At 65.3% G+C, this 54927-nt stretch carries 58 protein-coding genes and 4 tRNA genes (1 of these 62 only partly in view); 31 read left to right on the plus strand and 31 right to left on the minus strand.

What is annotated here, in order from left to right:
- The 3 genes from ACVJ6E_RS10165 to ACVJ6E_RS10175 all read right to left on the minus strand — a co-directional run.
- Nucleotides 1-611, minus strand: a 611-nt coding sequence (locus tag ACVJ6E_RS10165) for a GTP-binding protein (protein ID WP_491676445.1), incomplete at its 3' end; no start/stop codon positions are given.
- Nucleotides 612-746: 135 nt separating this feature from the next.
- Nucleotides 747-820 (minus strand) — tRNA-Gly (locus ACVJ6E_RS10170).
- Nucleotides 821-839: 19 nt separating this feature from the next.
- A tRNA-Tyr gene (locus ACVJ6E_RS10175) sits at nt 840-924 on the minus strand.
- A 208-nt stretch (nt 925-1132) separates the two neighbouring features.
- Between ACVJ6E_RS10175 and ACVJ6E_RS10180 the strand changes: the two genes are divergently transcribed.
- The 5 genes from ACVJ6E_RS10180 (at nt 1133) to ACVJ6E_RS10200 (ending at nt 7186) form a co-directional block, all read left to right on the plus strand.
- Nucleotides 1133-2116, plus strand: coding sequence for a TrmH family RNA methyltransferase (locus ACVJ6E_RS10180; protein ID WP_491676446.1), 984 nt, complete (start codon nt 1133-1135; stop codon nt 2114-2116).
- 197 nt (nt 2117-2313) lie between these two features.
- Nucleotides 2314-5019, plus strand: a complete 2706-nt coding sequence (locus tag ACVJ6E_RS10185) for a TonB-dependent receptor plug domain-containing protein (RefSeq protein WP_158592615.1) — start codon at nt 2314-2316, stop codon at nt 5017-5019.
- Between the two features lie 9 nt (nt 5020-5028).
- Complete coding sequence (locus ACVJ6E_RS10190; protein ID WP_120267401.1) at nt 5029-6186, plus strand: cytochrome c peroxidase; 1158 nt, start codon at nt 5029-5031, stop codon at nt 6184-6186.
- 100 nt (nt 6187-6286) lie between these two features.
- Nucleotides 6287-6362 (plus strand) — tRNA-Thr (locus ACVJ6E_RS10195).
- A gap of 128 nt (nt 6363-6490) precedes the next feature.
- Nucleotides 6491-7186 (plus strand): orotate phosphoribosyltransferase, encoded by a 696-nt coding sequence (locus ACVJ6E_RS10200; protein ID WP_158192949.1) that lies wholly within the window; start codon nt 6491-6493, stop codon nt 7184-7186.
- Between the two features lie 12 nt (nt 7187-7198).
- Here the strand turns inward: ACVJ6E_RS10200 and ACVJ6E_RS10205 are convergent, their stop codons facing one another.
- Entirely contained in the window at nt 7199-8098 is a 900-nt protein-coding gene (locus tag ACVJ6E_RS10205; RefSeq protein WP_208996614.1) for a fatty acid desaturase, read from the minus strand.
- 291 nt (nt 8099-8389) lie between these two features.
- Here ACVJ6E_RS10205 and ACVJ6E_RS10210 point away from each other — a divergent pair, with 291 nt between their 5' ends.
- The 3 genes from ACVJ6E_RS10210 (at nt 8390) to ACVJ6E_RS10220 (ending at nt 10834) form a co-directional block, all read left to right on the plus strand.
- Complete coding sequence (locus ACVJ6E_RS10210; RefSeq protein ID WP_120267398.1) at nt 8390-9238, plus strand: transcriptional regulator; 849 nt, start codon at nt 8390-8392, stop codon at nt 9236-9238.
- 126 nt (nt 9239-9364) lie between these two features.
- Nucleotides 9365-9808, plus strand: coding sequence for a cytochrome c (locus ACVJ6E_RS10215; protein WP_158592614.1), 444 nt, complete (start codon nt 9365-9367; stop codon nt 9806-9808).
- 111 nt (nt 9809-9919) lie between these two features.
- Nucleotides 9920-10834, plus strand: a complete 915-nt coding sequence (locus ACVJ6E_RS10220; protein WP_120267396.1) for a c-type cytochrome — start codon at nt 9920-9922, stop codon at nt 10832-10834.
- Nucleotides 10835-10852: 18 nt separating this feature from the next.
- Here ACVJ6E_RS10220 and cutA read toward each other — a convergent pair whose 3' ends face one another.
- Nucleotides 10853-11176 carry a divalent-cation tolerance protein CutA gene (cutA, locus tag ACVJ6E_RS10225; protein WP_199680987.1) on the minus strand — a complete coding sequence of 108 codons (324 nt, stop codon included), beginning with the start codon at nt 11174-11176 and terminating at the stop codon, nt 10853-10855.
- A 70-nt stretch (nt 11177-11246) separates the two neighbouring features.
- Between cutA and ACVJ6E_RS10230 the strand changes: the two genes are divergently transcribed.
- From ACVJ6E_RS10230 to ACVJ6E_RS10240, 3 genes are all read left to right on the plus strand, one after another.
- Entirely contained in the window at nt 11247-12029 is a 783-nt protein-coding gene (locus tag ACVJ6E_RS10230) for an NAD kinase (protein WP_120267394.1), read from the plus strand.
- A gap of 99 nt (nt 12030-12128) precedes the next feature.
- Complete coding sequence (locus tag ACVJ6E_RS10235; protein WP_120267393.1) at nt 12129-12707, plus strand: response regulator; 579 nt, start codon at nt 12129-12131, stop codon at nt 12705-12707.
- An 85-nt stretch (nt 12708-12792) separates the two neighbouring features.
- Nucleotides 12793-13320, plus strand: a complete 528-nt coding sequence (locus ACVJ6E_RS10240) for an Hpt domain-containing protein (protein ID WP_120267392.1) — start codon at nt 12793-12795, stop codon at nt 13318-13320.
- 27 nt (nt 13321-13347) lie between these two features.
- Here ACVJ6E_RS10240 and ACVJ6E_RS10245 read toward each other — a convergent pair whose 3' ends face one another.
- On the minus strand, nt 13348-14502 hold the full coding sequence (locus ACVJ6E_RS10245; protein WP_120267391.1) for a DUF2336 domain-containing protein: 1155 nt from the start codon (nt 14500-14502) through the stop codon (nt 13348-13350).
- A gap of 177 nt (nt 14503-14679) precedes the next feature.
- Nucleotides 14680-15759 carry a lytic transglycosylase domain-containing protein gene (locus tag ACVJ6E_RS10250; protein WP_120267390.1) on the minus strand — a complete coding sequence of 360 codons (1080 nt, stop codon included), beginning with the start codon at nt 15757-15759 and terminating at the stop codon, nt 14680-14682.
- A 186-nt stretch (nt 15760-15945) separates the two neighbouring features.
- Between ACVJ6E_RS10250 and ACVJ6E_RS10255 the strand changes: the two genes are divergently transcribed.
- Together ACVJ6E_RS10255 and ACVJ6E_RS10260 are read left to right on the plus strand one after the other, a co-directional pair.
- Complete coding sequence (locus tag ACVJ6E_RS10255) at nt 15946-16398, plus strand: MaoC family dehydratase (protein WP_120267389.1); 453 nt, start codon at nt 15946-15948, stop codon at nt 16396-16398.
- 2 nt (nt 16399-16400) lie between these two features.
- On the plus strand, nt 16401-17282 hold the full coding sequence (locus ACVJ6E_RS10260) for an HpcH/HpaI aldolase/citrate lyase family protein (RefSeq protein WP_120267388.1): 882 nt from the start codon (nt 16401-16403) through the stop codon (nt 17280-17282).
- A gap of 66 nt (nt 17283-17348) precedes the next feature.
- Here ACVJ6E_RS10260 and ACVJ6E_RS10265 read toward each other — a convergent pair whose 3' ends face one another.
- A complete protein-coding gene (locus ACVJ6E_RS10265; RefSeq protein ID WP_120267387.1) occupies nt 17349-17951 on the minus strand; it encodes a flavin reductase family protein in 603 nt (200 codons plus the stop codon).
- Nucleotides 17952-17953: 2 nt separating this feature from the next.
- A complete protein-coding gene (locus ACVJ6E_RS10270; protein ID WP_120267386.1) occupies nt 17954-18538 on the minus strand; it encodes a nitroreductase family protein in 585 nt (194 codons plus the stop codon).
- Nucleotides 18539-18762: 224 nt separating this feature from the next.
- Between ACVJ6E_RS10270 and ACVJ6E_RS10275 the strand changes: the two genes are divergently transcribed.
- Complete coding sequence (locus ACVJ6E_RS10275) at nt 18763-19812, plus strand: RgsD C-terminal domain-containing protein (RefSeq protein WP_208996613.1); 1050 nt, start codon at nt 18763-18765, stop codon at nt 19810-19812.
- 13 nt (nt 19813-19825) lie between these two features.
- On the opposite strand, the gene ACVJ6E_RS10280 is transcribed toward ACVJ6E_RS10275, so the two are convergent.
- From ACVJ6E_RS10280 to ACVJ6E_RS10310, 7 genes are all read right to left on the minus strand, one after another.
- Complete coding sequence (locus tag ACVJ6E_RS10280) at nt 19826-20695, minus strand: lysophospholipid acyltransferase family protein (protein ID WP_120268308.1); 870 nt, start codon at nt 20693-20695, stop codon at nt 19826-19828.
- Nucleotides 20696-20843: 148 nt separating this feature from the next.
- Complete coding sequence (gene thrS / locus ACVJ6E_RS10285) at nt 20844-22799, minus strand: threonine--tRNA ligase (RefSeq protein WP_120267385.1); 1956 nt, start codon at nt 22797-22799, stop codon at nt 20844-20846.
- 250 nt (nt 22800-23049) lie between these two features.
- The gene (locus ACVJ6E_RS10290) at nt 23050-24723 is read right to left on the minus strand and encodes a methyl-accepting chemotaxis protein (protein ID WP_120267384.1); all 1674 of its coding nucleotides are present in this window, start codon (nt 24721-24723) and stop codon (nt 23050-23052) included.
- 385 nt (nt 24724-25108) lie between these two features.
- Nucleotides 25109-26563, minus strand: a complete 1455-nt coding sequence (locus ACVJ6E_RS10295; RefSeq protein WP_120267383.1) for a RimK family ATP-grasp domain-containing protein — start codon at nt 26561-26563, stop codon at nt 25109-25111.
- A 5-nt stretch (nt 26564-26568) separates the two neighbouring features.
- Nucleotides 26569-27756: a GNAT family N-acetyltransferase/peptidase C39 family protein gene (locus ACVJ6E_RS10300; RefSeq protein WP_199680985.1), complete on the minus strand. Its 1188-nt coding sequence runs from the start codon at nt 27754-27756 to the stop codon at nt 26569-26571.
- Between the two features lie 168 nt (nt 27757-27924).
- Complete coding sequence (gene yidD, locus ACVJ6E_RS10305) at nt 27925-28278, minus strand: membrane protein insertion efficiency factor YidD (RefSeq protein WP_120267382.1); 354 nt, start codon at nt 28276-28278, stop codon at nt 27925-27927.
- A gap of 11 nt (nt 28279-28289) precedes the next feature.
- Nucleotides 28290-28727: an iron-sulfur cluster assembly scaffold protein gene (locus ACVJ6E_RS10310; protein ID WP_120267381.1), complete on the minus strand. Its 438-nt coding sequence runs from the start codon at nt 28725-28727 to the stop codon at nt 28290-28292.
- 271 nt (nt 28728-28998) lie between these two features.
- Between ACVJ6E_RS10310 and folE the strand changes: the two genes are divergently transcribed.
- Nucleotides 28999-29634 (plus strand): GTP cyclohydrolase I FolE, encoded by a 636-nt coding sequence (gene folE / locus ACVJ6E_RS10315; RefSeq protein WP_120267380.1) that lies wholly within the window; start codon nt 28999-29001, stop codon nt 29632-29634.
- A gap of 46 nt (nt 29635-29680) precedes the next feature.
- Complete coding sequence (gene hisI, locus ACVJ6E_RS10320) at nt 29681-30133, plus strand: phosphoribosyl-AMP cyclohydrolase (RefSeq protein ID WP_120267379.1); 453 nt, start codon at nt 29681-29683, stop codon at nt 30131-30133.
- Nucleotides 30134-30160: 27 nt separating this feature from the next.
- Here hisI and ACVJ6E_RS10325 read toward each other — a convergent pair whose 3' ends face one another.
- The 4 genes from ACVJ6E_RS10325 to ACVJ6E_RS10340 form a co-directional block, all read right to left on the minus strand.
- Nucleotides 30161-30562 (minus strand): DUF2000 domain-containing protein, encoded by a 402-nt coding sequence (locus tag ACVJ6E_RS10325; RefSeq protein WP_120267378.1) that lies wholly within the window; start codon nt 30560-30562, stop codon nt 30161-30163.
- Between the two features lie 71 nt (nt 30563-30633).
- On the minus strand, nt 30634-31440 hold the full coding sequence (locus ACVJ6E_RS10330; RefSeq protein ID WP_120267377.1) for an AraC family transcriptional regulator: 807 nt from the start codon (nt 31438-31440) through the stop codon (nt 30634-30636).
- 92 nt (nt 31441-31532) lie between these two features.
- The gene (locus tag ACVJ6E_RS10335) at nt 31533-31964 is read right to left on the minus strand and encodes a CBS domain-containing protein (protein WP_120267376.1); all 432 of its coding nucleotides are present in this window, start codon (nt 31962-31964) and stop codon (nt 31533-31535) included.
- 120 nt (nt 31965-32084) lie between these two features.
- The gene (locus tag ACVJ6E_RS10340) at nt 32085-32846 is read right to left on the minus strand and encodes a rhomboid family intramembrane serine protease (protein ID WP_120268306.1); all 762 of its coding nucleotides are present in this window, start codon (nt 32844-32846) and stop codon (nt 32085-32087) included.
- Nucleotides 32847-33374: 528 nt separating this feature from the next.
- Here ACVJ6E_RS10340 and ACVJ6E_RS10345 point away from each other — a divergent pair.
- The 3 genes from ACVJ6E_RS10345 to ACVJ6E_RS10355 all read left to right on the plus strand — a co-directional run bounded on the left by ACVJ6E_RS10345 (nt 33375) and on the right by ACVJ6E_RS10355 (nt 35731).
- The gene (locus ACVJ6E_RS10345) at nt 33375-34028 is read left to right on the plus strand and encodes a PAS domain-containing protein (RefSeq protein WP_120267375.1); all 654 of its coding nucleotides are present in this window, start codon (nt 33375-33377) and stop codon (nt 34026-34028) included.
- Nucleotides 34029-34167: 139 nt separating this feature from the next.
- Entirely contained in the window at nt 34168-34788 is a 621-nt protein-coding gene (locus ACVJ6E_RS10350; protein ID WP_120267374.1) for a PilZ domain-containing protein, read from the plus strand.
- Nucleotides 34789-35113: 325 nt separating this feature from the next.
- Complete coding sequence (locus ACVJ6E_RS10355) at nt 35114-35731, plus strand: transglutaminase-like cysteine peptidase (protein WP_120267373.1); 618 nt, start codon at nt 35114-35116, stop codon at nt 35729-35731.
- A gap of 159 nt (nt 35732-35890) precedes the next feature.
- On the opposite strand, the gene ACVJ6E_RS10360 is transcribed toward ACVJ6E_RS10355, so the two are convergent.
- Together ACVJ6E_RS10360 and ACVJ6E_RS10365 are read right to left on the minus strand one after the other, a co-directional pair.
- Nucleotides 35891-36427, minus strand: a complete 537-nt coding sequence (locus ACVJ6E_RS10360; protein ID WP_120267372.1) for a gamma carbonic anhydrase family protein — start codon at nt 36425-36427, stop codon at nt 35891-35893.
- Nucleotides 36428-36489: 62 nt separating this feature from the next.
- Nucleotides 36490-36807 carry a DUF6949 family protein gene (locus ACVJ6E_RS10365; RefSeq protein WP_120267371.1) on the minus strand — a complete coding sequence of 106 codons (318 nt, stop codon included), beginning with the start codon at nt 36805-36807 and terminating at the stop codon, nt 36490-36492.
- 215 nt (nt 36808-37022) lie between these two features.
- Here ACVJ6E_RS10365 and ACVJ6E_RS10370 point away from each other — a divergent pair, with 215 nt between their 5' ends.
- On the plus strand, nt 37023-37772 hold the full coding sequence (locus tag ACVJ6E_RS10370) for a hypothetical protein (RefSeq protein WP_147421809.1): 750 nt from the start codon (nt 37023-37025) through the stop codon (nt 37770-37772).
- Between the two features lie 79 nt (nt 37773-37851).
- Nucleotides 37852-38604 (plus strand): hypothetical protein, encoded by a 753-nt coding sequence (locus ACVJ6E_RS10375; protein ID WP_120267369.1) that lies wholly within the window; start codon nt 37852-37854, stop codon nt 38602-38604.
- 138 nt (nt 38605-38742) lie between these two features.
- Here ACVJ6E_RS10375 and ACVJ6E_RS10380 read toward each other — a convergent pair whose 3' ends face one another.
- Together ACVJ6E_RS10380 and cysE are read right to left on the minus strand one after the other, a co-directional pair.
- Nucleotides 38743-38961 (minus strand): DUF3126 family protein, encoded by a 219-nt coding sequence (locus ACVJ6E_RS10380; RefSeq protein WP_067216731.1) that lies wholly within the window; start codon nt 38959-38961, stop codon nt 38743-38745.
- Nucleotides 38962-39164: 203 nt separating this feature from the next.
- Nucleotides 39165-39998, minus strand: a complete 834-nt coding sequence (cysE, locus tag ACVJ6E_RS10385) for a serine O-acetyltransferase (protein ID WP_120267368.1) — start codon at nt 39996-39998, stop codon at nt 39165-39167.
- A gap of 252 nt (nt 39999-40250) precedes the next feature.
- Here cysE and ACVJ6E_RS10390 point away from each other — a divergent pair, with 252 nt between their 5' ends.
- Nucleotides 40251-41060: an enoyl-CoA hydratase gene (locus ACVJ6E_RS10390; RefSeq protein WP_120267367.1), complete on the plus strand. Its 810-nt coding sequence runs from the start codon at nt 40251-40253 to the stop codon at nt 41058-41060.
- Between the two features lie 556 nt (nt 41061-41616).
- On the opposite strand, the gene ACVJ6E_RS10395 is transcribed toward ACVJ6E_RS10390, so the two are convergent.
- The gene (locus ACVJ6E_RS10395; RefSeq protein WP_120267366.1) at nt 41617-42501 is read right to left on the minus strand and encodes an alpha/beta fold hydrolase; all 885 of its coding nucleotides are present in this window, start codon (nt 42499-42501) and stop codon (nt 41617-41619) included.
- Nucleotides 42498-43265, minus strand: a complete 768-nt coding sequence (locus ACVJ6E_RS10400; RefSeq protein WP_120267365.1) for an alpha/beta hydrolase — start codon at nt 43263-43265, stop codon at nt 42498-42500. The genes ACVJ6E_RS10395 and ACVJ6E_RS10400 overlap by 4 nt, the downstream gene beginning before the upstream one ends.
- Nucleotides 43266-43499: 234 nt before the next feature.
- Here ACVJ6E_RS10400 and ACVJ6E_RS10405 point away from each other — a divergent pair, with 234 nt between their 5' ends.
- The 5 genes from ACVJ6E_RS10405 to ACVJ6E_RS10425 all read left to right on the plus strand — a co-directional run bounded on the left by ACVJ6E_RS10405 (nt 43500) and on the right by ACVJ6E_RS10425 (nt 47212).
- Complete coding sequence (locus tag ACVJ6E_RS10405; protein WP_185925565.1) at nt 43500-43745, plus strand: zinc-finger domain-containing protein; 246 nt, start codon at nt 43500-43502, stop codon at nt 43743-43745.
- 25 nt (nt 43746-43770) lie between these two features.
- Nucleotides 43771-44994 (plus strand): FAD-dependent monooxygenase, encoded by a 1224-nt coding sequence (locus tag ACVJ6E_RS10410; protein ID WP_120267363.1) that lies wholly within the window; start codon nt 43771-43773, stop codon nt 44992-44994.
- A gap of 76 nt (nt 44995-45070) precedes the next feature.
- On the plus strand, nt 45071-45808 hold the full coding sequence (locus ACVJ6E_RS10415; RefSeq protein WP_120267362.1) for a competence/damage-inducible protein A: 738 nt from the start codon (nt 45071-45073) through the stop codon (nt 45806-45808).
- Between the two features lie 37 nt (nt 45809-45845).
- Nucleotides 45846-46355 (plus strand): xanthine phosphoribosyltransferase, encoded by a 510-nt coding sequence (gpt, locus tag ACVJ6E_RS10420; RefSeq protein ID WP_120267361.1) that lies wholly within the window; start codon nt 45846-45848, stop codon nt 46353-46355.
- Between the two features lie 176 nt (nt 46356-46531).
- The gene (locus ACVJ6E_RS10425) at nt 46532-47212 is read left to right on the plus strand and encodes a L,D-transpeptidase (RefSeq protein ID WP_120267360.1); all 681 of its coding nucleotides are present in this window, start codon (nt 46532-46534) and stop codon (nt 47210-47212) included.
- A gap of 71 nt (nt 47213-47283) precedes the next feature.
- Here the strand turns inward: ACVJ6E_RS10425 and sfsA are convergent, their stop codons facing one another.
- The 3 genes from sfsA to ACVJ6E_RS10440 form a co-directional block, all read right to left on the minus strand.
- The gene (sfsA, locus tag ACVJ6E_RS10430; protein WP_120267359.1) at nt 47284-47985 is read right to left on the minus strand and encodes a DNA/RNA nuclease SfsA; all 702 of its coding nucleotides are present in this window, start codon (nt 47983-47985) and stop codon (nt 47284-47286) included.
- Nucleotides 47986-48012: 27 nt separating this feature from the next.
- A complete protein-coding gene (locus ACVJ6E_RS10435; RefSeq protein ID WP_371811399.1) occupies nt 48013-49458 on the minus strand; it encodes a TrkH family potassium uptake protein in 1446 nt (481 codons plus the stop codon).
- 79 nt (nt 49459-49537) lie between these two features.
- A tRNA-Leu gene (locus ACVJ6E_RS10440) sits at nt 49538-49622 on the minus strand.
- 282 nt (nt 49623-49904) lie between these two features.
- Here ACVJ6E_RS10440 and map point away from each other — a divergent pair.
- The 3 genes from map to ACVJ6E_RS10455 all read left to right on the plus strand — a co-directional run bounded on the left by map (nt 49905) and on the right by ACVJ6E_RS10455 (nt 52046).
- Nucleotides 49905-50738, plus strand: a complete 834-nt coding sequence (gene map, locus ACVJ6E_RS10445; protein WP_120267358.1) for a type I methionyl aminopeptidase — start codon at nt 49905-49907, stop codon at nt 50736-50738.
- A gap of 26 nt (nt 50739-50764) precedes the next feature.
- A complete protein-coding gene (gene radC, locus ACVJ6E_RS10450) occupies nt 50765-51475 on the plus strand; it encodes a RadC family protein (RefSeq protein WP_120267357.1) in 711 nt (236 codons plus the stop codon).
- 172 nt (nt 51476-51647) lie between these two features.
- Entirely contained in the window at nt 51648-52046 is a 399-nt protein-coding gene (locus tag ACVJ6E_RS10455; protein ID WP_120267356.1) for a hypothetical protein, read from the plus strand.
- A 21-nt stretch (nt 52047-52067) separates the two neighbouring features.
- Here the strand turns inward: ACVJ6E_RS10455 and ACVJ6E_RS10460 are convergent, their stop codons facing one another.
- Nucleotides 52068-53258, minus strand: coding sequence for an acetate/propionate family kinase (locus ACVJ6E_RS10460; RefSeq protein WP_120267355.1), 1191 nt, complete (start codon nt 53256-53258; stop codon nt 52068-52070).
- Nucleotides 53255-54649, minus strand: coding sequence for a bifunctional enoyl-CoA hydratase/phosphate acetyltransferase (locus tag ACVJ6E_RS10465; protein ID WP_199680983.1), 1395 nt, complete (start codon nt 54647-54649; stop codon nt 53255-53257). Before ACVJ6E_RS10465 ends, ACVJ6E_RS10460 begins: the two co-directional genes overlap by 4 nt.
- Before the next feature lie 188 nt (nt 54650-54837).
- Between ACVJ6E_RS10465 and ACVJ6E_RS10470 the strand changes: the two genes are divergently transcribed.
- Nucleotides 54838-54927: the start of a glutathione peroxidase gene (locus ACVJ6E_RS10470; protein ID WP_120267354.1), read on the plus strand. The gene runs 495 nt beyond the window's last position; 90 of the gene's 585 nt are visible here — the first part of the coding sequence; it begins with the start codon at nt 54838-54840; its stop codon lies beyond the right edge, outside the window.

Below are 54927 nucleotides of genomic sequence, written 5' to 3' on the forward strand. Positions count from 1 at the left end.
ACCGGACGCTCCGGCGTCGGGATGTAGTCGTCGACCGCAGCCATCAGCTCGCGGATCTTCGTCTCGCCGATCGCCTCGTCGCGGCCCTCAAGGGCGGCAAGAGCCGAACCGGCAACGATCGGAATGTCGTCGCCCGGGAACTCGTAGGACGAAAGCAGCTCGCGCACTTCCATCTCGACCAGCTCGAGAAGTTCCGCGTCGTCCACCTGGTCGACCTTGTTCAGGAACACCACCAGAGCCGGAACGCCGACCTGACGGGCCAGAAGGATGTGCTCGCGGGTCTGCGGCATCGGGCCATCGGCCGCCGAGCAGACCAGAATCGCGCCGTCCATCTGCGCCGCACCCGTGATCATGTTCTTCACGTAGTCGGCGTGGCCCGGGCAGTCCACGTGCGCATAGTGACGGTTCTCGGTCTCGTACTCGACGTGCGCCGTCGAGATCGTGATACCGCGAGCACGCTCCTCGGGAGCCGCGTCGATCATGTCGTACGCCTTGAACTCGCCGAAGAACTTCGTGATCGCCGCCGTCAGCGTCGTCTTGCCATGGTCGACGTGGCCGATCGTGCCAATGTTCACGTGCGGCTTCGTCCGCTCAAACTTTGCTTTCGCCATCGGCGTCGCTCTCTGTTAACTTGCGGTTAAGTCCATCATTTCGATCAAGACCCGACCGCCCCAGGGCGGTGGATGCTAAGCAGGGCATGCGCGTTTGTCGTAAAGCCGGTCAGGAGCAGCAGCGTCACTCGAAAGTGGAGCGGGTGAAGGGAATCGAACCCTCGTCATCAGCTTGGAAGGCTGCTGCTCTACCATTGAGCTACACCCGCCGCCTGCCGCAAGGGGGGATGGTGGAGGAGGTTGGATTCGAACCAACGTAGGCCAAGCCAACGGATTTACAGTCCGTCCCCTTTAACCACTCGGGCACTCCTCCGTTTCACCGCCCTGTCGCCGAAGCGTCCTGGATGGCTTCACGAAAACGCCCCGCGAAACAATCGCGAGGCCGCTCCCGTGGCGCGTGTTATGTAGAACCGGCTTGGGGGTGTCAACACCCATTTATAGCCTTTGGACACAAAAACGACCGCCCGTCCGGCAGCGGTTTCTCCTTGCCGGTGGATCACCTTGCGGATAATCGCTCGCTCATGACACGCTCCGACACACCGGCCGGCCCGTCCGGCACAAACACCAGCCCTGACGATCATGGTTCAGAGGCGCCCGCGCGCTCGCGCGAGAAGCCCCGCCACGGCGGCGCAGGCGGCGGCAGGGACTACAGGGACGCCAAGGGCCGGGGCGCCAAGGGCGGCTTCCGGAAAGCAGGCGGCAAGCCGGCGGCCCAGGGCGCGGCCCATGATGGAGAGGGCCGCCGCCCCTTCGCCAAGGCCCGCCCGCGCCCCCCGCGCGAGGGAGATGCGCCCGAGGGGCCAGTGCTTCTTTATGGGCTGCACACGATCGAGGCGGCGTTCCGAAACTCCGACCGCCGCCGCCACCGGCTGCTGGCGACGGAGAACGCCCAGCGCCGGCTGAGCGAGCGCGGAGTCACCTTCGACGTTCCTGTGGAAACAGTGAACCCGCGGCAGCTAGATCACCTCTTGGGACGCGATGCGGTCCACCAGGGCGCCGTTCTGGAGGCGGATCCCCTGCCCGCCTTCGGTCCGCGCGACCTTGCCAGGGCACGCCTGGTGCTCGCCCTAGATCAGGTCACCGACCCGCATAATGTCGGCGCCATCCTGCGCTCCGCCGTGGCGCTTGCCGCCGATGCGGTGGTGACGACCGAACGGCACGCGCCGGAAGAAGGCTCCGTGCTGGCCAAGTCGGCCTCCGGTGCACTCGATATGGTTCGGCACGTGCGCGTGAAGAACATGGCGCGCTTCGTCACCGAAATGCGCGAGGCCGGCTTCCAGGCCGTCGCCCTCGACAGCGAAGGACCGGCACGCCTCGAAGAGACGGACCTCGGCGACAAGGTGCTGCTGATTCTGGGGTCCGAAGGCAAGGGCGTGCGTCAGGGCGTGCGCGAGGCCTGCGATGCGCTCGCCCGGCTCGACATGCCCGGCGCCATCGCCTCGCTCAATGTCTCGAATGCGGCCGTTCTGGCCCTTTATGTCACGCGCGCGAAGATGGGGCTCTGAGCCCCTCTTTGCGTCGCGTCGAGACCAAAGAGCCGCCCCCTCCCCCGAAAATACCCTTTGATAGCCCGCCTCTTAATTCTTGACTCAATAACTCAAGTTAAATATTGCCGGCTTCGGGCGCTCGATCGCCCCAGCCAGCTTTTGCGCGAGCCACCCTCTCTACCCTCCCACTCAAGACAATAATTGAGGGCCCCATCGTGCAAAATGCCAAGAAGCGCGCCGCGATCAGCGGTGTCGCGACGATCGTGCTTGCCCTGCCGGCAGCCTCCTTCGCCCAGTCGCAGGCGCCCGCCGTCTCTCCCGCCACATTGGCCAGCGAACAGGCGCAAGACGACTCGGATCCCCGAGCGGCCGGCACTCCCGCAACCGACGACAAAGAGGGTGGCGAGCAGGGTAAGGCCACGCCTCTCAGCCGGATCATCGTCCCCTTCTACGAGCTGCTGAGCCCGCGCAGTCGGGCGGATGTCGGCACGACGACCCTCGACCAGGAAGGGTTCACCGTACGCACGGATGGCAGCGGCGATGCCAACTCCGCCCTGCGCGGCCTGCCGAACGTCCAATACCAGGACGAAACCGATACCGACGCGGGCATCGACGGCCAGAAGATCCTCGACACGCGGCCCGAGCTCCTCTCCATCTCGGGCGGGCGCACCTACGAAAACAACTTCATCGTCAACGGCATCCCGACCAACACGGTCACCGGCTCGGTCGAGCGCTATGGCAACTCGGAGCTGGCCAGCGACACCAATACGCCCAATGCCGACCGCTTCTACGGCCTGCACCCCCAGACGATCTTCGTGCCGTCCGATTTCGTGGAGAGCGCGACGGTGGTCGACAGCAATGCCTCCGCGCGATACGGCAACTTTCAGGGCGGCGTCGTTTCCTACGAACTGCAGAAGCCCAATACGGAACGCTGGACAGGCACGGCAAGCGTCAAGGTCGAAAGCGACAAGTTCGTCAGCTACAACATCGCGACGACCGACGGCACCAATCCGCTCGAGCGCAAACCACCCGAGTTCACCAAGATCAAGTCATCGCTTTCGCTGAGCGGGCCAATCAACGAAATTTTCTCGATGATTGCACAGTACAGCAGGACCGATGCAACCACCAAGAAGCAAAAAGACTACATCTATTATTCCGGCGACATCAGGGAAGATTCCCTGAATAACTTCTTTAGGCTCCAACTCGACGCCAGAACGGACTACGGACTGTTCTCGCTCGAGGGAATGGTCACCGACTATACGCAAGGGTACGAAAGCCCGAACTGGCGCGACATGCATGTCGACGTCTCCACCCGGACCTATGCTGGCAAGCTCGAGCATTCCTACACGTTCGACACTGTCGAAACGCCGCTCGGCCAGATTCTCGGCCTGACGCTCGACACCAAGGCCGTCGTCTCCCACTCCTCGACAAGGAACCAGACGAACAGCGACACCGCCCGCGTTTACCAGATCAGGGAAGGCACCAGAACCGCCAGCCAATGGACGTCGAGCGATCCGGACATCCTCTCCTGGTGCCGGCTCGACCCGACATCGACATCGAATGTCATCTGCTACGACGGCGGGTTTGGCGCGAACAAGGTCCAGGAACAGACGCAGTATCTCTTCGGCCAGAGCGTCACGGGATCCATCTGGGCCGGCACATTCGAGGCCGGCTTCGACCTGACCCACACGAACGCCCGCCGCGCGCGCGAAAGCGACTTCACCTACTACACCTCGGTGAACACGCTCTGGGACGCCCGCTCCCTCGGGCTCAGCCAGTTCACCTGCTTGGGCAGCGAGGCCTGCGGCCCCGATCAGTATGCCGACAAAAAGTCGATCTGGGAGGCTTTCGACAACACGACAACCCTCAACTCGGCGGATGCCTGGCTGCAACTCGAGCAGACCTTCGGCTGGCTGACCGTCCGACCGGGGGTGCGGCTCCAGGTCGACGACTACCAGAAGAACATCAACATCGCGCCGCGCATCGCTGCGACGCTCACGCCCATCGAACGGATCGAACTCTCTGCCGGGTTCAACCGCTATTACGCCGGCGAAAGCCTTGCCTATGCCATCCGCGACAATCAGCCCCGCGGGCAGTCCTACATCCGCAGCCACGACGGCAGCGGCAATGTCACCGACGAATGGACGATGCGCGCAGAGACCGGCGTCTATGGCAACAGGGCCTCGGACCTGCGAACCCCCTTCACGGACGAATGGGTGGCCGGCCTCAAGGTCATCGACCCACTCACCGATGGTGCGTTCCGCCTGCGCTATGTCAACCGCGCGATGAAAGACCAGTACGCGAGGGCGAATCTCGGCAGCAATGTCTGGGAACTGACCAACTCCGGCACCGGGGCCTACGAATCCGCCACCGCGGAATATGCCAAGACCTGGCACATGGAGCGGTTCCGCTTCCTCGATCACCTGACGCTGACCGCCTCCTTCACCTGGTCCGCCCAGGAACTGTCGCCTGACAGCTACTTCTATGACGAGGACGATCTTCTCGACCGGATCCTCTACAATGGCCGGTCCTATTCGGTCGCAGGCTTCTCCGTCGTGACCGGCAACATGGACATCCCCATGCGCGCCCAGCTCGCGATGATGACGAACTGGTACGAGGGCCGGTTCAACCTTGGCTTCGCGGCCAACTACAACTTCCCCTTCACCGGCGTCGAAGACACGGGACGCACGCAGGTGTTCGAGGGCGTTCGCCACGACGTCTGGGAGGACAAGGATTTCGACGGCACCCTCACCGTCGACCTGCACTCCAACCTTGTCCTTCTGCGCGACGGGCACAGAAGCGTCAGCCTCAACTTGGTTGCCAACAATCTCTTCAACGAAATCGGCAACGCGACGGCCAACAACAGCAATCCCTTCATCAAAGGGCGGAGCTTCTGGCTCGGCCTCAGCACCACATTCTGAAGAAGAGCAATGCCTTTCTTCCGTTTCTTCGCGGGTCTGTGGGGCCTGTGCCTTGCCGTTGTCCTGCTCATGCCGGCGCTTTTGATACAGGAGCGCTGGCAGCGAGCCGGCGACAACAGGCTCGCTTCGACCTTTCCTTCCCAGCCTGACGAAGGAGACTTCGAGGCGTTGCGCCGGGCCTATGCGCGACCGCCGTCCGAGTGGCCTGAGGCTCTGGTCGAGCCGGAGGTCGCCTTCGTGGAACTGGGCCCGCTCGAGCAGCGGCCGAATCCGCAAGGCGCCGAGCTCCAGAAGGCGCGCCTCGGGCGCAGGCTGTTCGAGGATCCGTTGCTGTCCGCTTCCGGGCACTTCTCTTGCCAGTCCTGCCACAACCGGCAGCTTGGCTGGGGCGACGGGCTCAGGGTTTCGGTCGGTCACGGGCGCCAGGAGGGGCGGCGCAACGCCCCTTCGCTCTTCGGGGTCGCCTATCGCGACGCGTTCTTCTGGGACGGGCGGGCAGCAACCCTCGAGGAGCAGGCCGCCGGCCCCCTCCTGAACCCCGTCGAGATGGCCAATGAAGATCTGGCTCAGGTGGTGGACCGCCTTCGCGCAAGACCGGACTATGTCCGCGCCTTCGGCCAGGTCTACGGCGAAACGCCCATCGCCTTTTCGCACGTCGCCGACGCCTTGGCCGCGTTCCAGCGGACGCTGGAACGCGGTACGCGATTCGACCGCTTCGCCGCAGGACTGCCCGTCCGCTTTTCCGATGAGGAGCTTTGGGGTCTCAATCTCTTCCGCGGCAAGGCGGGCTGCGCCAATTGCCACTTCGGCCCTCTTCTGACCGACCAGAAGATGCACAATCTGGGGCTCACCTTCTTTCGCCGCCGGCTGCAGGATCTCGGCCGGTACGAGGAGACGGGCGATCCGCAGGATGTCGGCCTGTTCCGCACGCCTCCCCTGCGCCATGTGCGGCTGACCGCGCCCTACATGCACAACGGGATCATGCCGCGCCTGGCCAACGTCATCGCCTTCTATATTCAAGGCGGTGGCCGCATCCGACCGCGCAACGAAGCGGAAGCAGCCGACCCGCTCTGGCCTCATGCAGCCCGCACCTCGCCGCTCCTCAAGCGCCTCGATCTGGAGCAGGCAGAAATCCGGGCGCTGATCGCGTTCCTGGAGAGCTTGTGACCAGCCGGCGTTGCCTCATGCACAACACGTTCGTTTTTGAGCAAAGCAGCATTCGAAACGGATGCACGCCTGCGAAAGGTGTGCTAAACGCCGCTCCGATGCCGGTATAGCTCAGCTGGTAGAGCACCTGATTTGTAATCAGGGGGTCACGGGTTCGAATCCTGTTGCCGGCACCACTACCTCCCCGATGTTTTCCAGTCCGAACACGGCACGGTCCGCATCGCGGGTCGAACGGTTTCGCCCGGCTGCGCAACAGCCGGGCCGAAGGCGCAACACGGCGCATACAGCAGCGAGAGGACAGCACATGAACCCGATCGGTTTCCCGGATCCCGCCTTCGTGTCACGCCAGACGGCCAGGATGCTGCTCGAGGTCAAGGCGGTCCACTTCCGCGCCGACGAGCCCTACAAGCTGACCTCCGGCCTTGCCAGCCCGGTCTATATCGACTGCCGCAAGCTGATTTCCTTCCCGCGCCTGCGCGCGACGCTGATGGATTTCGCCACCGCCACGATCCTGCGCAATGTCGGCTTCGAATCGCTCGACGCGGTCGCCGGCGGCGAGACGGCAGGCATCCCCTTCTCCGCCTGGATCGCCGAGCGCCTGGGCCTGCCCATGCAGTATGTGCGCAAGAAGCCGAAGGGCTTCGGCCGCGATGCGCAGATCGAGGGCGTGTTGAAGGAAGGCGACCGGGTGTTGCTGGTCGAGGATCTGACCACCGACGGCGGCAGCAAGGTCCGCTTCGCCGAAGCGCTTCGCAAGGCCGGTGCCCAGGTCGACCACGCCATCGTGCTCTTCTTCTACGACATTTTCCCGCAGACCTATGAGGCGATGGCCCGCAATGGTTTGACGCTGCACTACCTCGCCACCTGGCGCGATGTGCTGGCGGTCGCCCGGGACGAGAACCATTTCGACGAGAAGACGCTGGCCTCGGTCGAGTCGTTCCTCAACGAGCCGCTGAAGTGGTCCGCCGCCCATGGCGGCATCTCCGAATTCTCGGTCTGAAGCGCCCCGTCCTCACTCTGCCTTTGAAAATCTCTCGCGCTCCAGCCCCCGCGCCAGGACCGGATGTTCCACCGGCTCCTTGGCGCGGAAGGCATGGCGGCACGCGATCTCCAGATATGAACGGTAGACGTAGCCGCCGTTCTCCGCCCGGAACGCGTCGCAGTGGCGGCGATAAAGACCCGGCAGCCGATACCAGGGAACGGCCGGAAAGCGGTGATGCACCGCGTGCAGCGAGTTGAACAGGAACAGGAAGGCAAGCGGACCCCGGTCCTCGATGATCACCGTCCGGTGCCCGACCGCCTCCTCCGCCTGATGCTCCAGAAAGGTGCGCACGCACAGGAGCGACCACGCGCCGTAGCAGACCGCCAGATAGGCCGGCAGCGAGAAGCCCGGCAAAAGCCTCAGCAGCCCCAGCAAGACGCCCGCAAGCACCAGGTGCTCGCCCCAGGCACGCATCACGTCCCCTCTTCCCTTCCGCGCGAGATGCCATTCGGCAGCAACGAAGCCCGCCATGCCGATCGCCGGCCCGACCAGCATCCGCCCGAACAGCGTGTTGTTGAAGGCCAAAAGGGCACGCCGGCCTCGCCCTGCGGTTCGCCAGTCGCGTGGATGCAGGTACCAGCTCTCCGGATCCTCGTAAGGATCGGTCAGGCGCGGGTCGTCATGATGGGCGATGTGCAAGGCACGGAACCGCCAATAGGGAACGAACAACCCGAGCGGCAGCCCAGCCAGCAGCGCGTTCAGCCGCGGATTGCGGAACGGGTGGCCGTGCAGCAACTCGTGCTGCAGCGACGAATGCAGCGTGACAATGGGCACGAGGCACAGCCAGGAGAGCGCCGACCAGCCCGCCCCCTGCACCATGGAGGCTGCCGCAACAAGCCCGCCAAACGCCAGATAGACCCCGCCGATCAATGCAAATGTCGGCCATTCGAACGCAGCGCGTGAGAGCAGGTGGGGCTCGACAGCGGCGGGTAAGGCAGCTCCTGCTCCCTCCTGCAAGGTCTGAAGGTCGTGGGGAAAGCCATCGGCGGAGAGGGTTTGCGCGGTCTGCATGCAGCACAGAGTGTCGGAACGCCCGCGCGGAACAATGTGTCGATATCCAAATGCAAATGTGATTTTATTGGAAAATCACGAGATACATGTGAATTCACAATAATGATGTGAGATTGCATATCTGCAATCGACCGGAAAGGCGTCATTGCGATGAGCGGAACCGACAAACGCGAGCTCGCGGCGCTTTTTCGCGAAAGGCTCGGCATCCTGATGGCGCGGCGCGGCGAGCCGCCGAGCCGGTTCGCCGCACGGGTCGGTCTCGACCGCTCTGCGCTCAGCCACTTTCTTGATTCCGCCTCCACCCGCATGCCGCGGGCGGAGGCGCTCTGCGACATCGCCCGCTCGGAAGGGGTCACCACCGACTGGCTGCTGGGGCTGACCCAGAGCGCCTCGGACGCGGCAACCATCGCGCCGGCCATCGAGATCGAACAGGCGGACCACGGTCGCGGCGACACATTGCTGGCGAACTGGCACCAACAGGCGGTCGGCTACAAGATTCGCTATGTGCCGGGCACGATCCCGGATCTGCTGCGCACCGAGGCGGTGCTTGCCTACGAGTTCGGCGCGCCGGAAACCGTCAAGGCCGCAGCAAAGGCCGACCAGGGCCGGCGCCTGCTCGCCTATACGCGCCGTCCGGAGACGGACATGGAGGTCTGCATGCCGCTGCAGACGCTCGACCAGCTGGCGGGCGGCACAGGCATCTGGGCCGGACTGCCCGAGGATGACCGCCGCGAACAGCTCCGCCACATGGCCCGGCTGGTGGACGAACTCTATCCCACGTTCCGCCTGTTCCTCTATGATGCTCGCGCCCGGTTTTCTCCCCCCTACACCGTCTTCGGCCCGCAGCGCGCCGCGCTTTTTCTCGGCTCGTTCTATCTGGTGGTGAATTCGGTCGAGCACATCCGCGCACTCACCCGGCATTTCGACATGCTGATCCGTGCCGCCTCCATCGGGCCAGACCGCGCAGCCTCGCATTTGCGCGACCTGGCCAACCGGTAGCAGGACGCGCAGGAGAGCGTTTCTGTCTCACGTCTTCGTGAAATCGGGCATCTTGAGAAGCGATGGGAAATGCGTCGACACTCGCTCGGGCGGCTTGTTGCGCCGCACCTGAGGGAGACACATCACATGCTCAAGTCCTGCCTGCGCACGGTCGCCGTGCTCGCAGCCTTCGCGGCCACCACATCGCTCGCCAATGCCGACCCCATCGAGATCCGCCAGAACATGATGAAGTCTGTCGGCGCCGCCACCGGCACGCTCGGCAAGATGGTGAAAGGGGAAATTCCCTACGACGCCCAGCTGGCCGGAATGGCCATGCGCGTCCTGTTCACCACCCCGTCCGGCTTCGTCACCCAGTTCCCGGAAGGGGCCGATTCGCCGACCAGCGAGGCCGGCCCGAAGATCTGGGAAGACCGTGCGGGCTTCGAGAAGGCCGCTCTCGACATGCAGACCGCCGCCATGGCCGCGATCCCCGCGGCGAGCGAAAGCCTCGATGCGCTGAAGGCCTCCTTCGGCTCGGTCGCGCAGAACTGTCGCGCCTGCCACGAGACCTACCGCGTCAAGAAGAACTGATCTAACAAGGACCTTGAGTATGCCAGACCGCGCGCCGGAGCAGACCTTCCGGCGCGCGGCAAAGGCCTGCCCGTCGGCAGGCCCTCCGAAAGACGTGTCCGGGAGTAGCACATGACCCGCCGCACCTTCCGCCGTCTCGTCGGCGTGTTCCTGCTGCTGATCGCCGCGGGACTCTATTTCACGCGGCCCGAACGTGTGGACCCGTCCGCGATTCCCGTACATCAGGCGGACCTTGCCAATGGCGAACGGATGTTCTGGGCCGGCGGCTGCACCTCATGCCATGCCGCACCCGGCGCGACAGGCGACGACAAGCTGGTGCTTGCCGGCGGGCTTGAAATGAACACGCCCTTCGGCCTCTTCCGCGTGCCCAACATCTCGCCGTCGCAGGCGGGCATCGGCGGATGGTCGGTCAACGACTTCCTGAACGCGATGGTCCACGGCACCTCGCCGGAGGGCCTGCACTACTATCCGGCCTTCCCCTATGGCTCCTACCGCAACATGAAGGCGGAGGACCTGATCGACATGAAGGCCTATCTCGACACGCTTCCCGCCTCGGACAATCAGGTGGCCGACCACGAACTTGCCTTCCCCTTCTCCTGGCGCAGCGCGCTCGGCATGTGGAAGCTGCTGTTCCTGGACACCAGCGCGCCCGCTCTTGCCGCAACTGCCGGCGCCGAAGCCGAACGGGGCGCCTATCTGGTGACGGGCGCCGGCCACTGCGCCGAATGCCATACGCCGCGCAATTTCCTCGGGGGGCTCGACACTGCGCGCTGGATGGCGGGCGGCCCCAATCCCGATGGCGAGGGAACCATTCCCAACATCACCCCCTCTACGCAGGGCATCGGCTCCTGGTCGGCAACCGACATCGCCTATTACCTGGAAAGCGGCTTCACGCCGGACTTCGACAGCGTCGGAGGCAGCATGGCCTCGGTCCAGGCGAACTGGGCCAAGGTACCGGCAGAAGACCGCGCCGCGGTTGCCGCCTATCTCAAGACGATCGCGCCGATCCCCGCCGGCGCAAACTGAACCGGCCGCACGCGCGGATCAACTGCCCTCGAAGGCCTCGCTGCCCGTCTGACGGCGGATCCAGTCGAGGAACGAGGCACTGCCGCCCTCCACGGGCAGCAGCATGACCGCCGGCTCGTCATAGGGGTGCACCTGGACGACCGCCTCGATCGCCTCGCGCGCTCGCGAACGGGTGGTCTTGGCCAGGAACACGACTTCCTGGCTTTCCTCCAGCGCGCCGTCCCACTGATAGATCGACGTCATGCCCGGCCACATGTTGACGCAGGCCGCCAGCCCTTCGCCTACCAGCCGGGCGGCCGCCGCGCGAGCGCTCTCCGTGTCGGGAAAAGTCGCGTAGATCAATCGGATATCCATCTCACCCTGCATCAAAAGACGGGTCCCCAAATTTCCCGGCCCGTGCTACGTCAGAAACATGGACCGCCTGCCGCAGACTATCGAGAAACTGGCCTTCGTCTCAAGCGAGACGGACGAGGCGGAGCGTGCCCGCGTCGAGCTGGAGAGCCGGTACGGTGCCCATGACCCCAAGCAGGCCGACGTGATCGTCGCCCTTGGCGGCGACGGCCTGATGCTCCAGACGCTGCACCGGTTCATGAATACCGGCAAGCCGATCTACGGCCTCAACCGCGGATCTGTCGGCTTCCTGATGAACGAATATGGCGAGGACGACCTGCCGGAGCGCATCGCCCGGGCCGTGGTCAGCCGCATTCATCCGCTGGTGATGGAAGCGACGGACACGTTCGGGCACATCCATTCGGCGCTCGCGATCAACGAGGTCTCGCTGCTGCGGCAGACCCATCAGGCCGCCAAGCTGCGCATCTCGGTCGACGAGCGCGTGCGGATGGAAGAGCTGGTCTGCGACGGCGTGCTCGTTGCCACCCCTGCCGGCAGCACCGCCTACAACCTGTCGGCCCACGGGCCGATCCTGCCCATCGACGCCCAGCTGCTGGCACTGACGCCGATCAGCGCCTTCCGCCCCCGGCGCTGGCGCGGCGCCCTGCTGCCGAACTACGTCAATGTTCGCATCAGCGTGCTGGAAGCGGACAAGCGTCCGGTGAGCGCGGCGGCGGACTATACCGAGATCCGCAATGTCATCGAGGTGCGCGTGCGCGAGGAGAAGAACTCTTCGAGCCTTGCCCTGTTCGATGCCGATCACAATTGGGACGAGCGCATCCTCTCCGAGATGTTCCGCTACTGACCGCGGTAAGTACATCGACTTATTTCGCAAATAATTAAGTTCTGACCGCGATCCTCCCGCGAGGATCTCTTGACGGCGCGCGTGCAGGACTGACGCAAGATGCAGCTACCCCATCTCGACCTCAGCGGAATCCGGGTTCTGATCGTCGACGACAACACCAACATGCGCAGGATCCTGCGGACGATGGTTGCGGGCTTCGGCATCAAGTCCATCTACGAGGCGGAAGATGGCGCCGACGCCCTGGAAGAGATCTCCCGCAACGATCCCGACCTCATCATCCTCGACTGGCTGATGCCGCTTGTGAACGGCAACGAGTTGACCCACCGGATTCGCACCTCGCAGGCGCCGGCCTGCTTCGTCCCGATCATCGCCGTGACGGCACATACCCAGAAGCGCCGCGTGATGCAGGCACGCGACAGCGGCGTGACGGAAGTGATGTGCAAGCCGATTTCCGCCCGCGGCCTCTACCTGCGGATCGCCAACTGCATCCTCAACCAGCGGGACTTCGTTCGCACCAAAGGCTTCTTCGGGCCCGACCGGCGCCGCTTCCAGAACCCCAATTTCCAGGGAGACGAACGCCGAGGGCAGCCGATCGAGGACGGATATGCTCTGGACGGTCCATCGGAACTCCCGCAAAGTCAGTCGTTGCGGGCAAAAAGGGAATCGGCGACAGGATGAAACCGTATTCCCGTGACAGCCTGGACGGCGTGTCATTCGGCGGCAAGGCTGGCGGAGACGACGCGCAGCGGGAGCGAAAGAACAGATGAGCAGCGACCCGACCAAGCAGAATGCCGGCTACGAACTCGTGAAGCCGCCGCGTGACCTTCGCGCAAAGGTCCGGGTGCTGAGCGAGCGCGAGGCGGCACGATTCGACCCGGTCAAGTCGGCCGAGGCGGCGCTCCAGCGCCTGTCCCATGATTTCGACGACTGGATGGCGAGCGAAGCTCTGACGCTGTCCGAGGCTTGGACCGATATCCAGGAGAACGGCATCGTCGATACCGAGCGCCGCCAGGTGCTGTTCCGGGCCGCCCACGACATCAAGGGCCAGGCGAGCACCTTCGGCTACCCGCTGGTCGGCTCCGTCGCCGGCAGCCTCTGCCATTTGCTGGACCATGTTCCGGCGGAAAAGCTGCCGCTTACGCTCATCGCCCAGCATGTCGAGGCGATCCGCGCGATGGTCGCGGAGACCAGGCAGCAGGAAGAAAACCCCACCGCCAAGGCGCTGGTCGACCGGCTTGCCGACGTTACCAACGACTATATTTCCCGGCACGGAGACGGCGAGGAGGATTGAGCCTCCCCGCCCGGTTCTCGTCCGGTGTCAGGCTGCCGCAAGCGTGCGGTCGACATAGGCGCGCGCCGCCTCGCGCGCGGTCTCGGCCGAGAAGCGGCGCAGCATGACCACCAGGTCGTCCGCTTCGACCCCATCCTGCGATTGATAGCGCTCCAGCACCTCGGCGATCAGCAGCCGCGCAACGGCCGGGTTCGACGGGATAACGAGGTCCGGCGAGATTTCGCGGGCAAGATCGCGCCATACGCCCACCGCGACCTGGATCAGCGCATGGGTGCGCGGCGGCAGTCCGGCGCGCGCAAGCAGCGCCCGCACGGCAAGCCCCCTGCCCGTCTCCATCACGCCGCGCACACGCTCGCTGCCCATGCCGGAGAGCCGCGCCAGCGCCGCGTTGAACAGGCGGATATTGCCGGTGCACAGCGCCCGCAGCAGCAGGCCTGCGGTCAGCTGTCCCGATTCCAGAAGATGCCCGACCAGCGCGTCCGTTTCCTGCGGTCCCGCCTGGTTGGCAAGGCTCACGGTCGCCCGTTCGCGCGCCTCCGTCACGACCGCGCGGGCCCGCTCTTCCTTCAGGCCGAGACGCACCAGCGGATGGTCGCTCAACAGGTCGCCAACCTGCTTCAGCAGCATCTGGCGGATCTCGATGGGAATGCCGGGGCGCGCCATCAGCGCCTCGCGCAAAGTCGCGTCCTTGCCGTGGCGCTCGACCAGGCGGACCAGACTGAAACGCGGGATGTCCGCCGTATCGTTCTCGGCAAGCGCCCGGCATGCCTGAAGCGAGCCGACCTCGGCGACCGCCGCGGCCACCTGCACCGACAGATGGAACCGCCGCGCCACAGCCGCGGGCAGCGGGTCCGCGAACCCTCCGATCGCATCCACCAGCTCGGCATCCAGAAGCACGGGCGAACGCTCCAGAACGGGCAACGCAACGTCCGGCAGGTCGTTGACCAGCGCCAGCACCACCTCGCGCGGTGCCTTGTCGCTGCGCGACAGCGCCTCAGCGAGCGCGCGGCGGACCTGTACCGCCGGATCGTCGAGAAGAATGATCATCGCCGCTTCGGCCGCATCGCGGTCGTCCACGGACATATCGGAGTAGAGATAAGCCTTGGCGAGCGCGCTTGTTGCCTCCGCCCGCCGGGCCACCGGCGCATCTGCCATCCAACGCAGAAACTGATGCACGATCATGATGCGTAGTCCCCTGGGTTGCGCCGCGTGTCGCCGCGCAGGTCACCAGTGTGGGGCAGAAACGCTTAAAGCTTCGTTCACCATAAAGCCTTCGTTCACCATGATCGGCCACGCAAAAGAAAGACGCGCGAACCGCCCGGTCCGCGCGTCTCTGTCCATCTCTGCTCGTCTTGCAGCTTACACCGGGGGCAGAAGCTCCCTCTGCGCAAAGGTCGGCTGGTAGTTGAGGAAGCCCGTCAGGTCCATCGGCTGACTGCGCACAAGGCTCGCGGCCTGCTGCCCGCCGCCCGCCTCGATGAGAACCCGCGACCGGCGCTGTGCGTAGGCATCGCTTCCCGAGTTCGCCTCCAGACGCGCTGCAGCCCGCTCCAGCGCTTCCGCCTGCCCGGCCTCCTGGGCTGCAAAGGCGGACGTGAAGCGCGAGTCGAACGAGACGCGCCGTGCTTCCATGCCATTGCGGAACAAGGCATGGAACGGCGAGGAAATGTCGCCCGTGGCCGACCAGGCGGTCAGTACCCGGCTGGTGGGAGCATCGCTTGCGGACTGCTCGGCGCCGCCATTGTAGGCAAGCTCGGGCCCCGCCGCAGGCTTCGTCTCCGGGCGCGCTGCGACCATCGTTCCGCCGGTCCCGGGCAATGCCGGCATGGGGCCGGAATGCTTGGACACCAGATTGGCATAGACCTCGGAGACGCTGCGCGCGCCGCCACGGTCGTAGAAGATCGGCTTGTTCGCCTTCGCCTGGCGGGAGAAGACCTGATCGGCGGCAAGGTCCGGCTGGCTCTGGGCCAGCGAGATCAGCTTGTGCGCGCCCCCTGCCCCCAGGAAGTGCGCGATGTAGAGCTCACCCTCGCTCGGCGGCCGACCGAGCTTCTCGGTCAGATACGAGGCGTTCTTCTGCGTCAGCTCGCCCGCCATCATCGAGGCGATGTTGGCGTCGTTGCGCAGATTGAGAATCTGCTCGCGCATGGCCGGATCGGCCACCCGATACTTGCCACTGGCCGTGCGCTCGATCTGATCGGCATACTGCCCCAGCCCATGGCGAGCGCCCGATTCCTTGAGCGTTTCAAGCCAGGTGCTCTCGATGAACTGGAAAAGTCCGGTTGCGCTGGAGGTCCGTGCGCGGGCCGTTTCGACGAAGTTGGATTCCCGCTTCGCCGTCTTCACCAGATACTCGAAGGAGGTGCCGGTCGTCGTGCTGGCCGACTGGAACGCCTGCTCGATCCTGGATGCGATCGAGATCGGTTCGCCGACTTTCATGCTCCGCTCTCCTGCGTAACGCATGTCTTAGGATTTGATTAAGAGTCACGGCCATTTGGTTAACGAGTGGTTAACGTCAGCTAAGGTCCGTTGCGAATTGCACTTTATCTCTTTAATCGAGAGACTCGATTCGTCCGGAAACCGGATTTGCCGGCCCCATGCCGGCCAGCACGCAGGGAGGAATGCATGCCGGGACTTTATTATGAAGAGTTCGAGATCGGCCACATCTTCACCCATTCGCTGACCCGCACGGTCACCGAAATGGACAACATGCTGTTCTCCAACATGACGCTGAACCCGCAGCCGCTGCATATCGACCGGCATTTCTGCGAGACGCAGACCGAGTGGGGCCAGCCCCTCGTAAACAGCATCTTCACCCTCGGCCTGATGATCGGCATCTCGGTGAACGACACCACCGTCGGCACCACCATCGGCAATCTCGGCATGACCGATGTCCGCTTCCCGCACCCACTGTTCCAGGGCGACAGCGTGCATTGCACGACCGAAGTGGTCGCCAAGCGCGAGTCGAAGTCGCGCCCGGATGCCGGCATCGTCGAGTTCGAGCACAAGGCCTTCAACCAGAACGACATCCTTGTCGCCAGCTGCCGCCGTCAGGCCTTCATGAAGAAGAAGGGCTGAGCATGCGCTCGCTCCTCTTCGTTCCCGGCGACAGCGAGCGCAAGCTGGAGAAGTCGCTGACGAGCGGCGCCGACGTGCTCCTGATCGACCTGGAGGATTCCGTCGCCCTCGAGGCCAAGCCGAAGGCACGCGAGACGGCCACCGCCTTCCTCGCGGAGAACCGCGAGCTCCAGGCACGCCCGCGCCTTTATGTCCGCGTCAACGCACTCGACACCGGCGAGACGGACGCCGACCTCGCCGCCGTGATGCGGGCAGCGCCCGACGGCATCATGCTGCCCAAGTCCATCTCCGGCCGCGACGTGCAGCACCTTGCGGCCAAGCTCGCTGTGCACGAGGCCGAGCAAGGTCTCGCCGACGGCGCCACCCGGGTGATCGTCGTCGCCACCGAAACCGCGGCCTCCGTCTTCAATCTCGGCACATATGCCGGCTCGAGCCCGCGCCTTGCCGGCCTCACCTGGGGCGCGGAAGACCTGTCGGCCGATCTCGGGGCACTCGGCAACCGGACGGCGGACGGGCGCTATTCGGGGCCCTTCTGGCTCGCGCGCAACCTCTGCCTCTTCGGCGCTGTCGCTGCCGAGGCCGCCCCCATCGATACTGTCTTCACCAACTTCCGGGACATGGACGGCCTGCGCGCCGAAGCGCTGGAAGCGCTGAACGACGGTTTCACCGGCAAGATGGCGATCCACCCTGCCCAGGTGCCGGTGATCAACGAGGTCTTCACCCCCTCGAGCGAAGAGATCGCCAAGGCCAGGCGCATCTTCGAGGCCTTTGCGGCAGCCGGCAATCCTGGCGTCGTCGGCCTCGACGGCGAAATGCTCGACCGTCCGCACCTGCGGCGGGCAGAGAAGGTCCTGGCGCGTGCCGGCCTTTCAGCTATCGCCTGACGACAAAAAGGCCGGAGAGCCCCTGCTCTCCGGCCTTTTCAGTAAATCCTTGCGGGAAGCTGATGATCAGGCCGTCGGCCGGCGCATCTGGAAGACGCTGTCCACCACCGCATAGTCCATGTAGCCGAGCCGCGAGAGCGGCCGCGCCTTCGTCACGTCGAACAGCCCATCGACCAGCATGGCCTCGTCGATATGCACCGCGACGACCTCCCCGAGCACCATCCAGTTGTTGGTCGGAGTGCCGTCATGGGCGGTCAGGCGGATCGTCTGCAGATGCTTGCATTCGAGCACGGCCTTCGCCTCGGCAACGCGCGGCGCACCGACGAGCAGGGACGCCTGCGGCGTCAGGCCGGCCTTTTCGAACTCCGACACGCCCTTGTCGAAAGGAGCGGAGGACGTGTTCATCGCGTCCTTCAGGTCTTCGGTTGCAAGGTTGAAGACGAAATCGCCGGTCTCGTCGATATTGGCGACCGAATCCTTGTAGCCGGACGACGAGAAAACCACGATCGGCGGCGTGTCACAGACGGCATTGAAGAAGCTGTAAGGCGCAAGATTCACCGACCCGTCCGCGGCCCGGCTGGAAATCCAGCCGATCGGCCGCGGCGCCACCAGCGCCTTGAACGGGTTGTGCGGCAGGCCGTGTCCCTTAGCAACCTCGTAGCTATACATGCTCATGCAGCACTCCATTCGCTGATCAGATCGTCGAGGTCGGGGCGCGGCCGCTCGCTCGGCGGCTGCGAGGCCGTGCCAAGGTGAATGAAGCCGGCAATCCGCTCGGCTTCGGCAAGGCCCAGCAGAGACGCGACGTCGTCGTCGAAGGCCATCCACTCGGTCAGCCACTGGGCGGCGAACCCACTCGCATTGGCCGCCATCACCAGGTTCATGCAGACGGCGCCAACGCACAGCTGCTGCTCCCAGACCGGGATTTTGGGGTGCACGGCAGCTCGGCTCACCACGGCAACCACCAGCGGCGCCCGGGTGAAGCGCGTCAGCTCCTGATCGCGCCGTTCCTCGGACAGCTCGCCCTCCCGCGCCTCGGCCAGCGGCAGCAGGCGTTCGCCGAGCTCCGCTCGGGCCTCGCCCCGAATGAGGATGAAGCGCCAAGGCACCAGCTTGCCGTGATCGGGCACGCGAGAGGCCGCCTGCAGGATGGTGCGCAGGGCCTCGCCTTCCGGCGCGGGCTCGACCATGGTCATGGCCGGATGCGAGCGCCGCGTGAGCATCAGGCGCAGTGTTTCGGATTGCTCCGTCGTCATTTTCAGCCTTTTTGTCGGCGCCGGCCACAGGCGGGGCGGCACGAGATGGAGGGGGCGCAAAACGCGCTGTCACCTCCATGACCTAGACGGCTTTTCGCGCCTGTCAATCTTGCCGGGGCCGGAGGCGACAGATGACTTGAAATTGCCCCAGTTTTGGAGTGGAACCCAGAGGTGGGATTTCCCCCGCGCGGTTTCGTTTCAAGACAAGGGCAGGCAGCCGGCCAATGCAGGTGTTCAGGGCTTTTGCAATCGCGCTTTGCGCCGTCGGTCTGGCGATCTCCCCGCTCCAGGCGCAGGACGTCGTGACGCCTCCGGCCAAGCCCGACGAGCTGAACGCGGCGCCGGCGGATGCAGCGCCGGTCGAGGCAGCTCCGGAAGAGCCGGCCGCGCCTCCTCTCGGCGACCTGTTCGGCGGCAATGCCGTGCCCGGCTCTTCCACGCCGGTCGTGCCCTATGCCCCCGCCATCACGCCGGATACCGGCATGCCGGACCAGGGCACGGAATCGCCTGTCTACATGGTCGCCCGTCTCTCCGAGGATGGACCGGCGCTGACCCAGGGCGTCACCTGGCGGGTCTATCGGTCCAAGCTGGATGAAAGCGGCCGGCTCGAGCTGGTGGCAACGGCAACCGGCGGGGATGCGGACTTCCGCCTGGCGCCGGGAGAGTATTTCGTCCACACCGCCTATGGCTATGCCGGCCGCACCAGCCGCATCTCCGTGCGCAACGGCCTCACCAGCCAGACCGTTGTGCTGAATGCCGGCGGCATCAAGCTCGATGCGCAGTTCTCGGGCAACCAGCCTATCCGCGCCGGCCGGCTGGTCTTCGACATCTACGAACGCGAGTTCAACAGTCGCGGCGAACGCAAGATCGTGGCGAACAACGTCAAGCCGGGCGACATCGTGCGGCTGAATGCGGACACCTATCACATCGTCAGCCGCTACGGCGCCGTCAACGCGACGGTGCGTGCCGACATCCGCGTCGAGCCGGGCAAGCTGACCGAAGCGACCGTCTACCACAACGCGGCCCGCGTCACGCTGAAGCTGGTCAACCAGCCCGGCGGCGAGGCCATCGCCAATACCAACTGGTCGGTCCTGACGCCCGGCGGCGATACGGTGGTGGAAGGTACGGGCGCCTTCCCGGCCTTCGTCCTGGCCTCGGGCGAATATCAGGTGATCGCGCGCAACGAGGACAAGCTCTATTCGCGCGACTTCGAGGTGAAGACCGCCGCCCATGGCGAGGTCGAGGTCCTTACCAGCTCGCTTCTCAAGCAGTAGCCCTAAGCCGGCCTCAGGCAGCGATCCGCCGCAGCCGGCGCCGGTCAGGCCTGCCTCGCGGCCTGGGCACCGCCGGTGCCATGGCGACCACCCGTGCCAGCAAATGCTCGGTCATCGCTTTCTGATCGCCGAAAGCTGCCAGCTCCTCGTAGGGGATTGGGGCGCCCACCCGCACCGGCAGGTCGCAGCCCATGATCTTGCGGAACTCGCGAATATACATCGACAGGCGAAGCGTCAGCGAGAACCGCGAGACCAGGTGAAAGAGCGGCGAGTTCTGGCCGTCGAAATAAAGCGGGATGACTGTCGCGCGGGCCGCACGGATCATCTTGGCCGTGAAGGTTTTCCACGGCAGTTCACGCGCGCGGCCGAAGGGCCGGTCGGCCGTTGCCACCCCTCCCCCCGGAAACACGATGATCGTTACGCCTTCGGCGAGCAGGCGCAGGGCCTCCTGCCGGGTGCGCATGTTGGTCCGTAGCGCGTCCGCCGTCTCCTCGAAGTCGATTGGCAGCGCGTAGGGGCGGATCTCCGGCGCCTTCAGGAGCTCGTTGTTGATGAGGATGCGGTAGGGACGCCCTAGCCGTTCGGCGAGCGACAGGATCGCCAGCCCGTCGCCGAGCCCGTAAGGATGATTGGCGATCATCACCAGCGGTCCCTCGGGCAGGCTTTCCGGCGGCCAGCTCCCCTCTTCCACCACCACATCGACACCGATCAGCGCCAGAAGGTCGCTCCATTTTGTGGTCGAGGTCGCAGCGATGGCATCGCGCCAATAGCGATAGTAGCCGAGCAGGTAATTGCGTCCCGACAGCGTCTCTATCCAGCGGATCAAGACACGCTTGGTCCACGAATGCGCCTCGTTGGCGTAGCTGAGTTCCGTTTCCGTCACCACCGGCCCCTGAATTCGCCTGCGCGGAAGAAACCCCGATCTAGCCCGTCTTGCGTGACAGGATCGCGACACTCCGCCAGCCCACTTACGAAAAGAGCCGGCCGGGAGATCCCGGCCGGCTCATTCTGGATTTGGGCATATGCCGGTTTCAGCCTCGGCGCAGGTCCGGCGCGACGGCCTCCTCGACAAGGGCGGCAATCGCCTCGTCGAGACCGGTGACGGACTGCTGCTGCGAGCCCAGGCGGCGGATGTTGACGGTCCGCTCTTCAGCCTCGCGTTTGCCGCACACGACGATGACCGGAACCTTGGCCAGCGAGTGCTCGCGGACCTTGTAGTTGATCTTCTCGTTGCGCAGGTCGAGCTCGGCCCGCAGGCCCGCCTTCCTCATCGCCGCCTGCACCTCGATCGCGTACTCATCCGCATCGGAGGTGATGGTGGTGACCACCACCTGCTGCGGCGCCAGCCACAGCGGGAAATGGCCTGCGAAGTTCTCGATCAGGATGCCCAGGAAGCGCTCCATCGAGCCGCAGATGGCGCGATGGATCATCACCGGCGTCTTCTTCTCGCCGTCCTTGTCGACATAGAAGGCGCCGAAGCGCTCCGGCAGGTTAAAGTCCACCTGGGTGGTGCCGCACTGCCATTCGCGCCCGATGGCGTCCTTGAGCGTGTACTCGAACTTCGGACCGTAGAACGCGCCCTCGCCCGGCAGGATGTCGGTCTTGATGCGCCCGCCCGATTGATCCGCGATCTGCTTCAGGACCTTTTCCATCACCGCTTCGGCATGATCCCAGAGCTCGTCGGATCCGACGCGCTTTTCGGGCCGGGTCGACAGCTTCACGACGATCTCGTTGAAGCCGAAGTCCTCGTAGACCGAGAGGATCAGGTCGTTGATCTTCAGGCACTCCGCCGCCATCTGCTCCTCGGTGCAGAAGATGTGGGCGTCGTCCTGGGTGAAGCCGCGCACGCGCATCAGGCCGTGCATGGCGCCCGAAGGCTCGTAGCGGTGCACCGCGCCGAACTCGGCCAGCCGCAGGGGCAGGTCGCGATAGCTCTTCAGCCCATGCTTGAAGATCTGCACGTGGCCCGGGCAGTTCATCGGCTTCAGGGCGAACAGGCGGGTGTCCTCGGCCTCCGGATCGGCACACTGCACGGAGAACATGTTCTCCTTGTACCAGCCCCAGTGACCGGAGGTCTCCCACAGCGAGGTGTCGAGGATCTGCGGGGCATTCACCTCGTCATAGTCCTCGTCGAGCCGACGGCGCATATAGCCGACCAGGCTCTGGAACAGGCTCCAGCCCTTGGCGTGCCAGAACACGACGCCCGGCCCCTCTTCCTGGAAATGGAACAGATCCATCTCCCGGCCGAGCTTGCGGTGATCGCGCTTCTCGGCTTCTTCCAGCATGTGGAGATAAGCCTTGAGCTCGGCCTCGTTCGCCCAGGCGGTGCCGTAGATGCGGGTCAGCATCTCGTTGTTGCTGTCGCCGCGCCAATAGGCGCCGGCCACCTTCATCAGCTTGAAGGCGTCGCCCACCTGGCGGGTGGAAGCCATGTGCGGCCCGCGGCACAGGTCGAGCCACGCGCCCTGACGATAGATCTTCACGTCCTGGTCGGCGGGGATCGCATCCACCAGCTCGACCTTGTAGGTCTCGCCCTTTTCCAGGAAATGGCGCTTCGCCTCGTCGCGCGACCACACCTCGCGGGTGAACGCATCGCCACGCTGGATGATCTCGCGCATCTTCTTCTCGATGACCGGAAGGTCGTCGGGCGTAAAGGGCTCGTCGCGCTTGAAGTCGTAATAGAAGCCGTTCTCGATCACCGGGCCGATGGTCACCTGGGTCCCCGGCCACAGTTCCTGCACCGCCTCGGCCATCACATGGGCGGCGTCGTGGCGGATCAGCTCCAGCGCCCGCGGGTCCTCGCGGGTGACGATCTCCAGCCGGGCGTCGCGCTCGATCGGCAGCGACAGGTCGGCCAGCTCTCCGTCGAGCGTGACGGCAACCGCCTTCTTGGCCAGCGACTTGGAGATGCCGGCGGCAATCTCGGCGCCGGTCACACCGGGCGCGAAATCACGAACCGAATTGTCGGGGAAGGTCAGATGGATCATGTCTGTCTCCGGCTCACTCCTGCAAACAGGGCAGGTAAGCGTTGTGTTTTTGAACCGCGGTTGAATAGAGGATTTGGGCAAGGGCGGCAACCGTTACAACCCGGGCGAAGGCCAAGTCCTTCTGTCAGGGGCCAGGCCGGGACCAGCCGCACCCACCGCCGCGACCGAAATATCCACCGCGCAAAAAAGCAGCGGGCCGGACCATGTGGTCCAGCCCGCTCTCATCAATGCCTGAGGGAAGCTTGACGCCTCAGGCGGCCCTGAGGGTGCGGAGGAACTGGCTCACCTCCTGCTCCAGCGTCCGCGACTGACCCGAAAGGGCGCCGGAGAGGCCCATCAGCTGCGTCGAGGCTGCGCCGGTCATTTCGGCCGCCGTGCCCACGCCGGCGATGTTCTGAGTCACCTCGTTCGCACCCGAGGATGCGCGGTTGATGTTCGTGGCAATCTCGTTGGTCGCCGCGCCCTGCTGCTCCACCGCGATCGAGATGGCCTGAGCCGCATCCTGGATCGTGCCGATGGTGGTGACGATCTGCGAGATCGAGTCGACGGTCGTGCGGGTAGCCGCCTGGATCTCCGTGATCTTGCCGGAGATTTCCTCGGTCGCCTTGGCCGTCTGGCTTGCCAGTCCCTTGACTTCGGCCGCGACCACGGCGAAGCCCTTGCCCGCCTCCCCGGCCCGTGCGGCCTCGATGGTCGCGTTCAGCGCCAGGAGGTTGGTCTGCTCGGCGATCGTCGTGATCAACTCGACCACTTCCCCGATCTTCTGGGCAGCTTCGGACAGGGAGTTGACGTGACGGCTCGTCCGTTCGGCGGTGGTTGCGGCATCTTTCGAGATGGTCACCGAGCGCTCGACCTGCGAGGTGATCTCGCTGATGGATGCCGACAGTTCTTCCGCTCCGACGGCAACCGTCTGAACGTTAGTCGAAGCTTCCTCGGCAGCTCCCGAAACCGCCTGAGCCTGACGCGAGGTTTCTTCGGCGTTCGCTGAGAGACCCTCGGCCGCATTGGCGACTTCACCGGAGGCACGGACCAGCGACTGGACCAACTGCCCCATCGAGGCCTCGAACTGGTCGGCCATGGCGCGACGCTGGCTCAGGGCCTGCTCAGCGTTGCGTGCCTCTGTTTCGACCTGCTCCGCACGCAACCTCTCGTTTTCCCGAAGGCTGTCGCGGAAGGTCTGCAGCGTGTTCGCCATGGCGCCCAGCTCGTTCTTGCGACCGGCACACGGAATGTGCGCGTCGAAATCGCCGCCGGCAATCTGGCTCATGGCGCCAGAGATACCGATGATGTTCCGGGTCACGTTGGCGACGATGTAGTAGATGTAAACGACGCCGATCACGCCTGCGACCACCGCCGCAACCGTGAAGATCCAGAAGATATTGGAATAGACCGTCTCGGCTTCCACCTCGGAAGCGCTGGACCCTTCTTCGTTGAGCTTGATCAGCTCGGCAAGGTCGGTGGACAGGTCATCGAACACGGAGCGAATTTCATCTCGCAGAATGACCGTGGCTTCCGCGTTCTTGTTCTGCCGCGACAGCTCGATCACCTCGTTGCTGCGCTTCAGATAGTTCTGCCATTTCACCTTGAACCCATCGTAGACGGCCTGCTCTTGGGCCGAAGAGATGAGCTTCTCGTACTTTTCAGAACTTGCCGCGATGGAGGCCGTGATATCTGCCAACATCTTTTCCGCGGCACGCATTGATGCGTCATCCACCGAGATGATGTGCTCGGCCTGGTAGATCCGGAAGTCGGACGTGGAAGTGTTTATGGCGTTCACCACACTCACGCTCGGCAGCCAATTCTTGGCCATTTCCTCGGCGCTGCCGTTCACTGCAGTCAAACCCGAGAGACCAACCCATACAAGAGTCGTCACCGCGGTCAGAAGCGCCACAGTAAACGAAATCAGAACTGCCCTTAAACTCATTTCCGTCACGCCTCCAAAAGCGAATTACTTGTAAGATCTACCGATTAAAAATTAAAGAAGCTTGAATTAAGCGCGCTGAAAATAGACAAAGCTCAAAATCCAAGATGGAATCAATTCTATCCATAATTGAATTAAAACGATTTACGCGCGACATTATCCCAAATAATACAACCATGACGCTAGAAAGACCTGAAATGGCCGTCGGGAAAGCAACCTCCCCGCCAGGCGGATTTTCAGGTCGCGTATTTTGAAGAAAGTTACTTTAAGGAGAAACACTTACCCTACGGACGAAAAACTCCGAAAACCGCTCGCAAGAACGAGCGGAAACCGGTTTCATCCGCGCAAAGGATGGCCGTCGCGGCGCACAAAGCCGGCCGCGACGCCCTTACCGAGCCTCGATCCGGCGAACGAACCAGCGCACGAGCCGCTCCCAGACCGCGTCCTTTTCCATCGAGTCCTCTACCCCGTGATCGAGGTTGGGATTGTCGTTGACCTCGATGACGACGACCCGGTCGCCGAAGGACTTGAGGTCGACGCCGTATAGACCGTCGCCGATCAGGCGAGCCGCCCGCACGGCCGTTTCCACCACGGCAGGCGGCGTCTCGGCGAGCGAGATGGAGCGGAAGCTACCCTCCTTCGCCTGCTTGCCGTCCTCATGTTTGACGATCTGCCAGTGCTTCTTGGCCATCAGGTACTGCACGGCGAAAAGCGGCTCACCGTCGAGCACGCCGATGCGCCAGTCGAATTCGGTCGGGCAGTATTCCTGCGCAATGATGATATCGCTGTCTTCCAGCAACTCCTTCACCTTATCGGCGATGGCCGTCTCGCCCGCGACGCGGAACACGCCGCGACTGAACGAGCCGTCCGGAATCTTCAGCACCACCGGCGAGCCGAGCCGCGCCTCCAGTCCCGCCGCTTCCTTGACGCTCGACAGGATCGCCGTCTTCGGGATCGGGATGCCGTGCGTTTCCATCAGCTCGGCGAGATAGACCTTGTTGGTGCAGCGGATCATCGACACCGGGTCGTCGATCACCGGCATGCGCTCCTGCACGGCCCGGCGCGCGAAGCGATAGGTGTGGTTGTCGATATTCGTCGTCTCGCGGATGAACAGCGCATCGTATTGCGCCAAGCGGTCGAGGTCGCCCTTGCCGATCGGCACGATCTCGACGCCCTGGCGCGCGGCGACCTTGGCCAGATGGCGCAGCGAAGCCTGGCTGGAGGGCGGCAGGTCCTCCTTGGGATTGGCGAGCACGGCGAGCGAGTATTTCATCGGCAGGCGCTGCTTGGGCGCTCGCCAGGCGCGGTGCGTGTAGCTTTCCAGGCTGGCGCTCAGGAAGCTGCGCGAGGTCGGATCGAGATCGGAGATCGGCACGACGCGGATGCGGGTGATCGCCCGCCAGCTGTCCTTGCCAAGACTCACCTCCAGGATCGGCGCGCGGTACCAGTCGAACAGCAGACGTGCGAAAGGCTCCAGCGCGGCGATCTCGGTCTGGCCGAGACAGACCAGCAGCTTGTCGCCGACGTCTTCGGTCTTCGCCAGGCAGCGGTTGAGACTGTCTTCTAGCTCGGGCAGAGCGTGCCGGTAGAGCCCCTTGCGCGACAGCTCGATCATCGTCTCGACATTGGGCAGCACCCGGTGCTGCCGGGCTTCCGCCAGCAGCGAGGCATAGTAGCCCGCCCCCTGATACGCGAAGGACCGCGACAGGTTAATGATGTTCGGGTTGGTGCCGGTGAAGAGCTTGGGGCGCAGCATGTAGTCGCGCACGCTCATCACCTTGTGGGGGGTGTCGGCGTTGGAAAAATCCTTGGGATTGTCGACGAGAACGACCCATGTAGCCATCGGTCTCAGCCCTTTCTCAAAATGATCTGCGCGCGCACCGGCGGCTTGCCCCAACGGGCCATGCGGTCGAATTCGGCATCCGGCACCGGCAGGTTCGAGGCGTCCTGCGGCGTCTCGTAGCCCTCGTACCCGAGCCAGGGGTCGTGAATGAAGAGGTGGCGGGCATCCTCGCCCTGCACCAGCACCCAGTGGGGACCGCGCCGGCCGAGCATGCGGTATTCGGAGATCAGCACGATGGCCAGCGCACCTGTGCGCACCTCGTCCGCCAGCGCCCGCGCCGGCAGTTGCTCCTCGAACGCGGGAATGCCCAGCTGCCGCGCCTCGGCGCGATAATCGTCCTGTACGATCTGCATCACCCGCTGCTTGTCGGGATCGCGTACGGAGGAGATGAACAGGTGTCCCGGCGGCGACAGCCGCACCTCGGCGGACAGGCCGCGATGCGCCGCCGCGACCGCAAGACCGAACGGCCCGCAGCCGCCGTGGCCGGAGGCGAGATAGATGGTCGTCGATTCCCGCCAGAGCCGCAGCTCCAGCCTCTCGCCCAGATCGGTCGCTACATCGAAATGCTTCAGCGCCATCATCAGGCAGGCCGGCCCGCAGGTAAACTCCGTCGTCTGCGCGTGGTAGGGCACGGTGGGGGGAGGCGCGGCCTCGTCGTGCAGCAGCTTTTCCATCCGCAGAGCCGCGCTGCCGTCCTCGTAATACTCGGCAACCCGCCCATGCACCCGGTATCCCGCCTTCTTGTAAAGGCCGCGGGCCGTCGTGTTGTCCTCGCGCACCTCCAGCCGCAAGACGATTCTGTCGCGGGCAAAGGCGTCGGCCTCGGCCGCTGCCAGCAGCGCGCGGCCGTAACCCTGCCCGCGCACCTCCTCGCGAAGGGCAAAGGAATAGAGCCGCGCAAGCGCGGTTCCGGACCGGAACAGCAGCAGGGCATAGCCGATGATCTTGCTTCCCCTTTCGGCAATGACGAAAGAGGCGCCCGAGCTTTCCAGAAAGCGGCGGAAGGAGCGGCGCGAGATGCGGTCCTGCGTGAAACAGGCTTCCTCAACCTCGACGAGCGCGGCAAGGTCCTCTGGTCTGGCGGCGCGCAGGGTAAAGCTGTCGCCGCCGGGTCGAGGTTCGGGATCGGTTTCCGGCGCGGTCTCGCGTCCGGCTTCGGGCGCGGGGGCCGGCCCTGTATCGGGAGTGTTCAAGTCCGGATCTCCGGGGAAATCTGCAGGGTCGCTCACCGGTTGTCGCCTGTCGGTTCGTGGCGCTGGTCCGATGATGACCTGAAAGCCCTCTATCTCCAAATTCGCCTTGCGTCTTCAACGGCTTTCGCATGGCTGCAACGGAATTCGCATGGCGGCGAGCGGTGGCCCTCAATCGAGCCGCGTTGCCGGGTCGATATGGTCCGCCGTCCAGCGGCCATAACGCCAGGGCATGTACCATCTGGCGCTCTCCGGCAGGCACTCGGGGATCGGATCGAACCCGCTACCGCCACCCGGCCGGCAGCGCTGCAGGCGTGCAAGTCCGACCCAGCTTCCGGCCCACAACCCGTAGCGCGCGATTGCATCGGCCGTGTATCCGGAGCAGCTGGGCGCATAGCGGCACGATCGGCCGATGAAGGCCGACAGCGTCAGCTGATAGATGCGGATCAGCAGCAGGCCGATGCGGGCCGGAATGCCCGGCGCCCCGCCTGCGGGGCCGTTGCGGTGAGGATGAGCAGAGCACATGGCGGCAGACCTCAGGCCGCGCGCCGCGCCTCGATCTGCTCGGCAGCATCCACCACCGCCTCGAAGGCCAGCATGGTGGAGGCGTGACGCGCCTTGAAATCACGCACCGGCTGCAGCACGGCGGCCTCGGCAAAACGTCCGCCCGGCGGCGGCCCGCTCTCCTTCAGCATCGCCAGCACCGCATCGCGCGCCTCGCGCAACTCGCTCAGCGTCGCGCCCTTGATATGCCGTGCAACGATGGAGGCGGAAGCCTGACCGAGAGCGCAGGCTTTGACGTCCTGTGCGAAATCGGTCACAACTCCTTCTTGCATTTTCAGGTCGACAACCACCGTCGAGCCGCACAACTTGGAATGCGCCTTCGCGGAGGCATCGGGTGCGTCGAGACGGCCAAGGCAGGGGATGTTGCCGGCGAGTTCGAGGATCTTCGAATTGTAGATGTCGTCGAGCATGGGCGCCTCATCAAGACAGCGTGACGCAATAACAACCGGCTTCACAGCCATTTGGCATTTCTTATATAGGGTGGAACGCGGGAAAGAAATGGACACACAGGTCTCAGGTCGCGGCCGGGCGGGGCAGGTCGTGAAGAATTGCCGTAATTCAAACAACATGGCATGCGACCCCTCCGCCGCCCGCGGCCAGCACTTTGAGAAACTCCAGTGGTCCGAAATCACGGGGGCGGCGTAACGGATGCGGAATACAGTACAATCGGGAGATCCCGCAATGGATGCCATCTTGAAGCCGGTCACGACCCGCGACGACACTGCAGCGGCAACGCGCCCTCGCCCGTCCCGCGAGGAAGTGGAAGCGGCCGTGCGCACACTGCTTGCCTGGACCGGAGACGACCCCGAGCGCGAGGGGCTGCTCGACACGCCCAAGCGCGTCACCAAGGCCTATGAGGAGATCTTCTCCGGCTACTTCCAGGATCCGGCGGAGCACCTGAAGCGCACCTTCGAGGACGTCGGCGGCTACGACGATATCGTCCTCGTGCGCGGCATCCCGTTCTTCTCGCATTGCGAGCATCACATGCTGCCCTTCGTCGGCGAGGCGCATGTCGCCTACTACCCGTCGGAAGGCGTGGTCGGCCTGTCGAAGATCGCGCGCGTGATCGACATCTTCGCCAAGCGCCTGCAGACGCAGGAAAACCTGACGGCCCAGGTCGTCGATGCGATCGACACCCATCTCGCTCCGCGCGGCATCGCCGTGATGATCGAGGCCGAGCACCAGTGCATGACCATGCGCGGCGTGCAGAAGCAGGGCGTCTCGACCATCACGACCCAGTTCACCGGCGTGTTCCGGGACGACCCCAGTGAACAGGTACGCTTCATGAGCCTGGTTCGCGGCGGCCGTCGCGACTGATCGGGCACGCAAGCACAAGACGCCGCCCGGCGTCGACGGAAGACAGATGACGGACATTCGCTTCGCCGGGCGCGGCGACAAGAACGAGCTGGAAAACGGAACCGTTTTCCAGCCGAAATTCGATGCCGACGGGTTGATCGCCTGCGTTGTGACCGATGCCGATGACGGCACCGTGCTGATGGTCGGCTACATGAACGCCGAGGCACTCGCCCGCACCATAGAGACGGGCGAGGCCTGGTACTGGAGCCGGTCCCGCCAGGAATACTGGAAGAAAGGCGGCACCTCCGGCCAGGTTCAGCAGGTTGTCGAACTCCTCACCGATTGCGATCAGGACGCCCTGGTCATGAAGGTGCGTGTCGCCGGCAACGGCGCCACCTGCCATGTCGGCTACCGGTCGTGCTTCTACCGGCGGATCGTTGCGGGCGAGAACGGCGCGGTCGGTCTGGAACAGTCAGGCGGCGAGCGGGTCTACGATCCCAGGGACGTCTACGGCGGCTGACCGCCGCCGCCTCCCCGCACTCCCCCACTACCGCAACAGTGGCAGCCTGCCGCAGATCCGGTCGACCGCCTTGCGCGGCCCGGCCAGCAGGATCGCCTGCGGCGTATGGCCGGCAAGCGGCGCGGCGGCGATACGCTGCGAGTAATCCTCGTAGTTTCGCGCCTCGAAAGCCGCCCTCATATAGGCAAGGCGAACCGGCAGGTTCTCGGCTGCCGCGAAAAGGTCCGGCAGTTCCTCTTGCGGAGCACCGAGCACCGGAAGCGCCACCGTCGTGATCCCGGCGAGCGCGATACCATCGCTCGTCGGTGTATCGGCACCCACGAGGGCAGGCTCGAACCGGCCGAGGCTCATCCCCAGCACGGCGGCGAAATTGGCCTTCAGCCCCACCGGCAGGCTGTCGGACAGAATGATCACAGGCTTGATCGACATGGCATCCCCTTGTTGTCAGGGGATGCCCTTGCCATGACGGGATCCGGCGCGGATTGGACGAAATTGACCTGTCAGTGACGGACCAGGGCGCCGGGTGTGACCCCATAGTGCCGCCGGAATTGCCGGATCATGTGGCCCTGATCGCAAAAGCCTGCGGCAACCGCCGCTTCCGCCGCGCGCATTCCCTCCAGCAGCAGACGGCGGGCAAGATCGACACGGTGCTGGAGAACATGTGCGTGCGGCGTCATGCCCGTCGCCTTGGCGACGCAGCGCACCAGATAGGAGGGCGCAAGGCCGACTTCCGCCGACAGTTCCGCCAGCGACAGGCTTTCTCCCGCCTCCACCCCTGCGGCAATGCGCTCCCGGAGCCTGCGGATGGCGACGCTCTCACGCCCGGCAGGACGCAGCTCCGCGCGCCCATGCAAGGAAAAGGCGCAGGCCAGAACCCGGTGGATCGCCTCTTCCACCGCCAGCCGCCAGTCGGGCCCCTTGTCCGCGTTCAACCTCGCGGCCACCACGCCCAGCGCCCGCGTCAGGACCTGCTCCCGGTCAAGCGGCGCGATCTCCGCAAAGCCGCGCAGCTGGGAAAGGCCCAGGACCTCGCGAACCGCCGCCTCGCTGGCATAGAGCATGTTGTAGCGCACGCGCCCGGCGGCGGCGTGGCCCGTATGCGGCTCTTCCGGGTTCATCAAGGACAGCGTGCCGGCGGGAAGGATCATGCTCTGCCCGCGGCAGACGTAGCCGCCCGCCCCTTCCGCTATGGCGCCGATGGCGAAGCCTTCATGCGCATGCCGCCCGAAGGTCTGGGTGCTGAAGGCGGCCTCGAACAGTTCGATCCCGTGATGCCAGCCGAGATGATGGTAGCGGTTTTCCTGCACTCTCCCGCCTCTCTCCGCCTCCCGGCCATCCGCCTCCCTATCGCCCCGCAAGCCGCGGCGCGCCGGTCGCCGGCACGCCGCACCGCGCAGCATCAAGTCATGGCGATATAGTTGCGCATGTCCTCCGCCTCGCGCTCGATCTGCGCGATGCGATGCTTGACCACGTCACCGATGGAGATCAGCCCGTCCAGCTTGCCGTCCTTGACCACCGGCACGTGGCGGAAGCGGCCGCCGGTCATCCGGGCCATCACCGTGTTCACGGTCTCCGTTGCCTGACAGGTCACCACCTTGGCGGTCATGTACGCCGAGGCCGGCTTGTCGAGCGCGTCGGTGCCGTCTTGCGAGATCGCGCGGACCACGTCGCGTTCGGAAACGATTCCCCGGATGGCGCCCTTGCCATCGGTAATGACGATGGCGCCGATGCGCTTGGCTCCCAGAATGGCGCAGATCTCGCGCATCGTCGTTTCGGCACGTTCCGTCACCACGTCCCGCCCCTTCTCGTTGAGAATTGATGCGACCGTCATGTCCGACCTCCCCGGTGGCTGGTTCTGGCTGCGGGCGGGAGCAAGCTGCTCCCGATTCCGCTTCCATCATGACAAATCCCTGTCGCCGTGCAATCGGCAACACTGCGGGGGCACGAGCGCCTATCTGCGGCGGGGCACCGGATCGAAAAACGAAAACAACAGGAAGCCCGCTACGAAACCACCGATATGGGCCTCCCAGGCAACGCTGCCCCCCTCCCCGGCGCCCGGCAGCGGGATGATGCCGAACAGCAGATTGACGCCGAACCAGACCAGCAGGAACATCAGCGCCTTCGGATTGGAAAGCGTCTCGGCCATGCCGGATGCGGGAATGCGGTAGGCGAATTCATCCGTCCGCCGCATCGCTCCGAGCGGCCCGCCCATGTCGAAGACGAAGCGTGTTGCCGCCGCCATCTGGCCGGAGATCGCGGCCGACGCGCCGATCATCGGCACCGTCTCGCCGAAATGCAGCATCAGATGCAATGCCGCACCGCCGACGGCGCACACGGCCGAGAGCACCAGGAACCGCGCCGTCCCGAAGCGCCTGGCGACCGCCGAGCCGAAGACCGCCATCCACATCACGTTGACGAAGAGGTGTCCCCAGCCGCCATGCAGGAAGGCATAGGTCAGGAACGTCCAGACCTTCGCCGCTTCGCCGCCCGGCAACTGGTAGAGCGCAACTGCATCCGCCAGATAGCGCGCCGGCAGGAACGAGAAAGCGAGCAGGACTTCGTATTGCAGCTCCCTCGAGAGCAGATACGTGTCCGTCAGATGGACGCCGATCAGCACCAGCGACAGCCAGGTCACCACTTTCGGCAGATTGAAGACCGGCTCCGCCCGAGGCGGCCCCTGATCGTGATTCTCGATGGGTGTGGGTTCGTGCATTGTCTCGCGCCTGGCGGTGATCGTCAGCCACCAGATCGACCGCCGGGCGCGATCCGTCAAGTCGCCTGCCCACGGACGCTGCCCGGCCGGCCTCAAAGAAAAACCGCCCGCCGCGCTGTCACGCGATCCGGGCGGCCCGAAAAGTGGCGGGAAACGGCGCCTCAGCCGGCTCCCCGCGAACGAGGTCAGTCGTTGTGCAGTACAGGTAAGCTTGTGTTCACCAACTCCTCGATCCTGCCCTTCAAATCAACGCGACGGCAACCGACACTCCCTGTTAACCTTAACAAGAGGTAAAACGGACCGTTCAACTCCTTGGCATGCGCCCTGCTACGTAAGCGCCAAGACACGGCACAAATGGGAAAACCGTCCCGAAACCGGACAGTTTCCCGCAAAGGCCGGAGAAAGAGCGCAAGGCGTCCCACGTTCCGGCACACTCGCCGGGTCTGATGGCCGGCCTTGCGCAAAAACAGGACAGAAGCTCCCTCCGGATCTGCCGGCAGGAGCGGAAGCGGGGCAAGGTTGGTGGACATGAAACATCCGGTGACACAGCAGCTCTACGACTACTGGGACAGTCTGCGCGGTGATCGGCCGGCGCCGGATCGCGGCGAGATCGAGCCGGGCCGGATCCGCTCCGTGCTCGGCGACACCTTCATCCTGGAGCTCATCGACCGCGACACCTACCGCTATCGGCTGGCCGGGACACGGCTTTGCGCCCTGCACTGCCGCGAGTTGAAGAACCGCAATATCCTGCGCGGCTGGTCGGACGAGGACCGCGAGGCGCTCTCCACGCTGCTCGCCGCGGTGAACGAGGATGCAGCCGCAGCGGTGATCGGCGTCACCGGCTACACCGAGCGCAAGCAGGCGGTGGACATGGAAATGCTGCTGCTGCCGCTCCACATTCCCGGCGAAGGCTGCAGCCGCGTGCTCGGCGCCTGTGTCGCGCTGGAACAGCCCTACTGGGCCGGCATGCATCCGATCCTGTCGCAGACGATCAAAAGCGTGCGGCTGATCTGGCCGGACGAGCGGCCGGCTTTCCTGCGTCCGCAGCCGCGTGGCTCCGTCAGCACCGTGCCGCGGTTCAGCCGCCAGCCGTCCGCCCTGCAGAGCGCACCGCCCCTGCCGCTCATAGCCGAGGCGCGGCGCGTCCAGCATCTGATGGTCATCGAAGGTGGAAAGAGCTGAACCGGTCCTGCCGAAAGTATTGACATCCGCAGCTCTGCGCAGACGGTTGCTTACCAACTGTTAACTGCCGCGCCATATCTTCGACCCGCAGAGTTCGTGCAGCCTCCATGGCGCACGCTCCAGGGAAGGTCGACGACGAATGGCGCACGCCACGGCACTCATGTACACGACAGCTGCCGCAGCCAAGAATGTCGACCGTCGGCGCCATTCCCGCGTACCGGTCAATATCCTCGGCCGCTTCATGCTTGAGGACCGCCGCGAATATCCCTGCCAGATCATCGACATGTCTCCGGGCGGCGCGGCCATCATCGCCCCGGTCCCGGCGCGCGTCGGCGAGCGCATCATTGCCTATATCGACCATATCGGTCGCATCGAGGGCGAGGTCGTGCGCGAGATCGAAGGCGGCTTCGCCATGCGGATCAACGCGCCGCTGCGCAAGCGCGACAAGCTCGCCAACGTCCTGACCTGGCTTGCCAATCGCGACGTGCTCAATCTGCCGGAAGATCGCCGGCACGAGCGCTTCACGCCGAAGAACCCGATCACCCAGATCGTCCTGCCGGACGGACGCAGCTACAAGTCGCGCATCATCGACGTGTCGCTGTCGGGCGCCTCGCTCAAGACCGAGGTGAAGCCGGAAATCGGCATGGCCATCGGCATCGGCAAGATGCGCGCCCGCGTGGTGCGCCACACCGAGGACGGCATCGCCGTCGAGTTCGCGAACATCCAGAACCGCGATCTCCTCGAAAAGCATATTTCCTGATCCTGACGCCCTAGCTGCCGCCACGCGTTTTCCCGCCGGATAGCGATATCCAGGCGGCGCCGGTGCCATGCGCGCCGCACGTCCTTCCATCTCATCGCTCCCGCTCCGCCCTGCCCGCAATCGCCCAAGCGCTTGCGGGCATTGGCGTTTTTGCGCCTGGGCTCGCTGCGTCCACCCCCGTGTCCAATTCCCTACAATTTTAATCAAAACAAGTATAAATTATCGTATAAATCTCTTATATTTCAAATAAACTTCCACGACCAACCTTAGACGCAAATAAAAACGCACGTGTCATTGTCTAGTCAGCCTTGGGGAGGGCGAAGACATGACAATGAACGCAAAAATCCTGAAGTATACTCTCGTTGCCTTCGCGATGGTCGCCGTTGGCATCAGCCAGGCCAATGCACAGGCCGGCCGTTTCATGGAGACCGGCGCAGCGGCAAAGGCCCCTGTCGGCCATGTCGGCTTCTGTCAGGAAAATCCTGCGGAGTGCAAACCCGACGGCAAGGGCGCCGTGGTGGTGAAGCTCGACCGCGAGCGCTGGAACGAACTCATCGCCGTCAATGCAGAGGTGAACGCCCGCATCCGGCCGGTGACGGATGTCGAGCTCTTCGGCGTCGAGGAATACTGGACCTATCCGGTCGACGGCGCGGGCGACTGCGAAGAATACGTGCTGGAGAAGAAGCGCGTGCTGCTGAACCGCGGCTGGCCCGCCAGCGCGCTGCTGATCACAGTCGTCAAGGACACCAACAATGCGGGACATGCCGTTCTTACGGTCCGCACCGATCAGGGCGACGTCATCCTCGACAATCAGATCGAGGCCGTTCTGCCCTGGTATTCGGCCCCCTATCGGTTCGTGAAGCGGCAGTCCGCGTCACATCCGGCAAAGTGGGCCGCGATCTCCGACCTGCGAACCAGCACGCTGGCCAGCATCGGAAACTGAGCCTGGTCGGCGGGGTCGGGAACCCCGCCCCTCGCGGCTTGGCAAATACACGAAGGAATGCGCCATCACTGATGGCAACCGGGCCTATCCCCTCCCCCATTCCCTTAGGTCGGGTTGCCGGCCGGCCTCTGCTAACGCGGAGGCCGGCCCATTTTTTTCTCAGCCCAGGGCCACCGGCGACAGACCGGTGATGTAGCGGCGCCACTTGCCGACATAGCCTTCGGCGGAGGCCGCGATGCGAGCCTCGGCGGCCTCGTCGAGCTGGCGCACCACGCGCCCAGGCATGCCGACCACCAGCGAATTGTCCGGGATTTCCTTGCCTTCGGCGATCAGCGCGTTCGCGCCGATGATGCAGTTGCGGCCGATGCGAGCGCCGTTGAGCACGATCGCACCCATCCCCACCAGCGTGTTGTCGCCGATAGTGCAACCATGCAGGATCGCCTTGTGGCCGATCGTGCAGCCGCTCCCGATGTCCAGCGGAAAGCCCATGTCCGTGTGCAGCACGCAGCCATCCTGCACGTTGGAGCGCTCGCCCACTGTGATCGTCTCGTTGTCGCCGCGAAGAACCGCCGCGAACCAGACGCTGGAGTCCCGCTTCAGGACGATGCGCCCGATCACCGCGGCATCAGGGGCGACCCAGTAGCTCCCCGGTTCCGGCGTGACGGGGCTGTGATCGTCGAGGCGATAAAGCGGCATCGGAAACTCCGGCAGGGCTGAGGTGTCGCGCGGGACAGGAGGAGGCGGAAAGGCGCGGCGCCTTAAATGAGAACAACTAGCGCAGCATGCACGACCATGATGCCGGAGCAAAGGCTCCACATTCCCGCGATCGTGGACGAGGCCACCAGCCAGCCGAGCGGGCGCTGTTCTATCCTGCGGCCGCGAATCGCATTGCGCATGATGATGAAGGGGCCGGCGAAGACGCACAGGACACAGGACAGAAGCCCCTTTATCCAGGTCTCGACCGAGATGGCAAAGCGCAGGGGTTCTCCCGTCACAAGCTGATAGAAACTGCCGACAATTCCCGAAATGACGAAGCCCGCGCAGCCAAGATATGCCGCTAGTGCCAGTTCACTCATGATGCCGTTAACCCCTCGTTAACCAATTCTCTGGGACCCTAACCGGAAACTCGACGTTTCATCCAGCAAATAGCATGCCGTTTCCGCAAACCCATTAACGGACTGGTAACCATAAAGATGGCGAACGGAGCGCTCCGCGTCCCGGCACAGATCGGGACACCCGTCCCGCATCGGGACAGCCCGAAGGGCGTCTTGCCGCGCGCAGGTGCGTCCGAATGGGCACCGACGGGAGCGCGCGGATGATGCCGCTGACCCTTCCCGGCGGAACGGGCATCGAGGCCCGCCACTTCACATCGATGGTTTTTGCGCTGGCACTGGCCGGCACTGCGCTGGTGGCCCACACGGTCGGCAGCTGGCTGACATATACCCGCGGCCCCACGGGGTGGAGCGACAGCCGCGAGCGCGTTCCCGTCACGCTTGGCACGACGGAACTGAAGGTACCCGCCAACATGATGCGGCGGGTCGAGGAGCGCATTGCCGGCGGCCCGGTGGACAGGCTGAGCCTTGCGGTCCTGTGGCCGTCCATGGAGGGCTACAGCGAGATCAACGCCCGCGCCTTCGCCGACCCGAGCGACACCTCCGCCGTCATTCTCGTTGCGCTTGAGCCGACGCTGACTGCCGACATCATGGATACGAGCGAGCGCCTGACCCAGGTCTGGCTGTCGCTTGCCTCTGGCGACCCCCTGCCCGGCCCGGCGGGCCTTGCCCTGCTGCCCCTCCCCGGGGATCCGGCCAGCGGCACGGACTTCGTCGCGCACCGCTCCGATCAGGGTCGCCTCTTCGCCGCCCGCTGCTTCACCCCGCGGGACAAGGCGCTGGCCGCCACCTGCGAGCGCAGCATCCGTCTCGGAGACGGCCTGTTCGCCACCTACCGCTTCCGACAGGCCCAGCTGGAGCACTGGCAGAAGCTGGACGAGGGCGTCGCCGCCCTGGTCGCCGGCCTGACGCCCAAGCCCGCCTCCTGATACGACAGCGAGTGCCCGCGGAGCGGCATGGCAGCCTGCTCGCTATGAGCAGCGTTCAAGGAATTTCGGGCGACGAATCTTGAAAAGGCTTTCAGTTGTACTCCTGGCCTTTGCGGCGCTGATTTTCCTGGGCTTCTTCCAAGCTCTTGATACAGAGCGGCTTGCAAGATCAACGGGCATCTTCAGGCTGATCTATCTGCTCGTCTGGTTCGCTCCAGTTTTGCCGGCGGCAATGGCTGTCTTGAGAGTGGCACGACCGAGCCCGGCATCCCCGCCCCTGATACGGGCAGCAGCTCTTGCGGCGCTTCTCATCGGCCTGCTTCTCACACTCCTCAGCGCCGCGGACGCATCGCCGCACTCAACGCTTATGTTTGCCAACGGGATCGCGCTCTCACTCGCAGCCGCATCGAGCGTTCTGTTTCTGGCAGCCGGCCACATCGGCTCGATGGGGCGGTGGCTGGCATTTACCGGCATGGCTCTGTCGGCCACAGCCGCTGTCTGGTCGTTGCTATCGGTCCCGGCGGTCGTATACGGCGCCAACCGCATTGCCGCCGGCAATCCGTTCTGCATTGGCCGCCACGCGCCTGCCTCGGAAATCACCTCGATCTGGGACCTGCGCGGCTTTTCTTTCTACACGACGGCTTCGGGATACAAGTCGACATCAAGCTGGTATTTCCATGGCCTCCTTGTGGTCGACGGCACCGATGGGCGCCAATACTTTAATTGGTCGCCGCGAGGCTTTCGGTTCGATCGTATCCATCATCCGGAGCGTTTGGCCGCTCGCGTGCAAGATATCTGCGAGCCGACGTCCACGTTCTGGTCCAAGCTGTGACCATGCGTTGGCCGCTACACACGAACGATCACCGATCCCGCTTGCGATACGAAAAACGGGCGCCCGCCAAGCGGTGCGCCCGTTTTTCTTCAAGCCCCGGCCGGATGCCGGAGCTCATCGCTGCGAATGCCGTCCGGCTCAGGCCTCGTCGAGATCGTACGACAGGATCGCCATCTGGAAGTTCCAGCTCAGGTCGTCGTCATCGTCGTCGTCCCGGTAGATCACGCCGATGAACTCCTCGCCGATATAGACCTCGGCGGAATCGTCCTTCTTCGGGCGCGCACGAACGACAAGCTTCGGAAGCTCGAACTTCTTCTGGAGGTAGGCCTCGAGCTTGCGGATCTCGTCTGGCTTCACGAAAGGCTCCTTTCTGGGGCACGGACATCGCATCCGCGCCCGAACGAGTTGCCGGCCATGCCGGAATGGCCCCGAACCTACACATTCGGCCGCACGAACCAAGAAAAAAGCGCGCCTTTCCCCCAATGGAGGAACGGCGCGCCCTGCCTGTTCGCTCAACTGGCAGGCGCTCCGCACAAGAAGCACCGAGCCAGTGCGGAGGATCAGCCCTTCTCGCTGTCCGCCGAAAGGAGCTGGTCCATGGTGCGCGAGGGTTCGGCGCAGCCGGCCGCCCCCACCACCCGTGCCGGCACACCGGCAACGGTGGAGTTCGGCGGCACGTCCATCAGCACCACCGAGCCGGACGCGACCTTCGAGCAATGGCCGATCTCGATATTGCCCAGCACCTTCGCGCCGGCACCAAGCAGCACGCCGTTGCGGATCTTCGGGTGACGGTCGCCCTCTTCCTTGCCCGTGCCGCCCAGCGTCACGTTCTGCAGGATCGAGACGTTGTCGCCGATCTGCGCCGTCGCACCGACGACGATGCCCGTGGCGTGGTCGACGAAGACGCCGACGCCGACCGGCACGGCCGGATGGATGTCCACCTGGAAGGCTTCCGAGCACCGGCTCTGCAAATAGAGCGCGAAGTCCTTGCGCCCGCGCTTCCACAGCCAGTTGGCCAAACGGTGCGTCTGCAGGGCGTGGAAGCCCTTGAAGTAGAGCAGCGGCTCCAGCAGCCGGGTGCAGGCCGGGTCGCGGTCGTAGACGGCAACCAGGTCGACGCGGAAGGCCTCGGCCAGCGCACGCGAGTCCTGCAGCGCCTCCAGATAGGTCTGGCGGATCAGCGAGGGCGAGACCACTACGTGGCCGAGCCGGTCGGCGAGCCGGTGGACGACGGCCTCTTCCAGTCGGTCGTGATTGAGCACGGTCTCGTAGGCGAAGGAGGCCAGCGCCGGCTCGCAGCGAACCATCGCTTCGGCCTCTTCGCGCAACTGGCTCCATACAGGGTCATGGCGCGGCAGGGCCGGCGCCTCGGCAAGGGGATTGGTTTGCGGCATGTCCGCCTCCTTATGGAGCCACGTCCGGCAGGCGGATCGCGCTCCCTCCAAGCACAGAGTGTTGGTGCCATCCTACCGCGATCTATGCTGGCAAGGCCATAGGTCAAGCCTGCCGTAACGGTCATTTCACGTAGCTTGCAGTACGCATCACCGTCTCGGGAGCAGGTCTTCCGTCTCCTTCGAATGGACTGGGTCGCAACAGCTTGCGATAACCACGTCAGGACCCGACCGTTTTGCAGCCCCGGACCCGACATGACGGATAGCCCCGCCGACACCCGCCCCGCCCGCATCGCCACCTTCATCGAGGATCGCATCGGCTGGCTGGAGGTAAACAACCCGGCCCGCAAGAACGCAATCACGCTTGCCATGTGGCAGGCCATCCCGAAGGCGGTGACCGAGCTTGCCGCCGACCCGCGCGTGCGGGTCATCGTGCTGCGCGGCGCGGGCGAGGAGACGTTCATCGCCGGAGCCGATATTTCCGAGTTCGCCACCCTTCGCAAAGACGCCGCCTCCGCGCGCGCCTACGAGGCCTCGAACGCGGCCGCCTTCGATGCGCTGCGCAATGCGCGGCTCCCCACGCTGGCGATGATCCGCGGCTTCTGTCTCGGCGGCGGCTTCGGTCTTGCGGCTGCCTGCGACCTGCGCATCGCCGAGGACGGCGCCAGCTTCGGCATACCCGCCGCCCGCCTCGGCGTCGGCTATCCGCCCACCGCGATCGCCGATGTCGTACGGCTGCTCGGCCCCTCGCGCGCCAAGCTCCTCTTCTTCACCGCCCGGCGCATCGGCGTGCAGGAGGCCGAACGTTTCGGGTTCCTCGACGTCGTCGCCCCGGCCGGCACCCTGGAGGCGGAGGCCCGACGCCTCGCCGGCGAGATCGCCAGCGGTGCGCCCCTCACCCTTCGCGCGGCCAGAGCCGGCATCGACGCCCTCACCGCGCGCCTGTCCGGCGAGGAGCTCGCCGCCTGCCAGGCTCTTGCCGATACCTGCTTCGACAGCCGCGATTTCGTCGAAGGGCGAACGGCCTTCATGGAGAAGCGCGCACCGGAATTCACCGGCAATTAACCATCACGGGCGATACCGGCGGTGGCGGGCGCGCTTTCTTCGTCGCAACCGCGACGCCCGCTGACGCGGAGTCATTTTGTTAACCGATTCCTTGCAGCGTCGATAAAGACCCGGGACACGCACTGGCTTTGCTGACCGGGCACTTGACCGGCGGAATCCGGAATGATTCCCTGTCGCCCGATCCGGCTTGATTCTCTTCGTGAAGGCCCTGAATCGGATCCTCAGCGCACAGCTGACAGACCACTTTAAGTCTGACTGAAAAATATCGCAGGATCAGGAGCTTGAAGAAAAATCTTCAAGTTCACATTTCGCATGCGCCGATCCTTCACATTAACTTCGGATTAACCATACAAGCCATTGCTTTATCGGAAGAAATCCGAAGAGATTGCTCCGCCTGCAAACCTGAATCGATTTGTGAAGAAAGACGCTGGAATGCCCGCGCGAACGCACGCACCCGCCCCAGCACGAAGGGCAGCGCTCCGCGCACCTCAAGGCGCTCAGGCTCCGGTTCGGATATGGGAAAAGTCGCCCGGGAAGCCCTGAGCTGCGAGCGTGCTCAGGCGGCCCGCAGCCGGTCGAGGAAGGTAACCACGGCCCCCGCGAAGGCGTCGTTGCGGTCGCCCGCAACCATGTGCCCCGCCCCTGCGACATCGGTGTATTCCGCGTGCGGAACCATGGTCAGGAACTCGTCCACCTGAGCCTCGGTGACCAGCTCGGAGCGTGTTCCGCGCACCAGCAACACCGGTATCGTCAGCGACCGCGCCGCGCGCACCAGCTCGTCCTCGACGCTTTCTTCGATGCCCTCGTCCGGGTCTACCGGACGGCCGCGCCGGTCGCCGAGGAAACGCGGATCCCAGTGCCAGCGATAGCGCCCGTCATCATGAAGGCGCAGGTTCTTGGCCAGCCCGTCGAGCCGCTCGGGGCGCTTGCGATGCGGCAGGTAGCGGGCGATGGCATCAGCCGCCTCTTCCACCGTGCCGAAGCCCGCCTCCGCCCGGTCGGCCATGAACGAGATCACCTTGTGCACGCCCGCCGGATCCATCCGCGGCGTCACGTCGACGAGCACAAGAGCCGACAGCGTACCGGGCCGCAACTTCCCCTCGGCCAGCAGGCTGGCCATACCGCCGAGCGACGCTCCGATGCCGATGGGCATTGCGCCGGACCGCGCGGCGATCTGATCGCACACCGCCACCACGTCGCGGCCGAAGTCGCGGAACTGGTAGGCGCCGCTGTCGACCCAGTCGCTGTCGCCGTGCCCGCGCTGGTCGAGACACCATGCGGCAAGCCCGCGCGCGGCAAGCCGCTCGCCGGTCCCCTCCCAGGCATGGCGCGTCTGGCCGCCGCCATGGAGCAGCAGCACGGGCTGCCCGCCGGCACCATGGACATCGGCGACGAGACGGTTGTCTTCCGCGCCGGTCAGCGTGACGGTTTCACGGTTCATGCAACCCCCTCTCGCGCCAGGCTCTCCAGGAAGTCGATGACGCCCGCCTTGTAGACCTTGTCGCCCACAGCGATCATGTGGTCGCGGCCCGGGATCTCCAGCACCTTCGCCCTCGGCATCAGCCCGGCCAGCTTTTCCGGCGAGCCGGCGATCTCGTCCTTGGTACCGACGGCCACCAGGACCGGCTGGGTGATGCGGGAGACCTCATCCTCGGTGATCTTCTGCCGCGAGGAACGCATGCAGGCGGCAAGGGCGAACCGGTCGGAATTGGTCTGCTCGGCGAAGGCGCGGAAGGCGCGTGCGCCCCGATCCGTGACGTCCGACAGCTTCTCGGCCTCGAGCCCCGCGGCAATCGGCTCGGGATCGCCGACACCGGTGATCATTCCGTAGCCGAGCCCGCCGAAGACGGCGCTGCGCACCCGCTGGGGGTGATTGAGCGTCAGGAAGGCGGAAATCCGCGCGCCCATCGAATAGCCCATCACATCCGTGCGCTCGATGCCCAGATGGTCCAGCAACCGCCGTGTGTCCTCGGCCATGGTCGGCGCGCCGTAATCGTCGGGGTCGTGGCTGCCGTCGCTTTCGCCATGGCCGCGATTGTCGATGGCGATGACGCGGCGCCCGGCCTCCGTCAGCAGCTTCACCCAGCCGGGATAGACCCAGTTCACATGCTTGTTGGAGGCAAAGCCGTGGATGAGCAGGATCGGCTCGCCCCGCCCCTCGTCCAGATAAGCGAGGCGGAGACCGGCGGATTCGAAATGGGGCATCTGGGCCTTTACCTTGACGTAAACGTAAAAAAACGGAGTCCCACGATAATGCGCAAGACTGCGGATGAAAAGCCTGCATCCCGCCCGCCGGCCGTGTCGCGCGCGTCGATCCGCCCTCCCTGCTTCCGGTCGCCGCAGTTGTGGCGAACCTGCCACTTCCCCCTGTTCAAACCTCTCCTTCCTGCGTATGGTCCGGCAAATCCTGCAGGACATGCTGAACGACGGATGGATGCGATGGCGCATGCTGTAATTCCCCATTTCCAGAATGACCGCGGCCTGGAGTCGATCGAGATCGGCGCGAAGGAGTTCCAGTGCGTTGGTGCTCGCCCGCCCTTCGACCATCCGCATGTCTTCCTGGACATGGGCGACGACAACGAGATCATCTGCCCCTACTGCTCGACGCTTTACCGCTACAATCCGTCCCTGAGCGCCCATCAGGCGGAGCCGGCCGACTGCGTCTGGGCCCCGGAAGCCGCCTGACCAGCGTCCGGCGCAAGGCCCGCGCATGGCGCAGTCCCACTCCGATGCGAACCGTATCTTCATCGCCGGCGCGGGCATCGGCGGCCTGACGGCCGCCTTGTGCCTGTCGCGGCGCGCGCGGCCCGTGACGGTGATCGAGCAGGCGAGCGAACTGCTCCCCGTCGGTTCCGGCCTCCAGCTTCCCCCGAATACGATGCAGGTGCTGCGCCAACTCGGCCTCGAGGACGCGCTGCTGCCCCATGTGGTCGCCCCCCGCGCCATTGAGGTCATGACCTGGCGCAGCGATGCCCCCGTCGCCGAGATCCCGCTCGGGAAGATCGCGGAAAAGCGCTATGGCGCGCCCTATCTCGTCATCCACCGGGCGGACCTGCAGGACGTGCTGCTGAAGGCGGCCCGCGCCTCCGCCGGCATCACGCTGCGCCTCGGCACGCGCCTGCGCGGAGCTGCGCAGAACGCCGACAGGATCAAGCTGGAACTCGAACACGCCGACGGCGATGCGGGTGCGGATACTCCGCTCGATCATGACACCGGCGCGACCCTGATCGGCGCCGATGGCGTCTGGTCGACGGTGCGCCGCCGCGTCATGGGCCTGCGCCCGGCCGCGTTTTCCGGACGAACCGCCTATCGTGCCGTCATCCCGGCGAGCGACGTTCCCGATCGCTGGCGCAACGTCACCGGCCTGTGGCTCGGCCCGCGCGCCCATGTGGTCCACTACCCCGTCTGCGGCGGCGAGTACTTCAATCTCGTCGCGCTGGTCGAAGAGGACTGGCAGGAAGAAGTGTGGTCCGGCCCGGCCGACAGGGATGCCCTGCTCGAACGTTTCCGCGACTGGCCCGGCGCCTGCCGCGAGCTGCTCTCGCTTCCCGCCTCCTGGCTGAAATGGGCCCTTTGCTCGATGGATCCGGGCACGAGCTGGGTGGACGGGCGCTTTGCTCTGCTCGGCGATGCCGCCCATGCGATGCTCCCCTTCGCCGCCCAGGGGGCCGCGATGGCCATCGAGGATGCGGAAGCGCTGGCGCGTCATCTCGACCAGGGCTCGGCCGACATTCCCCGGGCGCTGCGCGCCTACGAGGCCGAACGGCAGGATCGGGCGGAGCGGGTCGTGCGCCTGGCCGGCTCCAACGACCGCATCTACCACATGAGCGGTCCCTTGGCCTTTGCCCGCGACATGGTGATGCGGTCCTTGCCTTCGGAACGTCTTCTCGCGCGGCTCGATTGGCTATATGGATGGCGGCCTCCGGGCGCCTGACCACGCCCGCGGGCGCAGCTGCCCATGCCGATGGCGCCGGGTCGGATGCGAAACGTGGATCCAGGAGTGGGTGGGCATGTCGGCTGACCAGGACATCGTGACCGCAGGCTTTCTCGTCATCGGCGACGAGATCCTGTCCGGGCGCACCAAGGACAAGAATATCGGCTACCTCGCCGAGTATCTCACCGCGATCGGCATCGACCTGTCCGAGGTCCGCGTGGTGCCGGATGTGGAAGAGCGCATCGTCGAGGCCGTGCGCGAGCTCAGCGCCCGCTACACCTACGTCTTCACCTCCGGCGGCATCGGCCCGACCCACGACGACATCACCGCCGATTCGATGGCCAAGGCCTTCGGCGTGCCGATCGATCACGATCCGCGCGCCGTCGAGATCCTTCGCAACTTCTATCCCGAAGGCCAGCTGACCGAGGCGCGCCTGCGCATGGCGCGCATCCCGCAAGGCGCTGATCTCATCGAGAACTCCGTCTCGAAGGCCCCCGGCTTCCGCATCGGCAACGTGCATGTCATGGCCGGCGTCCCCTCGATCATGCAGGCGATGCTCGACGCCGTCGCCCCGACGCTGAAAACCGGCACGCGGATGCTGTCGGAAACCGTTGACGCCGATCTGCCGGAAAGCCGCATCGCAGCGAGCCTGCGCGAAATACAGGACGCGCATTCCGGCGTGATGATCGGCTCCTACCCGCGCTCCATCGACGGGCGTTTCTCCACTCAGATCGTCGTGCGTTCGCGCGACGCAGAGTTGCTGCGGCAGGCGGCCGAGGCGGTGCGCGCCGCCGTCGCCGCCACCACCCGCTAACCCTTTACGTACTGCCGAACGACAGGACACGACCCGCATGGAAAACCCGCAAGCTCCGAAAGCCTTCCCCGTCTCCTGGGACCAGTTCCACCGCGACTGCCGCGCCCTTGCATGGCGCCTGTCCAGCCAGGGCAAGTGGCAGGCCATCGTCTGCATCACCCGCGGCGGCCTGGTGCCCGCGGCCATCGTCGCGCGCGAGCTCGGCATCCGGCTGATCGAGACGGTTTGTGTCGCCTCCTATCATGACTACGAGAACCAGGGCGAATTGCAGGTCCTGAAGACCATCGACAAGCAGGTCGTCGATCTCAATGGCGGCAAGGGGTCCGGCGTGCTGGTCATCGACGATCTGGTCGACACCGGCAAGACCGCCCGCGTTGTCCGCGAAATGCTGCCCGAGGCCCATTTCGCCACCGTCTACGCCAAGCCGATGGGCCGTCCGCTGGTCGACACTTTCGTCACCGAGGTCTCCCAGGACACCTGGATCTATTTCCCCTGGGACATGGGCTGGCAGTTCCAGCCGCCGATCGCAACCAGCAGCCAGGGCTGAAGAACCCAGCGTCAATTTGGTCACACAGGTCTTCTGCGAGTGCAGGTCAGCCCTGCACTCGCAGGAAAGTTATTACCGTGCCCATATTTCGGCGCAATTTCTCAGCCTATAACCTCGGTATGACACACGAGATTCTCCCGCGCGCCGGCTCTCTTCCCGCATCCGGCAACACCCTCATGTCGCGTCGCACCGCCCTTGTCGGTCTCGGCGCGTTGGCTCTTGCCGGCTGCCAGAGCACGGGCAACAACCCGCGTATCCAGGCGGCTTCTGCCACGGCGCCGGCTCAGGTGATCGACCCGTACTACCTGCAGATGTACGCGGCGATGCCGGAAGAGAAGTTCCCGATTCCGGCCGTTGATCTGCGCCGCGTCAATCCGGTCTACTTCCGTCAGGTCGTGCCCTATCGCACCCAGGAACGCGCCGGCACGCTGATCGTCGACACGCCGAACCGGTTCCTCTACCTGGTGATGGAGAATGGCCAGGCCCTGCGCTATGGCGTCGGCATCGGCCGCGCCGGCTTCGATTGGGGCGGGCGTGCCCGCATCGCCTACAAGCGCGCCTGGCCGCGCTGGACCCCGCCGGCCGAGATGATCGCCCGCCAGCCGGAGCTGGAACCCTATCGCAACGGCATGGAGCCGGGACTGCAGAACCCGCTCGGCGCCCGCGCGCTGTACATTTTCGAAGGCAACCGCGACACCATCTACCGCATCCACGGAACGATGGAGTACTGGACCATCGGCAAGGCCGTGTCTTCGGGCTGCGTGCGCCTGATGAACCAGGATGTCATCGACCTTGCGGCACGGGTGCCGAACGACACCCCGATCGTCGTCCTGCAGGACAATAGCGGCGTCGCCTGAGGAGGCGTCGCTTCTCGTTTTTTGCTTTGTGAAAACACGGTCGCGGGCCCGCCAACGGGCCCGTTTTCCGTTTATGGCAGCAGGCTCACCCGCTGCTCTGCGACGATTTCTTCCGGCGTGATCCGGCAACCGATCGCATAGGCCTCGACACCGCGCGATCGCGCCTCGGCAAAGGCCGCGGCATAGGCCGGGTCGAGATCTGCTGCAAAGGAGAGCCGGTCGCAGTCCGGCCGCTGCACCAGATAGACCATAGCCGCCCGCGCCCCTTCCGCCACCATGTCTCCCATCTCGACGAGATGCTTGGCGCCGCGCGCGGTGACCGAATCCGGAAACTCTGCCAGTCCCGCCTGCCGCATCAGGTGGACGTTCTTCACCTCGACATAGACCGGGCGGCCATCCGCCCCCTCGAGCAGGATGTCGATGCGCGAGTTGCGGCCGTATTTCACTTCGCGGCGCAGCGAGGTGAAGCCGGCAAGCTCCGCGATCAGGCCGGCGCGAAGCGCTTCCTCGACCAGGGCATTCGGATGGGCGGTATTGATACCGACCAGCGCCCCGTCCGCCTCCACGATCTCCCAGGAGTACTTCAGCTTGCGCGCCGGATTGTCGGAGATCGACAGATAGACCCGGGCGCCCGGCTCGCGCAGCCCCAGCATCGAACCGGGATTGGCGCAGTGCGCCGTTACCTCCTCGCCGCTGTCGAGGATGACATCGGCAAGGAACCGCTTGTAGCGCTTGACCAGCCGGCCGGGCACGAGGGGAGAGGCAAAGCGCAAGGGAAAACTCCAGTCAGTTGAACGGGCTCAGCGCGACCAGAAGTCGGGATCGAGCAGCACCAGCACGGTGAACAGCTCGAGCCGGCCCATCAGCATGGCAAAGGACAGGATCCACTTGGCGCCATCGGGCAGCGGGGCGAAGTTGCCGGCCGGCCCGATGATCGGGCCGAGCCCCGGGCCGACATTGGAGATCGCGGTCGCCGCAGCCGACAACGCCGTGACAATGTCGAGGCCGAAGCCCGACAGGGCCAGCGTGATCGTGCCGACCGAGCCCATGTAGACGACGAGAAACGCAAGGACCGAGAAGGACAGTTCCGGCGTCAGGCGGGTATTGGCGTATTGCTCCGACATCACCCGGTTCGGTCTGACCATCCGGCGCACATGCGCCCGCACCGTGCCGAAGAACACCAGGAAGCGGAAGATCTTGATACCGCCGGATGTGGACCCGGTGCAGCCGCCGACGAAGGTCAGCAGCAGCGCAAGGCCGATCACCGGCGGGCCCCAGGTAGTGTAGTCGCCCATGGCGAAGCCGGTCGTCGTGATGATCGAGACGATGTTGAACGTCGAGGCGAGCAGCGCCTCGGAGAAGTTCATCTCCAGCGCCGCGCCGAGATAGACGGTTACCGCCAGCGAGGTCAGCACCACGAGGCCGAGCAGCGCGCGCACCTGGGGATCGTTCCACAGCACCAGCGGGCGTCCCCGCAGTGCCTGGATGATAAGGACGAAGGGCAGCGCGCCGATCAGCATGAAGGTCACCGCGACCCAGCCGGCCGCCGGATCGGTGAAATAGCCGAAGGACAGGTCATGCGTGGAATATCCCCCGGTCGAGATCGTGGTCATCGCGTGGTTGATCGCGTCGAACACGGTCATGCCGGTCAGAAGGAAGGCCAGCACGCAGACGAAGGTCAGGAACAGATAGGTGATCCCGAACAGACGGATCAGTTCGACCGAGCGCGCGACGATCTTCTCGCTGCGGTCGGAACTCTCGCTCTGGAACAGCTGCATGCCGCCGATGCGCAGGAACGGCAGCAGCACGATGGCCATGACGACGATGCCGACGCCGCCCATCCACTGCATCAGGGAGCGCCAGACCAGCAATCCCGGCGGCAGGCTGTCGAGGCCGGACAGCACGGTCGATCCGGTCGTCGTGAAGCCCGAGACCGCCTCGAACACCGCGTCCGCATAGCCGATGCCGAGCCACAGGAAGGGCAGCGCCCCGAAGGCCGGCAGCGTCAGCCAGGACAGGGTCGTCAGGATGAAGGTCTGGCGGATGTCGAGACCGTCGGTCAGCGCGCCGCCGACGGCGACGGACAACAGCAGACCGATCAGGCCGGTGATCAGCGCCGACAGGACGAAGGCCTGCCAGTCGGCGTTGCGCGCGGCGACGTCGACCATTGCCGGGATCAGCATGGCCGTCGCCAGACCCACATAGAGAAAACCGAGGACGTTGAGCACGGGGCGAAGCGAAATCACGGAATGGCGTCTTTCGTCGTCTGGCGTCGTCCGGGATCTGCGATCGTCGTCCCGTCTTGCGATGCGTGGCGGCAATCCTTGGTACGGACGGCGGGACTCGAACCCGCATGGCCAAGGCCGAGGGATTTTAAGTCCCTTGTGTCTACCGGTTCCACCACGTCCGCGCCCGCTTTGGGTACAAGCACCTTCGGGGGGACGCAAGAGGGAAGCGCGCCTTGCACCGGCAAGCGTCCTGCGTCAGCTCCGCGCCCGGCGCCGCTCAACCTTGCGGCGAAAGCGGATTGCGCCCCGCGCCCGCGCGTTTTAAGGCTATTGGAAATCCCGGCGGAGCCAGTCCCGCCCCGACCTCTTCACCCGTGCGCCGCGCACCGGTGGAGCAGCCGCGGACCCGGCGGCGTGGCGGGCGGTGGGGCCCGCGACACGAACAGCCCGGACGAGCATCTCGCATGGTCACCTATATCGACGCCGCAACGGCTCCCCTGAAGAACACCGGCCAGATCCGCCTCTACGGCCCGGAGGACTTCGCCGGCATGCACAAGGCCGGGCAGCTGACGGCCCGCTGCCTCGACGCACTGGTCGAGAAGATCGTGCCCGGCGTCACCACCCAGGAGATCGACGATTTCGTCTACCGCTTCGGCGTGGAGAACGGCGCCCTGCCGGCGACGCTGAACTATCGCGGCTACACCAAGTCGACCTGCACCTCGATCAACCACGTCGTCTGCCACGGCATCCCCAACGACAAGCCGCTCAAGGAAGGCGACATCGTCAACATCGACGTCACCTACATCCTCGACGGCTGGCACGGCGATTCCAGCCGCATGTACGCGGTCGGCAAGCTGAAGCGCGCGGCCGAGCGTCTGGTGGAGGTCACCTACGAATCGCTGCTCCGCGGCATCGAGATGGCCCGCCCCGGCAAGACCACCGGCGACATCGGCCACGCGATCCAGAGTTTCGTCGAGGCCGAGCGCTGCTCGGTGGTGCGCGACTTCTGCGGCCACGGCGTCGGCCGGCTGTTCCACGACATGCCGAACATCCTGCATTACGGCCGCCCGGGCGAAGGCATCGAGCTGAAGCCGGGAATGATCTTCACCATCGAACCGATGGTCAATCTCGGCCGGCCGCATGTGAAGGTGCTCGGCGACGGCTGGACCGCCGTCACGCGCGACCGCTCGCTGTCGGCCCAGTTCGAGCACTCGGTCGGGATCACCGCGACGGGCTGCGAGATCTTCACCCTGTCGCCCGCGGGCCTCGACAATCCGCTGACCTTCGGTCGCAGCTGACGACGGCACCACGGGAGGGGGGCGGAATGAACGGCACCGACGACGGCTTTTCCGATGCTGGCGTCGCTCCGCATTTCCATGGGCACCGCGACCGGCTGCGCCAGCGTTTCCGCGAAGGCGGCCACGCGGCGCTGCAGGATTACGAGTTGCTGGAGCTGCTGCTGTTCTCGCCGATCCGCCGCGCCGATACCAAGCCCGTCGCCAAGGCGCTGATCGACCGCTTCGGCTCCTTCGCCGAGGTGCTGGCCGCTCCGCCGGCCCGCCTCAAGGAAGTGCGCGGCGTCGGCGACCGGGTGGTGGACGAGCTGAAGCTCGCCCATGCGGTGGCCGAGCGCTTCCTGCGCGGCCAGGTTCGCGAGCGCACCGTGCTGTCGTCCTGGTCGCAGGTGATCGACTATGTGCGCACCGCCATGGCCTTTTCCGACCGGGAAGAGTTCCGCATCCTCTTCCTCGACAAGAAGAACGCGCTGATCGCCGACGAGGTGCAGCAGCGCGGCACCGTCGACCACACGCCGGTCTATCCGCGCGAGGTGATGAAGCGGGCGCTGGAACTGTCGGCCAGTGCCCTGATCCTGGTGCACAACCACCCGTCCGGCGACCCGACACCATCGCGCGCCGACATCCAGATGACCAAGCAGATCGCCGATATTGCCGGCACGCTGGGCATCGTCCTGCACGATCACATCATCGTCGGGCGCGACGGCCATGCCAGCTTCCGCGGCCTGCAGCTGATCTGACGCTCCGGCAGCGCGCTTCAAACAGCTCACGGACAGCGACACCCCGTCGCAGCTGCGCTTGACGTTTATCAACGTTCTGCCACACGCCGACGCTAGGATGATCCTCGCGGTCGTGGACGACCGCAATGATCCCGTCCCCTACACAGGGACGCTCGCAGGGAGGTCCGCAACAATGGCAGATACTCGAAAGACCGTTTCCGGGGATGGCGTCAATGCCAGCCTCGTCCCGTTCGAAATGGCCTATTGCAACCCGCTGGTCCTGATCGGCCGCATGCAATCCGAGGCGCTGCGCGCGACGCTGGACCGTCAGGTCGAGATGGTCGACTTCCTGCGCCTGCGGGTGGAAAAGGACGTCCGTCTCGCAGAGCGCCTGCTGCAGGCACGCCAGCCGGGCGATGTCGTGGCCGCCTGCAGCGAGTTCTGCAGCGACGCGCTCGAGGACTATGCCCGCGAGGGCTTCCGCGCCGCCAATCTTGTTCCCGAGGTCGCGGCCGAGACGGCAGAGCAGGTCGCGCGCGAGGCCGAAGAGGTCTCCGACGAGCTCAAGATCGCCTCTCTCGCCATCGCCTGACCGGCGAAGGCTGGTCTTTCCTCACAAAGCCGGCAGGTCGCGGACATGCTCCGCGATCATCGCCTCCTCGTCGGTGGCGATCACCCGCACCTCGACGCCGCTGTCCGGCGTGGAGATGACCGGCGCCCCGTCCGCATTCGCAGCCCTGTCGAGCCGCACGCCGAGCCAACCCAGCCGCTCGCAGACCCGCTCGCGGATTTCCGGCGCGTTCTCGCCGATGCCTGCGGTGAAGACGAAGCCGTCGAGCCCGCCGAGCACGCTGGCCAGCGCCCCCGCTTCGCGCACGATGCGATGGACGAAGACGTCGATCGCCTCCGCCGCCGCCGGCTCCGTGCTCTCCAGCAGAACCCGCATGTCGTTGGAAATGCCGGACAGGCCCAGCAAACCGGCGCGGGTGTAGAGCAGCCGCTCCGTATCGTCGATGGAGAGCCCCTCCCATCGCATCAGATGCAGCAAGGCTCCCGGATCGAGCGCGCCGCAGCGCGTTCCCATCACCAGGCCGTCCAGCGCCGTGAAGCCCATGGTCGTGTCGACGCTCTCGCCGCCCCTCAAGCCGCACATGCTGGCGCCGTTGCCCAGATGCGCGGCGATCACGCGCCCGCCATGGACGCGCGGCGACAGCATCGCCAGCCGCCGCGACACGTACTCGTAGGACAGGCCATGGAACCCGTAGCGGCGGATGCCGCGCCGCTCGAACTCGCGCGGCAGGGCAAAGCGCGTCGCAACCGCCGGCATCGTGCGGTGAAAGGCCGTGTCGAAACACACGACCTGCCGCAGGCCGGGCCGCGTGCGGGCGATCTCCCGGATCGGCGCCAGATTGTGCGGCACATGCAGCGGCGCCAGCTCCGCCAGATCGCCGAGCAGTTCCAGCAGCTCCGGCGTCACCTCCTCCGGCATCCGGTGGCCCGCCCCGCCATGCACCACCCGGTGGCCGATGCCGGCAAGACGACGCCCGGCCAGTTCTGCGTCGATCCGCGCCAGAAGATGATCGAGCGAGGCCTCGAACCGCGTTTCCGCCCAGGTTTCATCGGTCAGGAGCCCGCCTTGTGCATCCTTCAGGCGGAAACGCTGCCCCGCCCCATCCTCTCGCAGCTCGCCCCGCCGCCAGAGCTGCAGGGCCCCGTCGGCGGCAAGGTCGAAGATCGCCAGCTTGATACTCGAAGAGCCGGCATTGAGCGTCAGGATCGCGCCGGTATCGCCCTGCCCGCTCATGCCCCGACCTCCCCGCCGGCGGCGGCAAGACGGGCACGCGCGAGCTTCGCGGCGACCGCGCAGGAGGCAAGGCGCGTACGCTCGGCGTCCGCCCGGCTGGTCAGGATGATCGGCACCCTTGCGCCCAGGACGACGCCTGCGGCATCGGCCCCGGCCAGGAATGTCAGCTGCTTGGCGAGAATGTTGCCGGCCTCGAGATCCGGCACCACCAGGATGTCGGCCTCGCCCGCCACCGGCGAGACGATGCCCTTTTCCCGCGCCGCCTCCAGGCTGATCGCATTGTCGAAGGCCAGCGGGCCGTCGACGAGCCCGCCGGTGATCTGGCCCCGGTCCGTCATCTTGCAGAGCGCTGCCGCGTCCAGCGTCGAGGCAAGCTTCGGGTTGATGGTTTCCACCGCCGACAGGATCGCCACCTTCGGCAGCGCGATTCCCATCGCATGGGCAAGATCGATGGCGTTCTGGATGATGTCCCGCTTGATCGCGAGATCGGGAGCGATGTTGACCGCCGCATCGGTTACCAGCAGCGGCCGGGGATGGCCGGGCACGTCCATCAGATAGACATGCGACAGGCGCCGCTCGGTTCGCAGCCCCTTGGTCCGGTCGAGAACCGCGTGCAGCAGTTCGTCCGTATGCAGCGACCCCTTCATCAGCAGCGCAGCTTCGCCGGACCGCACCAACGCCACCGCAGCTTCGGCGGCCGCGTGGCTGTGCGGCGCCTCCACCAGGCGGAACCGGTCGATGGCAACGCCCGCCTCGGCCGCGGCCTGCTCGATCCTCCCGCGCGGGCCGACCAGGATCGGCACGACGATGCCGGCATCCGCCGCTTCCGCCGCGGCGGCAATGGCCGGCGCGCTGCAGGGATGGGCGACGGCGGCAACCGGCGGCGCACTGGAGGCAGCTTCCGCCATCAGCGCGCGGAACCGCTCGTGCCGGCTCATGCGGATATCGGGCAGTTCGACCCTCGGCCGGCGGATCTTCTCGTCCGGTGCACGCACATGGATGGTGCCGGACGCGACCGCCCGGCCCGCCTCGGTGCGGCATTCGCAGGACAGGACCAGTTCCCGCGTCTCGGCTACCCGCCCGGTGACGGCAAGCGTCAGCACCAGGGCATCGCCGGCGGAGACCGGCCCCTGAAAGGCAAGCTCCTGCGCCAGCGTCACGCCGCCCGGCCCAGGCAATTCCGTCGCAACCAGCAGCGACACCAGTCCCGTGACGATCGGGCCGGCGCTGGCCCCCTCTCCGCCGCTGCCCCCACCCGCGATCACCGCCAGCAGGTCGATATCCTGCTGGACGAGGGTACGACGCAACACGGCGCTGTCGCCGGTCGCGATCTCGTCGAAGGTCCGGTTCTCCACCATGTCATGGCTGGTGGCGCCCGCTCGAATGTCCATGAAAGCTCGGTCCCGGCTCGTCTTTGGGTGGCAGTCGGTCGCGCGGGAGCATGTATGGCCCCTGCCCCAGCATGCAATCCGTCGTTCTCCGGACCATGCACCGCTCTTCACGAGCAGGCGCGGAAACCGCAGCGGCAATCCGCCGGCCTTTTTTCAACGTAACACATGACGAACGGGAGGATCCGGCCATGAACCGTCTGCTTGCAAGCCTTGCCTGTGCACTCATCGCCCTTGGCGCGGTCTTGCCCGCGCCCGTTCGGGCGGACCAGGCGAACGCA

Source organism: Stappia sp. G46H5W, assembly GCF_058448995.1.

Bases quoted from the DNA above. Each gene is read 5' to 3' on its own strand.
- ACVJ6E_RS10235 (WP_120267393.1), top strand. From the start codon at position 12,129: ATGCAGCTACCCCATCTCGACCTCAGCGGAATCCGGGTTCTGATCGTC.
- ACVJ6E_RS10400 (WP_120267365.1), bottom strand. From the start codon at position 43,265: ATGCCCCATTTCGAATCCGCCGGTCTCCGCCTCGCTTATCTGGACGAG.
- ACVJ6E_RS10215 (WP_158592614.1), top strand. From the start codon at position 9,365: ATGCTCAAGTCCTGCCTGCGCACGGTCGCCGTGCTCGCAGCCTTCGCG.
- map (WP_120267358.1), top strand. From the start codon at position 49,905: ATGGTCACCTATATCGACGCCGCAACGGCTCCCCTGAAGAACACCGGC.
- hisI (WP_120267379.1), top strand. From the start codon at position 29,681: ATGACGGACATTCGCTTCGCCGGGCGCGGCGACAAGAACGAGCTGGAA.
- ACVJ6E_RS10275 (WP_208996613.1), top strand. From the start codon at position 18,763: ATGCAGGTGTTCAGGGCTTTTGCAATCGCGCTTTGCGCCGTCGGTCTG.
- ACVJ6E_RS10350 (WP_120267374.1), top strand. From the start codon at position 34,168: ATGGCGCACGCCACGGCACTCATGTACACGACAGCTGCCGCAGCCAAG.
- ACVJ6E_RS10230 (WP_120267394.1), top strand. From the start codon at position 11,247: ATGGACCGCCTGCCGCAGACTATCGAGAAACTGGCCTTCGTCTCAAGC.
- thrS (WP_120267385.1), bottom strand. From the start codon at position 22,799: ATGATCCATCTGACCTTCCCCGACAATTCGGTTCGTGATTTCGCGCCC.
- ACVJ6E_RS10410 (WP_120267363.1), top strand. From the start codon at position 43,771: ATGGCGCAGTCCCACTCCGATGCGAACCGTATCTTCATCGCCGGCGCG.
- ACVJ6E_RS10270 (WP_120267386.1), bottom strand. From the start codon at position 18,538: ATGACGACGGAGCAATCCGAAACACTGCGCCTGATGCTCACGCGGCGC.
- ACVJ6E_RS10295 (WP_120267383.1), bottom strand. From the start codon at position 26,563: ATGGCTACATGGGTCGTTCTCGTCGACAATCCCAAGGATTTTTCCAAC.
- radC (WP_120267357.1), top strand. From the start codon at position 50,765: ATGAACGGCACCGACGACGGCTTTTCCGATGCTGGCGTCGCTCCGCAT.
- ACVJ6E_RS10360 (WP_120267372.1), bottom strand. From the start codon at position 36,427: ATGCCGCTTTATCGCCTCGACGATCACAGCCCCGTCACGCCGGAACCG.
- cysE (WP_120267368.1), bottom strand. From the start codon at position 39,998: ATGCCGCAAACCAATCCCCTTGCCGAGGCGCCGGCCCTGCCGCGCCAT.
- ACVJ6E_RS10325 (WP_120267378.1), bottom strand. From the start codon at position 30,562: ATGTCGATCAAGCCTGTGATCATTCTGTCCGACAGCCTGCCGGTGGGG.
- ACVJ6E_RS10455 (WP_120267356.1), top strand. From the start codon at position 51,648: ATGGCAGATACTCGAAAGACCGTTTCCGGGGATGGCGTCAATGCCAGC.
- ACVJ6E_RS10345 (WP_120267375.1), top strand. From the start codon at position 33,375: ATGAAACATCCGGTGACACAGCAGCTCTACGACTACTGGGACAGTCTG.
- yidD (WP_120267382.1), bottom strand. From the start codon at position 28,278: ATGTGCTCTGCTCATCCTCACCGCAACGGCCCCGCAGGCGGGGCGCCG.
- ACVJ6E_RS10340 (WP_120268306.1), bottom strand. From the start codon at position 32,846: ATGCACGAACCCACACCCATCGAGAATCACGATCAGGGGCCGCCTCGG.
- ACVJ6E_RS10190 (WP_120267401.1), top strand. From the start codon at position 5,029: ATGCCTTTCTTCCGTTTCTTCGCGGGTCTGTGGGGCCTGTGCCTTGCC.
- gpt (WP_120267361.1), top strand. From the start codon at position 45,846: ATGGAAAACCCGCAAGCTCCGAAAGCCTTCCCCGTCTCCTGGGACCAG.
- folE (WP_120267380.1), top strand. From the start codon at position 28,999: ATGGATGCCATCTTGAAGCCGGTCACGACCCGCGACGACACTGCAGCG.
- ACVJ6E_RS10265 (WP_120267387.1), bottom strand. From the start codon at position 17,951: ATGTATAGCTACGAGGTTGCTAAGGGACACGGCCTGCCGCACAACCCG.
- ACVJ6E_RS10390 (WP_120267367.1), top strand. From the start codon at position 40,251: ATGACGGATAGCCCCGCCGACACCCGCCCCGCCCGCATCGCCACCTTC.
- ACVJ6E_RS10465 (WP_199680983.1), bottom strand. From the start codon at position 54,649: ATGGACATTCGAGCGGGCGCCACCAGCCATGACATGGTGGAGAACCGG.
- ACVJ6E_RS10460 (WP_120267355.1), bottom strand. From the start codon at position 53,258: ATGAGCGGGCAGGGCGATACCGGCGCGATCCTGACGCTCAATGCCGGC.
- ACVJ6E_RS10245 (WP_120267391.1), bottom strand. From the start codon at position 14,502: ATGATCGTGCATCAGTTTCTGCGTTGGATGGCAGATGCGCCGGTGGCC.
- ACVJ6E_RS10335 (WP_120267376.1), bottom strand. From the start codon at position 31,964: ATGACGGTCGCATCAATTCTCAACGAGAAGGGGCGGGACGTGGTGACG.
- ACVJ6E_RS10250 (WP_120267390.1), bottom strand. From the start codon at position 15,759: ATGAAAGTCGGCGAACCGATCTCGATCGCATCCAGGATCGAGCAGGCG.
- ACVJ6E_RS10220 (WP_120267396.1), top strand. From the start codon at position 9,920: ATGACCCGCCGCACCTTCCGCCGTCTCGTCGGCGTGTTCCTGCTGCTG.
- ACVJ6E_RS10290 (WP_120267384.1), bottom strand. From the start codon at position 24,723: ATGAGTTTAAGGGCAGTTCTGATTTCGTTTACTGTGGCGCTTCTGACC.
- ACVJ6E_RS10210 (WP_120267398.1), top strand. From the start codon at position 8,390: ATGAGCGGAACCGACAAACGCGAGCTCGCGGCGCTTTTTCGCGAAAGG.
- ACVJ6E_RS10310 (WP_120267381.1), bottom strand. From the start codon at position 28,727: ATGCTCGACGACATCTACAATTCGAAGATCCTCGAACTCGCCGGCAAC.
- ACVJ6E_RS10355 (WP_120267373.1), top strand. From the start codon at position 35,114: ATGACAATGAACGCAAAAATCCTGAAGTATACTCTCGTTGCCTTCGCG.
- ACVJ6E_RS10180 (WP_491676446.1), top strand. From the start codon at position 1,133: ATGACACGCTCCGACACACCGGCCGGCCCGTCCGGCACAAACACCAGC.
- ACVJ6E_RS10395 (WP_120267366.1), bottom strand. From the start codon at position 42,501: ATGAACCGTGAAACCGTCACGCTGACCGGCGCGGAAGACAACCGTCTC.
- ACVJ6E_RS10200 (WP_158192949.1), top strand. From the start codon at position 6,491: ATGAACCCGATCGGTTTCCCGGATCCCGCCTTCGTGTCACGCCAGACG.
- ACVJ6E_RS10370 (WP_147421809.1), top strand. From the start codon at position 37,023: ATGGGCACCGACGGGAGCGCGCGGATGATGCCGCTGACCCTTCCCGGC.
- ACVJ6E_RS10365 (WP_120267371.1), bottom strand. From the start codon at position 36,807: ATGAGTGAACTGGCACTAGCGGCATATCTTGGCTGCGCGGGCTTCGTC.
- ACVJ6E_RS10405 (WP_185925565.1), top strand. From the start codon at position 43,500: ATGGCGCATGCTGTAATTCCCCATTTCCAGAATGACCGCGGCCTGGAG.
- ACVJ6E_RS10415 (WP_120267362.1), top strand. From the start codon at position 45,071: ATGTCGGCTGACCAGGACATCGTGACCGCAGGCTTTCTCGTCATCGGC.
- ACVJ6E_RS10255 (WP_120267389.1), top strand. From the start codon at position 15,946: ATGCCGGGACTTTATTATGAAGAGTTCGAGATCGGCCACATCTTCACC.
- ACVJ6E_RS10240 (WP_120267392.1), top strand. From the start codon at position 12,793: ATGAGCAGCGACCCGACCAAGCAGAATGCCGGCTACGAACTCGTGAAG.
- ACVJ6E_RS10260 (WP_120267388.1), top strand. From the start codon at position 16,401: ATGCGCTCGCTCCTCTTCGTTCCCGGCGACAGCGAGCGCAAGCTGGAG.
- ACVJ6E_RS10425 (WP_120267360.1), top strand. From the start codon at position 46,532: ATGTCGCGTCGCACCGCCCTTGTCGGTCTCGGCGCGTTGGCTCTTGCC.